Annotated in this window: 39 protein-coding genes and 1 pseudogene; 26 read left to right on the forward strand and 14 right to left on the reverse strand. The window is 61.8% G+C overall.

The features are described 5' to 3' along the window. Window positions 1–218 (reverse strand): annotated as a pseudogene (locus Q1V57_RS04365) (4-hydroxyphenylpyruvate dioxygenase); the annotation flags it as partial. Window positions 219–351: 133 nt separating this feature from the next. Between Q1V57_RS04365 and Q1V57_RS04370 the strand changes: the two are divergent. The 3 genes from Q1V57_RS04370 to Q1V57_RS04380 all read left to right on the forward strand — a co-directional run bounded on the left by Q1V57_RS04370 (window position 352) and on the right by Q1V57_RS04380 (window position 4020). Further along, the gene (locus Q1V57_RS04370; RefSeq protein WP_300527929.1) at window positions 352–816 is read left to right on the forward strand and encodes a MarR family winged helix-turn-helix transcriptional regulator; all 465 of its coding nucleotides are present in this window, start codon (window positions 352–354) and stop codon (window positions 814–816) included. A gap of 102 nt (window positions 817–918) precedes the next feature. Then, on the forward strand, window positions 919–2745 hold the full coding sequence (gene typA / locus Q1V57_RS04375) for a translational GTPase TypA (protein WP_300527931.1): 1827 nt from the start codon (window positions 919–921) through the stop codon (window positions 2743–2745). A gap of 84 nt (window positions 2746–2829) precedes the next feature. Beyond that, complete coding sequence (locus tag Q1V57_RS04380; protein ID WP_300527933.1) at window positions 2830–4020, forward strand: DUF418 domain-containing protein; 1191 nt, start codon at window positions 2830–2832, stop codon at window positions 4018–4020. On the opposite strand, the gene Q1V57_RS04385 is transcribed toward Q1V57_RS04380, so the two are convergent. Together Q1V57_RS04385 and Q1V57_RS04390 are read right to left on the reverse strand one after the other, a co-directional pair. After that, window positions 4017–4658, reverse strand: a complete 642-nt coding sequence (locus tag Q1V57_RS04385) for a zinc-ribbon domain-containing protein (protein WP_300527935.1) — start codon at window positions 4656–4658, stop codon at window positions 4017–4019. The two genes, Q1V57_RS04380 and Q1V57_RS04385, sit on opposite strands and share 4 nt — an antisense overlap. 184 nt (window positions 4659–4842) lie before the next feature. Continuing rightward, window positions 4843–7572 (reverse strand): pitrilysin family protein, encoded by a 2730-nt coding sequence (locus tag Q1V57_RS04390; protein ID WP_300527937.1) that lies wholly within the window; start codon window positions 7570–7572, stop codon window positions 4843–4845. Window positions 7573–7866: 294 nt separating this feature from the next. Between Q1V57_RS04390 and Q1V57_RS04395 the strand changes: the two genes are divergently transcribed. Beyond that, window positions 7867–8646 (forward strand): SDR family oxidoreductase, encoded by a 780-nt coding sequence (locus Q1V57_RS04395; RefSeq protein ID WP_300527939.1) that lies wholly within the window; start codon window positions 7867–7869, stop codon window positions 8644–8646. A gap of 104 nt (window positions 8647–8750) precedes the next feature. On the opposite strand, the gene Q1V57_RS04400 is transcribed toward Q1V57_RS04395, so the two are convergent. From Q1V57_RS04400 to Q1V57_RS04410, 3 genes are all read right to left on the reverse strand, one after another. Then, window positions 8751–9767, reverse strand: a complete 1017-nt coding sequence (locus tag Q1V57_RS04400; RefSeq protein WP_300527941.1) for a helix-turn-helix transcriptional regulator — start codon at window positions 9765–9767, stop codon at window positions 8751–8753. Between the two features lie 12 nt (window positions 9768–9779). Continuing rightward, the gene (locus Q1V57_RS04405) at window positions 9780–10097 is read right to left on the reverse strand and encodes a hypothetical protein (RefSeq protein WP_300527943.1); all 318 of its coding nucleotides are present in this window, start codon (window positions 10095–10097) and stop codon (window positions 9780–9782) included. Between the two features lie 105 nt (window positions 10098–10202). Further along, window positions 10203–10862, reverse strand: coding sequence for a hypothetical protein (locus Q1V57_RS04410; protein WP_300527945.1), 660 nt, complete (start codon window positions 10860–10862; stop codon window positions 10203–10205). A gap of 223 nt (window positions 10863–11085) precedes the next feature. Here Q1V57_RS04410 and Q1V57_RS04415 point away from each other — a divergent pair, with 223 nt between their 5' ends. Genes Q1V57_RS04415 through Q1V57_RS04425 form a run of 3 tightly spaced genes read left to right on the forward strand, consistent with a single transcriptional unit; the run spans window position 11086 to window position 14485 of the window. After that, window positions 11086–12576 carry an efflux RND transporter periplasmic adaptor subunit gene (locus tag Q1V57_RS04415; protein WP_300527947.1) on the forward strand — a complete coding sequence of 497 codons (1491 nt, stop codon included), beginning with the start codon at window positions 11086–11088 and terminating at the stop codon, window positions 12574–12576. Next, a complete protein-coding gene (locus Q1V57_RS04420; protein WP_300527949.1) occupies window positions 12573–13253 on the forward strand; it encodes an ABC transporter ATP-binding protein in 681 nt (226 codons plus the stop codon). Before Q1V57_RS04415 ends, Q1V57_RS04420 begins: the two co-directional genes overlap by 4 nt. Beyond that, window positions 13250–14485, forward strand: coding sequence for an ABC transporter permease (locus Q1V57_RS04425; RefSeq protein ID WP_300527952.1), 1236 nt, complete (start codon window positions 13250–13252; stop codon window positions 14483–14485). Before Q1V57_RS04420 ends, Q1V57_RS04425 begins: the two co-directional genes overlap by 4 nt. A gap of 13 nt (window positions 14486–14498) precedes the next feature. Here the strand turns inward: Q1V57_RS04425 and Q1V57_RS04430 are convergent, their stop codons facing one another. Then, window positions 14499–17927, reverse strand: coding sequence for a PAS domain-containing protein (locus tag Q1V57_RS04430; RefSeq protein ID WP_300527954.1), 3429 nt, complete (start codon window positions 17925–17927; stop codon window positions 14499–14501). Window positions 17928–18116: 189 nt separating this feature from the next. Here Q1V57_RS04430 and Q1V57_RS04435 point away from each other — a divergent pair, with 189 nt between their 5' ends. The 3 genes from Q1V57_RS04435 (at window position 18117) to Q1V57_RS04445 (ending at window position 23559) form a co-directional block, all read left to right on the forward strand. Further along, complete coding sequence (locus Q1V57_RS04435) at window positions 18117–19979, forward strand: ABC transporter ATP-binding protein (protein ID WP_300527956.1); 1863 nt, start codon at window positions 18117–18119, stop codon at window positions 19977–19979. Between the two features lie 93 nt (window positions 19980–20072). Continuing rightward, the gene (locus Q1V57_RS04440; protein ID WP_300527958.1) at window positions 20073–22922 is read left to right on the forward strand and encodes a M16 family metallopeptidase; all 2850 of its coding nucleotides are present in this window, start codon (window positions 20073–20075) and stop codon (window positions 22920–22922) included. Between the two features lie 22 nt (window positions 22923–22944). Continuing rightward, window positions 22945–23559, forward strand: coding sequence for an FKBP-type peptidyl-prolyl cis-trans isomerase (locus Q1V57_RS04445; RefSeq protein WP_300527961.1), 615 nt, complete (start codon window positions 22945–22947; stop codon window positions 23557–23559). A gap of 8 nt (window positions 23560–23567) precedes the next feature. Here the strand turns inward: Q1V57_RS04445 and Q1V57_RS04450 are convergent, their stop codons facing one another. Then, the gene (locus Q1V57_RS04450; RefSeq protein ID WP_300527963.1) at window positions 23568–25127 is read right to left on the reverse strand and encodes a TadE/TadG family type IV pilus assembly protein; all 1560 of its coding nucleotides are present in this window, start codon (window positions 25125–25127) and stop codon (window positions 23568–23570) included. A 198-nt stretch (window positions 25128–25325) separates the two neighbouring features. Here Q1V57_RS04450 and Q1V57_RS04455 point away from each other — a divergent pair, with 198 nt between their 5' ends. From Q1V57_RS04455 to Q1V57_RS04475, 5 genes are all read left to right on the forward strand, one after another. Continuing rightward, window positions 25326–26600 (forward strand): TadE/TadG family type IV pilus assembly protein, encoded by a 1275-nt coding sequence (locus tag Q1V57_RS04455; protein WP_300527966.1) that lies wholly within the window; start codon window positions 25326–25328, stop codon window positions 26598–26600. 5 nt (window positions 26601–26605) lie between these two features. Continuing rightward, entirely contained in the window at window positions 26606–27028 is a 423-nt protein-coding gene (locus tag Q1V57_RS04460) for a TadE/TadG family type IV pilus assembly protein (RefSeq protein WP_300527968.1), read from the forward strand. Then, on the forward strand, window positions 27006–27431 hold the full coding sequence (locus tag Q1V57_RS04465) for a TadE/TadG family type IV pilus assembly protein (protein WP_300527971.1): 426 nt from the start codon (window positions 27006–27008) through the stop codon (window positions 27429–27431). Before Q1V57_RS04460 ends, Q1V57_RS04465 begins: the two co-directional genes overlap by 23 nt. A 42-nt stretch (window positions 27432–27473) precedes the next feature. Further along, complete coding sequence (argE, locus tag Q1V57_RS04470) at window positions 27474–28637, forward strand: acetylornithine deacetylase (protein ID WP_300527973.1); 1164 nt, start codon at window positions 27474–27476, stop codon at window positions 28635–28637. A 195-nt stretch (window positions 28638–28832) separates the two neighbouring features. Beyond that, window positions 28833–29327 (forward strand): GrpB family protein, encoded by a 495-nt coding sequence (locus tag Q1V57_RS04475; protein ID WP_300527976.1) that lies wholly within the window; start codon window positions 28833–28835, stop codon window positions 29325–29327. A 49-nt stretch (window positions 29328–29376) separates the two neighbouring features. Here the strand turns inward: Q1V57_RS04475 and Q1V57_RS04480 are convergent, their stop codons facing one another. Further along, complete coding sequence (locus Q1V57_RS04480; protein ID WP_300527979.1) at window positions 29377–30588, reverse strand: NAD-dependent epimerase/dehydratase family protein; 1212 nt, start codon at window positions 30586–30588, stop codon at window positions 29377–29379. Between the two features lie 392 nt (window positions 30589–30980). On the opposite strand from Q1V57_RS04480, the gene gap reads away from it, so the two are divergent. The 4 genes from gap to Q1V57_RS04500 all read left to right on the forward strand — a co-directional run bounded on the left by gap (window position 30981) and on the right by Q1V57_RS04500 (window position 34771). Then, complete coding sequence (gap, locus tag Q1V57_RS04485; protein WP_300527981.1) at window positions 30981–31997, forward strand: type I glyceraldehyde-3-phosphate dehydrogenase; 1017 nt, start codon at window positions 30981–30983, stop codon at window positions 31995–31997. Window positions 31998–32019: 22 nt separating this feature from the next. Then, window positions 32020–33210 (forward strand): phosphoglycerate kinase, encoded by a 1191-nt coding sequence (locus Q1V57_RS04490; protein WP_300527983.1) that lies wholly within the window; start codon window positions 32020–32022, stop codon window positions 33208–33210. 83 nt (window positions 33211–33293) lie between these two features. Then, window positions 33294–34331, forward strand: a complete 1038-nt coding sequence (locus tag Q1V57_RS04495; protein WP_300527985.1) for a class I fructose-bisphosphate aldolase — start codon at window positions 33294–33296, stop codon at window positions 34329–34331. A gap of 86 nt (window positions 34332–34417) precedes the next feature. Continuing rightward, window positions 34418–34771 (forward strand): hypothetical protein, encoded by a 354-nt coding sequence (locus tag Q1V57_RS04500; RefSeq protein WP_300527987.1) that lies wholly within the window; start codon window positions 34418–34420, stop codon window positions 34769–34771. Between the two features lie 59 nt (window positions 34772–34830). On the opposite strand, the gene Q1V57_RS04505 is transcribed toward Q1V57_RS04500, so the two are convergent. After that, window positions 34831–35295, reverse strand: coding sequence for a peptidase S1 (locus tag Q1V57_RS04505; RefSeq protein ID WP_300527990.1), 465 nt, complete (start codon window positions 35293–35295; stop codon window positions 34831–34833). A gap of 131 nt (window positions 35296–35426) precedes the next feature. On the opposite strand from Q1V57_RS04505, the gene thiE reads away from it, so the two are divergent. From thiE to Q1V57_RS04525, 4 genes are all read left to right on the forward strand, one after another. Continuing rightward, the gene (gene thiE, locus Q1V57_RS04510) at window positions 35427–36041 is read left to right on the forward strand and encodes a thiamine phosphate synthase (RefSeq protein WP_300527992.1); all 615 of its coding nucleotides are present in this window, start codon (window positions 35427–35429) and stop codon (window positions 36039–36041) included. 45 nt (window positions 36042–36086) lie between these two features. Next, complete coding sequence (locus Q1V57_RS04515; RefSeq protein WP_300527994.1) at window positions 36087–37241, forward strand: tetratricopeptide repeat protein; 1155 nt, start codon at window positions 36087–36089, stop codon at window positions 37239–37241. Window positions 37242–37340: 99 nt separating this feature from the next. Next, a complete protein-coding gene (gene efp, locus Q1V57_RS04520; RefSeq protein WP_366145076.1) occupies window positions 37341–37910 on the forward strand; it encodes an elongation factor P in 570 nt (189 codons plus the stop codon). A gap of 1 nt (window position 37911) precedes the next feature. Further along, window positions 37912–38700 carry an inositol monophosphatase family protein gene (locus Q1V57_RS04525; protein ID WP_300527998.1) on the forward strand — a complete coding sequence of 263 codons (789 nt, stop codon included), beginning with the start codon at window positions 37912–37914 and terminating at the stop codon, window positions 38698–38700. A gap of 7 nt (window positions 38701–38707) precedes the next feature. Here the strand turns inward: Q1V57_RS04525 and Q1V57_RS04530 are convergent, their stop codons facing one another. Further along, window positions 38708–39313, reverse strand: a complete 606-nt coding sequence (locus Q1V57_RS04530) for an NAD(P)H-dependent oxidoreductase (RefSeq protein WP_300528000.1) — start codon at window positions 39311–39313, stop codon at window positions 38708–38710. A 236-nt stretch (window positions 39314–39549) separates the two neighbouring features. Between Q1V57_RS04530 and Q1V57_RS04535 the strand changes: the two genes are divergently transcribed. Continuing rightward, window positions 39550–40539 (forward strand): hypothetical protein, encoded by a 990-nt coding sequence (locus Q1V57_RS04535; protein WP_300528002.1) that lies wholly within the window; start codon window positions 39550–39552, stop codon window positions 40537–40539. Window positions 40540–40542: 3 nt separating this feature from the next. Further along, a complete protein-coding gene (locus Q1V57_RS04540) occupies window positions 40543–41553 on the forward strand; it encodes a peptidoglycan -binding protein (protein ID WP_300528004.1) in 1011 nt (336 codons plus the stop codon). A gap of 317 nt (window positions 41554–41870) precedes the next feature. On the opposite strand, the gene Q1V57_RS04545 is transcribed toward Q1V57_RS04540, so the two are convergent. Both Q1V57_RS04545 and Q1V57_RS04550 read right to left on the reverse strand, forming a co-directional pair. After that, entirely contained in the window at window positions 41871–42179 is a 309-nt protein-coding gene (locus Q1V57_RS04545; RefSeq protein WP_300528006.1) for a CcdB family protein, read from the reverse strand. Then, window positions 42179–42433 (reverse strand): type II toxin-antitoxin system CcdA family antitoxin, encoded by a 255-nt coding sequence (locus Q1V57_RS04550; protein ID WP_300528008.1) that lies wholly within the window; start codon window positions 42431–42433, stop codon window positions 42179–42181. Before Q1V57_RS04550 ends, Q1V57_RS04545 begins: the two co-directional genes overlap by 1 nt. A gap of 196 nt (window positions 42434–42629) precedes the next feature. Between Q1V57_RS04550 and rpmE the strand changes: the two genes are divergently transcribed. Beyond that, a complete protein-coding gene (gene rpmE / locus Q1V57_RS04555) occupies window positions 42630–42848 on the forward strand; it encodes a 50S ribosomal protein L31 (RefSeq protein WP_300528010.1) in 219 nt (72 codons plus the stop codon). Between the two features lie 77 nt (window positions 42849–42925). Here rpmE and Q1V57_RS04560 read toward each other — a convergent pair whose 3' ends face one another. After that, a complete protein-coding gene (locus Q1V57_RS04560; protein ID WP_300528012.1) occupies window positions 42926–43444 on the reverse strand; it encodes a DUF1465 family protein in 519 nt (172 codons plus the stop codon). Window positions 43445–43556: the final 112 nt, after the last annotated feature.

Here is a 43556-nt window from a genome sequence, read left to right on the forward strand (position 1 = left end):
TCTTTGGCGAAGAAGTAAGCCTGGGTTTCCGGCTCGTAATTGATCAGGAAGTTGATGCCGCCCTGGCGCCACAGCTCGACATCCTTGGAGCGGTGGTTGGCGATGTGGGTGAAGCCCATGGCTTCGAAAATCGGCTCGATAGTGCCGCGCTCCAGCGCTGCAAATTCGACGAATTCGAAACCGCAAAGTCCAATCGGGTTCTCGAACAGATCGGCCATGCCAAACCTCTTTCAGCTCAATGTGAATACGTGCCGCACGCACGTGGAAACCGGGCGCACGGGCCCTCATTGCCGGCGAAAATAGTCAATCGTTGTTATTGCGTCAAGTTGCAAAAACAACTAAATTGCCGGAATGGACACGCTCGACACCGCTACCCCACCCGTTCTCAAGCTGGACGAATACTGGCCCTACCAGATGGTCGTGCTGGCCGATCGCATTTCGCGCTCGACCGCCGCCGTGGTGAAGGAACGGGCCGATCTGAACCTGTCGCAATGGCGGGTCTTGGCGGCGATCGCGGAACAGCCGGGGCGCACGGCAGTCGACGTGGTCAAGGTGACGCCGATGGACAAGGGTATTGTCAGCCGCGGCACCAAGGCCCTGCTCGATGCAGGCCTGGTCCGCCGTGAAGCCTCACAGGCCGACGGCCGGGTCAGCCATCTCTACCTCACCGGCAAGGGCGAGGGGCTTTATGGTGAGGTCCTGCCGCATGTCGAAGCCGTCGCCGGCCAGGCGCAGGCCACGCTGGGGGCAGAAGAACGCACCGCCTTGCTGGCAACGCTGCAGCGGCTGAAAGCGGACTGGCCGGAGCCGCAATAAGCCTCACCCCTTTTCAATAAATGATGCGCTGCGGAATAACCGCTGGCCAGCCGCGCCCGGTCAGCGTATGAGGGCGCGCCTTTTACTTGCAGGATTACCGCCATGAGCGCCTCTCTATCCAAGCTGCGCAATATCGCCATTGTTGCCCACGTCGACCACGGCAAGACCACGCTGGTTGACCAGCTGCTGCAGCAGTCCGGTACATTGGGCGAACGCGCCAATGTGTCCGAGCGCATGATGGACTCCAATGATCTGGAGAAAGAGCGCGGGATTACCATCCTGGCCAAGAATACCGCCGTGACCTGGAATGACTGGGCGATCAATATCGTCGACACGCCCGGCCACGCCGACTTCGGGGGTGAGGTCGAGCGCGTTCTCTCCATGGTTGATGGCGTGCTTCTGCTGGTCGATGCGGTCGATGGCCCGATGCCGCAGACTTCCTTTGTGACCAAGAAGGCGCTGGCGCGCGGTCTCAAGCCGATTGTCGTCGTCAACAAGGCGGATCGCCCCTCCGCACGTCCCGACTGGGTCGTCGATCAGACCTTCGATCTGTTCGACCGTCTCGGTGCCAATGAAGAACAGCTCGATTTCCCGGTCGTCTACGCCTCCGCCCTGCAGGGCTGGGCCGCGAGTGAGGCCGGTGAGATCGGAACCGACATGACGCCGCTGTTCGAGATGATCACGGCGCATACACCCGAGCCCGATGTTGATCGCGACGGGCCGCTGCAGCTGCAGGTCTCGGCGCTGGATTATTCCTCCTTCACCGGTGTCATCGGTATCGGCCGTGTTGCCCGCGGCAAGGTCACCAAGAATATGCCGGTCACCGTCGTCAAGGCGGACGGCCGCGAAGCCAAGGGCCGCGTATTGCAGATTTTCGGCTTCCATGGTCTCGAGCGCGTGGAGCGCGACAGCGCACAGGCCGGCGATATCATCACCTTTACCGGGATTGATGATCTCAAGATCTCCGACACGCTGTGTGATCCCGATCATGTCGAGGCGCTGCCGCCGCTCTCCGTCGACGAGCCGACCCTGTCCATGACCTTCCAGGTCAATGACAGCCCGTTCGCCGGCCGCGAAGGCAAATACGTCACCTCGCGCAATATCAAGGAACGGCTCGAGCGCGAGCTGATCCACAATGTGGCGCTCAAGGTCGAGCAGCAGGACGATCCGGACAAATTCACCGTCTCCGGTCGCGGCGAGCTGCACCTGTCCATCCTGATCGAGACCATGCGCCGCGAGGGCTATGAACTGGCGGTCGGCCGTCCGCGCGTCGTGCTCAAGGAAGTCGATGGTGTTGTCTGTGAGCCCTATGAGAGCCTGACCATCGACCTGGAAGAAGAAGACCAGGGCGGTGTCATGGAAAAGCTGGGCCAGCGCAAGGCCGAGCTGAAAAACATGGTGCCGGACGGTCATGGCCGGGTGCGTATCGACTATGTCATTCCGACGCGCGGCCTGATCGGCTTCCGCTCCGAATTCCTCACCCTGACCTCGGGCACCGGCCTGATGTTCCACACGTTTGACCACTACGCCCCGAAAACCGAGGGCGTGATCGGCCAGCGCCATAACGGCGCCATGGTGTCGATGGTCGACGGCAAGGTGCTCGGCTTTGCCCTGTTCAACCTGCAGGAACGCGGCAAGCTCTTCCTCGGCCATGGTGTCGATATCTATGAGGGCATGCTGATCGGCGTGAATGCGCGTGAAGAGGACATGATCGTCAACCCGACCAAGGGCAAGAAGCTGACGAATATGCGCGCTTCGGGAACCGACGAAAACATCGTCCTGACCCCGCCGATCAAGGTGACGCTGGAATTCGCGCTCGAGTTCATCGATGACGACGAGCTGGTCGAAGTGACACCCGAGAGCATCCGTATCCGCAAGATTTTCCTGAAGGAACACGAGCGGAAAAAGGAAAAGCGCGCAGCGGGTTAAACAAATCCCGTACGTTTTTTAACGTGATTGCCGGCGCAGACCTGCTATCCACAGCGTTATATTGTAACGTTTGTGGGGTGGCCGGTGCAGCCAAGTCGTATCGACAGTCTGGACTATCTGCGCGGCGTGGCGATTTTTGGCATGCTGATCGCCAATGTGCCCTGGCATGCCGGGTCATCCATGTCGCGCATCCACGAGGTGGACGCCGCCAGCGTGAGCGCCTGGTTGCTGCAGTACGCAGTGATCGACCAGCGCTTCATGCCGATCTTCGCCATGCTGTTCGGGGCCGGGCTCTTGCTGCTGGCGGAGGGGCGTAGCGGAGCCCCGGGCTTCAAACGCTATTTCGTGCGGCGCATGGGGATCCTGTTTTTGATCGGGCTGGCGCATGCCTATCTGATCTGGCCCGGCGATATTCTGCTGACCTATGCGATCTGCGGGCCGATCCTTCTGCTCTTCCTGCGAGCCGGCCCCGTGTCCCTGATCCTCGCCGGTATCGCGTTCAAGGTGATCCACATCGTCTTCCTGCAATGGCCGGCCCTCTATCAGGCCCTGATCGGGGACTGGCTGTTCAATAGCTGGCTGGTTATCGGTGAGGCGCCCATGAGCGAGATCGAGGCCTATGCAGGCAGCTATGGCGATCTGTTTGCCTATAACGCCTGGCGCAATGTCTTCATCCAGTGGACGGCGATGCCGTTTTACCGGATCTGGAACGCGCTGAGTTTCATGTTGACCGGGATGGCCTTCTTCCGTCTGGGACTGCTGCAGGCAAATGGCGCGTTGCAAACCTACAGACGCATGCTCTGGGGTGGCTTGGCGCTAGGGCTGCCGGCCCTGGGTTATGGTTTGCTGGCCCGGATCGGTGCCAGCGAGACTGTCGGGCCCTATCTGGGTTGGACAGTCGCATGGCCCTACCAGACCGCCGCCCATCTATCTGGCACGGCGTTGACGGCCCTCTCGGTTCTGGCCGGGCTGATCCTCTGGTTCAAATCCAACCCTAACGCCGTCTGGCTCGCACCGTTCCAGGCCGTTGGTCGCCTTGCACTGACCAATTACGTGATGCACTCGGTCATCTTCCTGGTGATATTCTGGGGCTTCAAATGGGTGGCTTACGATAGTCTCGACCCGGACGAACGACTGCTCTGGGCGGTGGCAATCTTCACCTTCCAAGTCGGTTTCAGCATGCTCTGGCTCAGCTGGGCCGGTCAGGGGCCTCTTGAGCGTTTATGGCGGAAACTGGCGGGAGCCGGGCCAGCGCGTTCGCTACAAGAGGCCTAGGCCGGCGACCGTTCCTTGAGCTCTGCCACGATCCCCTTCACATGCATGGGGCTCAGGCCGATCCATTCGCCGCAGCGGCGGATGGATTCGATCTGGTCTTCATTGGGGGTGTGATCGCCGGCCAGCGCGACCTCGACCAGGTTGAGCAGAACGGTTTCGCGACCGCTATCTGAGAGCTCGTCCTTCAGACCCTTGATCAGGCCGGAGATATCGCTGGGCTGGCGCTCCTCATCCTCGAAGGCGGCGTCGATGGCGGTGCGGTCGAGGGCCTGGTCGCCGGAGCGGGCGGTTTTCATCAGTTCGACAATGAGGGTCCGTGCCGCATCGCTTTCGCTCTGCCCGCCCATCAGGGCCAGCGAGACCATGGATTTCAGACACGCCTCCTCGAAGACGGCCATGAAGCGCTGTTCCACCTCCGGGTCAAAACCCAGGACTTCCGGTTCAAAGCGGGTCTTGCACGTCCGGCATTCGATATAGGGCTGGTATTCCTGCATCGGGATCAGGGGGATGTAATAAAGATGCCCCCATTCCTTGTCGCGGCGCTCGCGATAAGGCTGGTGCGACTGGCATTGCGGGCAATGAAATTCGCCCGCAGACAGGATTTTGCGCGTCACCCGCGTGCCAAAGAATATGAGCATGCCCAAGCGCCCCCCGACGCCATGCCTGGCCCCCAAGGCCTTCGCTCAGGTTAAAGGCTTGCCGGGATAAATCCAGATTTTGAATGCGGGTATTCGCAGGCCGCGCGGCCTGGCGGAGCAATGAAAACAGGCGCCGGAATGGTCTCCGGCGCCTGTCCTCAGGCTCTTGATCGAGCGGGCTGGCTTACTGGCCGAGGCTGCGAACCTCAACCTCGCCCAGGCCCAGCTCGCGAATGCCGTCGGCGATCAGGGCGGCATCGCCAATGATCAGCCAGACCAGCTGATCGGGCTGGACGACGTCCTGCGCGGCGGCATGGATCGTCTCCAGCTCGAGGCTGCGATAGCGCTCGGTCAGCGTGGCCGGATAGGACCAGTCACGGCCGTAATTATAGCTCGTCACCAGGCTGGACAGGACCGAGGAGGCGGTCTCGTACTGGCCCGGCAGGGAGCGGGTATTGTTGTTGATCGAGCGCTCGAGCTCTTCCGGCGTGGCCGGATTGGTCGAGGTGAACTCGTTGAACTCCCGCATCAGCTCGGACAGGCTGTCCGTGGTGCGGTCGGTCTGAACCGGGGCATAGACCAGCCACGGGCGTTGACCCCGGGCACCCCAGAGCAGGGTCTGGGCGCCATAGGACCAGCCCTTGTCCTCACGCAGGTTCATGGTCCCGCGAGCGGAGAAGGAGCCGCCAATGGCGTCATTCATGGCGCCATAGACTTCCGGGTTCTCGACCGAGCCGGACGGACCGATGAGGCCGGCCAGGATCAGCGATTGCGGCGAGTTCGGGCGATCCACGATGATGACGCGGCCTTCACCGTTTTGCGCTTCCGCCAGGTTTTTCTCCGGCAGCGGCGTGTTCGGCGCGTCCCAGCGGCGGAAGGCGCGTTCCACGACGGAGGTGATTTCCTCCAGCGTCGTATCGCCGACCACGAACAGGGTCGCATTGTCCGGACGCAGCCAAGCCGCCTGGTGCGCCAGCAGGTCGTCACGGCTGAAGCCGCTCACCGTTTCCGGATTGCCCGAGCCGGTGAAGGGTACGGAATAGGCATGACCCTCGCCGAACATTTCCGGCGGCAGCATGCGCAGGGCGATGGCGATCGGGTTGGCCATTTCCTGCTGGATGCCGCTCAGCGTCATCGAACGCACGCGCTCGATATCGTCATTGGCAAAGCGCGGATCGGTGATCACCGTGGCCATCAGCTCGACCGACTGGCGCAGATTGGAGCGCAGGGCGGAGAGCGAGACGGTGGAGGTGTCCAGACCGGCACCGGTGGAGAGCTGAGCGCCGAGGCGTTCCGCTTCGGCCGCGATTTCCAGCGCGTCCATGCGGCCGGCGCCTTCATCCATCATATTCATGGTGAAGTCGGCGAGGCCGAGCTGGCCGCCCGCAGCGCTGTCCGCGGCATAGCCCGCATCGAACACCATCTGCATTTCGACCACCGGAACAGCGTCACGGCGGACGAAGACAATGTCGACGCCGTTGGAAAGCTCTGCCGTCTGCACCTCCGGCCAGACCAGTTCCGGCGTCGAGGCGACCACCGGCAGGGCTGAACGGTCGGCATCGGTTTCCACGCTTTCAAAATCGCCGAAAGGCAGAACGTGGATTTCGTGCGAACCGGTATTGAGCCACTCGCTCGCCGTTGCCGTTACGGCCGCCGGCGTGGCCGAGTTGAGGCGCTCGAGATAGGTGCGCCAGAAACCGGGATCACTGGCATAGAGCTCGCCCTGGGCCAAGGTCACGGCCTTGCCGCCGAAACCGCCGATTTGCTCCAGGCCGCGGACCACGCCCGCATTGGTGCGGGTGACAACGGCTTCCAGCTCGTCCTCGGTCACGCCCTCTTCCAGCATCTCGGCGATGATCTCGTCGAGACGGGCCGACGCCGCAGCGACATCCTCGCCCGGATTGAGCGTGATGATGACGTTGAACATGGAGGCCAGCTGGTGTTCCTGCACCCAGGCACTGGCACCGGTTGCGACCTGGCGATCGAAGACGAAGTCTTCATACAGGCGCGAGGTGCGGCCACCGCCGAGCGCGGTGGCGAAGAGTTCCAGCTCGGCGCGTTCCGCAGTGGTGCGGCCCGGGACTACCCAGGTGCGGTAGATGCGCGCCTGCGGTACGTCATCATAGAGCACTTCGGTGGTGTCATAGCGGCGCTCCGGCACCCATTCATTGATGCGATTGAGCGGCGGGCCGACCGGGGCATCGCCGAAATAGCGCTGCACCAGCGGGCGGGCCTCTTCCGCGTCGATATCACCGGCGAGGACGAGTACGGCATTGGTGGCGCCGTAATACTGGCGGAACCAGGAATAGACATCATCCAGCGAGGCCGCTTCCAGATCTTCCATCGAGCCGATGGTGGAGTGGGCGTAGGGGTGACCTTCCGGGAAGAGGGCGCGAAGCTGGGAGTATTCCACCATGCCATAGGGCTGGTTATCGCCTTGGCGCTTCTCGTTTTGGACCACGCCGCGCTGTTCATCCAGGCGGTCCTGGTCGACCGCGCCGAGGAGGTTGGTCATGCGATCCGATTCCATCCACAGCGCCATTTCCAGGGCCGGGGTCGGCACGGTCTGGAAGTAGTTGGTGCGGTCGAACCAGGTCGTGCCGTTCATGCCGGTCGCGCCGACCTGCTCGAAAGGCCCGAAGTAATCATCGTTGTAATTCTCCGACCCATTGAACATCAAATGCTCAAACAGGTGGGCGAATCCGGTTTTGCCCTGCGGTTCGTCGGCTGAGCCGACGCCATACCACATGCTCACCGCCACGATCGGCGCCTTGCGGTCTTCGTGCACGATCACGGTCAGGCCGTTTTCGAGCTCGAAGCGTTCATAGGGGATTTCAACGTCTGGCACCTGGGCGGCTGCAAGGCCGGTCCAGGTGAGGGCGGCGGCAATCGCCGTCGCAAACATGCGGTGCATCACTTGATCCACTCCTCCTCAGGTTCGGGCTGCAAAATGCGACGTGGTGGCTGTGGAGTGAAACTAAATTTGTCGTAATGGCGCTGTGGGATTGCCGGGTGCACACCAGACGGTAGCCGAAATCGCACTGATCGCGCGCCAGAAGCGCACCGTAACGGGACTCCCAGAGGCCCGATTTGACGTCGGTTTCCAACCGTTCGGACACAAGGGTAGCCAGCCAGAAAGCCTCGACACCCCCGCACCCCCGCGCTACCCCTTCCTGCAACAACACCACAAATGGGGAGGTTCGATAAAATGGACGGTTTGTTTTCTCTGCAAGGCCGCACGGCTTTGATCACTGGCGGGTCCCGCGGCATCGGCGAGATGATCGCCGAGGGTTATCTCAGGGCCGGTGCCAAGGTCTATATCACGGCCCGCAAGGCGGCCGACTGCATGGCGACGGCAGAGCGCCTGTCGGAGTTCGGCACTTGCGTTGCCCTGCCCGGCGACGCCTCCGGCGCCGACGGGGCCCAGTCGCTTGCCAAGCAATATCTGGAACATGAGAGCACGCTGGATATCCTGGTCAATAATGCCGGTGCGGCCTGGGGGGCGCCGTTTGAGGAGTTCCCGGAAAGCGGCTGGGACAAGGTCATGGACCTCAATGTCAAAACGCCCTTCTTCCTGACCCAGGCGCTGTATCCGGCGCTCAAGGCCAATGCTTCGGCGGAGAGCCCGTCCAAGGTGATCAATATCGCCTCCATTGACGGCCTGTCGGTCAATATGATGCAGACCTATTCCTACGCCGCCTCGAAGTCCGGAATCATCCATCTGACCAAGCGCCTGGCGCTTGAGCTGGCCAAGGACAATGTCATTGTCTCCGCGATCGCGCCGGGGGCTTTCGCCTCGCAAATGAACAAGGTTGCGCGCGACCATGAGGACATGGTCTCCCAGGCCGTGCCTTCGGGCCGGATCGGCCAGCCGGCGGATATGGCCGGGGCGGCTATTTTCCTGGCCTCGCGGGCCGGGGATTATGTGGTCGGATCCACGCTCACGGTCGATGGCGGCGTCACCCATGCCCGCGGAAGCGGCTTCTAGCGGCCTTTCAACATCCGATCCGTCCTGGAACCGGGACGTGTTTTCTACGGCGAAGGCGACAGCGTCTTCGCCGGAGAAGGCGGGTGTCGCCCGGGGGTGGAGCGCTAGCCGCGCTTGACCTCACTCGGCGTTCTTCCGGTTTCTTCACGGTAAATCCGGTTAAAGGCCGATTTCGAATTGAAGCCGACCTCGTAGGCGAGCTCGATGACGGTGCGGCGCTTGTGCGCTGGGTCGGCCATCAGGGCGTTGATGGCATCGAGGCGCATCAGATTGATATAGCGGGAAAAGCTCGATCCGGACCCGGTGTTGATACTGCGCGAGACCTCGCGGGCGCTGAGCCGGGTTTCGCGGGCCAGGTCAGCCAGGGTGAGGCGCGGCTCGCGCCAGAGTTCGCGTTCGCGGACCAGCGCATCAATGGTGCCGAAGCGGGCGATCGCCTCCGTGTCATCGCGATCGGCTTCGGTCGCGGTGTCCTTGGTCGGCACCGCCCCCTGCAGCTTGTCGTGGCGCCAGGCGAATACGCCCATAGCGGTCAGCAGGGCGGTAACGGCAATCAAGACCGCAGACAGGGCGAGATCGTCGGAAACCCAGCCAACGGGGCCAAGCACCAGCTCGCGGAGTATATCCAAGGCCGCCAGCGCAGCGAAGCCGGCGACAGAATATCCGACCCAGCCAAGATCAATATTCTTGTCGTCCGCCCGGTATTGTGCGGCAGCGATCCGGTGGCGAAACAGTATCCGGACGGCGAGGCTGATATAAATGACCAGGCTGGGCAGCCCGAAAATCTGTGAAATGGGCGGGTCTGGGCGCCACAGGGCGATGATGATGGCCGGCAAAGCGTGTAGCAGATCCATCGGGGCGGGCGGCCGGTCTTCAAATGCAAGGGTGCGGACAAACAGGTAAAATAGCGGACCGTACAACAGCCCGAAGGCACTGGTGACATCGAGCGCTGCGGGCAGGGCGCCGGTCGTGGCGGCCAGATTGGCCAGCATGTGGGTGCCAAACACCGCTGCCAATCCGCCCAGGGGACGCAGGCGCGGCTTCAGGGCCATCATCACCGCCAGGACGGCTGTGTGATATGCGGTCAGAATGAAGACCAATGTCAAAATGGTCAGCGTCATGCGGTGTCTATATCAGCCTGCGGTGGCGGCCTGAGCGGCATAGACGATATTGAGGATGATGGCGATATTGAAGCCGAGTCCAAGCGTCGTGGTGAAAGCACCGATCGCGGCGACGCCAGCCAGCAGCAATGCGCGCAGCGGGATCATCATCAATGCGCGACCGCGTCCGCCCAGCGCCTTATTGGGGCGTGTGACCTGTTCCACCAGATCGCGGAAGCCGCCTCGCCAAAGCAAGGTGGTCAGCAAGATCCACAGGGCTCCACCGAAAATCGGCGCGAACTCCATCAGCGTCCCCATCCCGGGTACGTCGAGCAGGTCTTCGATCTCCACGGAAACAGCCTTTCCTCATCCCCCGGCTCCTCCTTACAGCTTGGCGCAAGAGCTGGCTACGGGATTCCCGCTGCAGAAGAATGGACGCTGGGAGCTGTGGCGCGTTTACCGCGCGTCCGGGAAAAGCTCGTTGCGCTGGCGTGTGATGTCCTCGGCGCGGGCGGTGTCACCGGCCTGTTCATAGATGAGGGCAAGCAGGCGGTAGTCGGTGGCGCTGCGTTCGTCTTCTGCGGTCGCCGCCCAGAATGCATCGGCGGTTTCGCTCGCCTTCTCCCAGTCTTCTGCGCCCGCATAGGTTTGGGTCAGACCAATCAGGAAACGCCCTTCCCCGGTGCGCGGATGGCCGGATTCCAGGATCTGCTCATAGGCCGCGATAGAGGTAGCGTATCGTCCCCCGAGATAGTGTAGCTGGGCGATATTCCGGCGGCGCTCAAAGACTTCATCCTCGGTCAGGGCACCGGTATCGATCGCCGCCTGAAAATCTGCCGCCGCCTCGAACAGGAGGTCGAGCGCATAGTAAGACCGGCCACGCGATTGCAGCAGGGTCGCGCGTTCATAGGAACTCAGTTCCATGTCGCCGGTGTGGAGCATGGTGTTGATGTACTGCGTCGCCGCCACATATTGCCGCTTGTCTTCGTATTCGAACACGGCCTGGACGTGATGCATGAACTGATCGCTCATGGTGCGATGATCATCCGCCTGGGCCGGCAGGGTGACGAAAAGCAGCGCAGCTGCGGCGGCGGCGGACTGTAGGATACGCTTCACTGAATTCCCCAAAAACATTGTTGCGCGCGGAGCAGGCGCGAGGTCGTGACACTATTACAACGAGTTAGCTTGATATGCGCAAGCGGTTCAACCAGTTTGCCCTTTCGTACGTATAAGGTCCGGGTTAAGCAGCCGGGCGTGCTGCAGACGCGGCGACGGATAACCGGGGGCTGTGCCGTTTCAGGCGCGGGCGGCCAGGGGACGCCGCAAAAGCGAGGGTAGGATGAAACGTATTATCAGGCTGGTGCTGGCCGGCGTTATTATTGCGGCGGCTGCCGGGGGCTATTGGTTCTATGGTCGGGGCGGGGCTGTCGCATCGGGTGATTTCACCATTGAAACCGTGGCCGCGGAAACCGGTTCGGTACGCCGGATCGTAGCGGCGTCCGGGGCGGTGCGGGCCCTGGTCACGGTCGAGGTCGGCTCTCAGCTGTCCGGTCAATTGTCCGAGCTCTCCGTCGATTTCAATGACACGGTTGAAGCCGGACAGGTGATCGCCCAGATCGATCCGCAAACCTTCGAAACGCGGGTTCGTGAGGCCGAGGCCTCCCGCGCCACTGCGGCGGCCAATGTGCAGCTCCAGCGCGCCAGCCTGCAGCGGGTCGAGGCGAATTTCCGGACTGCCGAGCTGGACTTCCAGCGCATCGAGACCCTCAACGCTCGCGGTAATGCGTCCGACGCGGCGCTCGATACCGCCCGGGCCTCGTTCGAGGCATCCCAGGCTGAACTCAATGTTGCGCGGGCCCAGATTGCAAACGCCCAGGCTGTTCTGCAGCAACGCGAGGCGACGCTTGCGGGGGCCCGGATCGACCTGGAGCGCACGACGATCCGCTCGCCGATCAATGGTATCGTTGTCGACCGGGCCGTTGATCAGGGGCAAACGGTTGCCGCCAGCTTGTCGGCACCGACCCTGTTCACGATCGCCCAGGATCTTTCACTGGTGCAGATCGACGCCCAGGTCGACGAAGCGGATATCGGCCAGATCCGCGAAGGTCAGGCTGTGAGCTTCACGGTCGATGCCTATCCGGGCACGCAGTTGCAGGGCGAGGTGGAGCAAATCCGCCTGGCCCCGACCACGTTGCAGAATGTTGTCACCTATACGGTGGTGATTTCCGCGGCCAATCCCGGCCAGCGCCTCCTCCCCGGCATGACGGCCAATATGGATATTGTTACCGGTGAAGCCACTGATGTGCTGACGGTTCGCAATGGCGCGCTCCGCTTCCGGCCGGCCCCGGGCCTGGCCGACCGGACCCAGCCGCTTGCCGAGGCGGGCCAGGGTGGCGGACGCCCCGCAGGTGGTCGCCCGGGCGGCGGCGGCGGTGGTGGCCGTGGCGGTCCGATGGGGCAGTTGACCGAACAGCTTGATCTGACCGCAGATCAGCAGGAGCGCGTCCGGGGGGCCTTCCGCGCTGCCTTTGGCCGCGCCCAGGCGGCGGCACAGGCCGGGGGCGGCTTTGACCGTGAAGCCATCCAGCAGGAGGTTGATCGCGAGATGACCTCCATTCTCACTCCGGAACAGATGATCCGTTATCGCGAGATCCAGCGTGAAGCCCGTGAAACCCGCCCCGGCTCGGTCTGGGTAGAAACGGCGGAGGGTATACTGGAGGAGCGGCGTGTGCGTCTGGGCATTTCCGACAGCCAGAATACCGTTGTCGTTGGCGGCAATCTTGAGGTCGGTGATGCGGTGGTCGTCCGGGCTCGTGAGGTTCGCGAATGAGCGCCCTGATCGAATGTCGCAATCTGTTCAAGACCTATCAGATGGGCGACACGAAAATCCGAGCTCTCGACGGCGTATCACTGGAAATCGATGCCGGTGAATATGTTGCTGTCATGGGGGCATCCGGTTCCGGCAAGTCGACCTTCATGAACCTTTTGGGTGCGCTTGATCGCCCAACTGCGGGGTATCTGCGCGTCGACGGCTCGGCCCTGGACCAGCTCACCCCGGAACAGGAGGCTGATTTCCGCGGTCGCTCAATCGGCTTCGTGTTTCAGCAATTCAATCTCCTTCCGCGGACCTCTGCCGTCGAGAATGTGGCCTTGCCGCTGGTTTATGCCGGTGTGCCGGCCGCTGAGCGCCGTAAGCGTGCCATGACGCGGCTTGAGCAGATGGGGTTGGCCGAGCGCTATGATCACCACCCGTCCCAGCTGTCCGGCGGTCAGCAGCAGCGTGTCGCCATTGCCCGCGCCCTGGTCAATGACCCGCAAATCCTGCTCGCCGACGAACCGACCGGCGCGCTCGACAGTAAGACGTCGGAGGACATCATGGCCTTGTTCGACAGTCTCAATCGTGAGGGCATTACCGTCATCCTGGTGACGCACGAACAGGAAGTTGCCGATCACGCCAAGCGCCAGCTCGTCTTCCGCGATGGCAAGGTCGTGGAGGATCGCTCATGAGCCTGCTTGCCTCTATCCGTATCGCCCTGATTGCCCTGCGTGTTAATGCCTTGCGCAGTGCGCTGGCGATGCTCGGCGTAATTATCGGGGTCGCCTCGGTCATTGTGCTTGTGTCGATCTCAGAGGGTACGAAACGCGCGGTCGAAGACCAGATCGCCAGCTTTGGCGCCAACCTGCTGATCATCCGTCCGGGGTCGAGCATATTCGGTGGCCGCCGCGGTGGTGCGGGCAGCGCCACACCGCTCACCGATGGTGATGTCCTGGCGCTTGCCAATGAAGTGCCCGGCATGGCCGGCGTGTCTGGTGAGGTAAACACCAATGCCACCGCTGTTTTCGGTGGGGTGAACTGGTCGACGCGCATTTCCGGCGTCAACGCCGATTATTTCGACGTCCGGGCCTGGGTCATCGACGAAGGGCGCGCCTTTGCGCCGGCCGAGGAAAGCTCTGGGCGGCGCTTTGTCGTTGTCGGGCAGACCATTGTGCGCGAGCTGTTTGATGGCGCCGACCCGGTCGGTCAGACCGTGCGCATTCAAGGCCAGCCTTTCGAGATCATCGGTACCGTCGAACCCAAGGGCGAAAGCTCCTGGGGGGCAGACCAGGATGATATCATTTTCATGCCGCTGGCCACGGCGCGCCAGCGCCTGGGGGCCGGTCAGCGCCCGCCGACCCGCGACCCGGTTTCTGTGATCTATGCCGATGTCGCGGCCGGTGAGGACGTCGATCGGGTGATCGCCGATATCGAGGATATCCTGCGTGTGCGCCGCGATATTCTCCCCGGCGCTGAGGATGATTTCTCAGTGGGCAACCTGGCCGAGTTCATTCGCGCCCGGAATGAAACGGAAAATCAGCTTGGCCTGCTGCTGGCCGTTGGTGCCGCGATTGTGCTGCTCGTCGGCGGTATCGGGATCATGAATATCATGCTGGTCTCGGTCACCGAGCGTACGCGTGAAATCGGCCTGCGACTGGCCGTCGGGGCACGGCGGCGGGATATCCGCAATCAGTTCCTGATCGAGAGCATTGTGCTGTGCCTGTTCGGTGGTGCGGTCGGGCTGGCAGCCGGTATTGGCGGGACCTTGATCTATGCCGAAATCGGTCAGCTCGAGATTGCAGTCAGCCCGCTGATTGTCGGCGTCGCGATCAGCGCGTCAGTTCTGGTCGGCGTATTCTTTGGTCTTTATCCGGCCCAGCGTGCAGCCCGGCTCAACCCGATCGACGCCTTGCGGCACGAATAGCGCGACGCTCTGGTCAGGCCGCAAACTCGTGATCGCTGGGCTGGGTCTGAGCCGGCAGGGCAATGAAGAAGGTCGAGCCGTGGCCGAGCTCGCTCTCGACCCAGACGCGTCCGCCATGCCGCTCGACGGCCTGGCGGACTATCGCAAGGCCGATGCCGGTCCCTTGGTATTCCTCGCGTGAATGCAAGCGCTGGAAAGGGGCGAAAATCTTGTCGGCGAACTTCGGATCAAGGCCGATACCATTATCCTGGATGGCAATGATGTATTCGCCTTCGCCCGCTGCCGCGCTGACATCGATACGGGGCTGCGTCTCGCCGCGATATTTTACGGCATTGGCGAGGATGTTCTGCAGGCACTGACGTAACAGGACCGGATCTGCGCGCAGCACCGGCAAGTCGCCAATGGTGACGACCGCACCGCTTTCTTCGATGCTGGCGTCGATGCTCTCACGGGCTTCGGCGACGATCGCGTTGAGGTCGGTTTGCTGCAATTGCAGGGGCTGGCTGGCAAGGCGCGAATAGCCCAAAAGGTCGTCGATCAGGGTCTGCATGCGATGAGCCGCATCGACGAGGAAGTCGAGCGCGCGGATGCCCTCCGCATCGATCGTCTCGCCATAGCGGCGCCGGACCAGGCCGGCGAAGGCGCCGATCTTGCGCAGCGGTTCCTGCAGGTCATGCGAGGCCACAGTCGCGAAGCGGTCGAGTTCGCGGTTTGACCGTTCCAGTTGCTCATAGGCGACACGGAGCGGCGTCACATCCGTCATGACGGCGTAGCTGCGCATCGGGTTGCCGGCGTCGTCGCGCTCGAGGAAGGATGACAGCAACACATCAATCGGTCGCCCATCCTGGCGGATAAAGCGATAAGGGATATTGGTGTTACGACCGGTTTCAAACAGTTCGGGCAGTGAAATGTCGCGCGCCCGCTTCTGGGAATCCGTATCGAGAAACTCGACCGATTTCCGTCCGATAACCTGATCGCGCCGATACCCCATGGATGTCAGCCAGTAATCGCTGACTTGAACGATACGTCCATCGGCATCAATGGTGTGCATCATCGCCGGGGTGTCGCGGTAGATGTCTGCAAATCGCTGGCGTTCTTCGGAGACCTGATCAGCGGCGCGCCGGGACGCATCGATATTCCACAATGCGCCGGTAGCCGTCAGCGACCGGCCCTCACTGTCGCGAGCCATGACATTGCCGGTGGAGCGGTACCAGACCCAGTGGCCATTACGATCCCGGATCCTGAATTCCAGGGACTCGCCGGCATTTTCCCCGCGCGACATTGCTTTGTGTGTGGCCTGCAGCCGGTCGGTATCGGCCGGGTGAATGTGCGACATCCAGGTCTCAGCGCTGATCGTCGTTTCGCGGCTGTCAGCAAACGCGTTGCGAACAATTTCTCCGCGCAGCCATACCTCCTGGGCTGCGTAATCGATACGCCAAATGCCCAGGGCGCCGCCATCCATCGCCTCGGACAATTGCTGTTCACGCTGCGCCAGCATGTCGTTGGTTTTCAGCTGTTCGGTGATATCGGTCATGAACCCGGTCGCGATCGCGGGCACGCCGTGTTCATCGCGCTCGCTGATCCGGCCGCGGTTATGGATATAAATCCAGCCATCCTGTGCACTATTGTAGCGCAAGATGAAGTCGACGGTGTCGCTGGAGCCGTCTGCGAGCGCGCCAAGCGCCTTGTCGGTGACGGCCCGGTCCTCCGGGTGCACCCGCTCCGCCCAGTCATCATAGGTGATGCGGGTATCCGCCGGCGGCAGGCCCATCATCACGCTCATGACGGCCGTGACGTCGGCGATACGGGTACGCAGATTCAAACGCCAGGCCCCTTCGCCGGCGCTCTCGAGCGCATCGCGCAGGCGGGCTTCGGATTCTTCGACCCGGCGCTGGAGGATGCGCCGTTCGGTGATGTCCGTGACGATGCCGACTGCGCGAACAGGCTCGCCTTCGCTGTCCCGTTCCACGATCTCGCCGCGCGATGTCAGCCACACCAGTTCGCCATTGCCGCGGCGCATGCCGTAATTGGACTCGTATTGATCACTGGCAGAGCTGCGCAGGGCCACGAGCTCATCGCGCACGCGATCACGATCAGCCGCAGCAACCCGCGAGAGCCAGCTTTCCCAATCCAGCGTCTCGACATCTTCAGGCAGGTCGAGCAATTCCCGGATCTGCCCCATCGTCTTGACTTCGCCGGTGACGAAATTGGCGTCCCAGACACCATGGGATCCCGCTTCGACGGCCTGGCGCAGGCGTTCCTCGCTATCCTCGAGCCGCGATTTGAGGCCCATCTCCTCGGTGATGTCGATCAGCACACCGGAGGCGAGTTTTGTCTGATCCGCGCTCTGTGTGGTTCGGCCGCGCGAACGGATCCAGCGCCAAGTATCGGTCCGCGCGTCCAAGAGCCTGTAGGTGACGTCCAGGGCCTGGCTTTCGCCGGTCTCCAGCTGTCTGAGTGCTTCTTCTACCGCCTTGCGCTCATCCGCGTGCGTTCGGTCGAGCCAGAGTCGCCCGTCGATTTCTGCCGGCTCCGGTGGAACCCCAAGCATTTCCCGGATTTCACCAAGCGGCGTAACTCTGAGGGTCTCTGTATTGACCTCCCAGACGCCGCATGCCCCGGCCGTAATCGCATTGGCGAACTGACGCTCACGCTCCGCCAGCTTGGCCTCCAGTGCCTGGCGTTCGGTAATATCAGCGATGACACCGGTGGCGCGCAAAGGCGCGCCGTCGCGAGTGAACTCCGTGACGCGTCCGCGCCCGTGGAGCCAGCGCCATTCGCCATCATTGCGGCGTCCCCGAAAGCTGACGTCCAACGTGTTGTGAGCGCTGCGGCGCAGCGCGTCGAGCGCCGTTTCGAAGGCCTTGCGATCATCTTCATGGATTGATTGCATCAGGCGGTCGATCGAGATCGTGGCGTCGGCGCTTTCAATGCCCAGGAACTCGTTCATGAAGCCGCGCATGGAGCCCAGGCCGGTCACCAGATTGATCGAAAAGGCGCCTTCATTGGCTGATGCGAGCGCTGCCCGTAGCTGGATGTCGCTGGCTTCGAGCTTGGCCTGGAGGGCCAGCTTCGAGGTTACATCGGTGATAATGCACAGATAGCCGTTGCGGCGACCCTCACTATCAATGATCGGGCAGCCGACCGTCTCCCCGTCAAATACGCGCCCGGACTTGGTTCGGAAGCGTGCCGTGTAGGGGCGCGGACTACCATCCTCGTTGTCGGCGGCATTGAAATGGGTCTGGCCGAGCCGGAGAAAGTCCCGCGGGTCGGCATAGATGATCTTGGTTTGCTCACCCAGAAGCTCATCTTCCCGATAGCCGAACAGGCGTTCGGCAGCCGGATTAAGAGCGGTGATTTCACGATCAAGATTGGCCGCCAGAACGGCTACGCCGGCATGCTCATACAGCGTCGTCAGCATGTCAGCATTGAGCGGGGTCATCGGCGCTGGCCCTACCGTTTCCTGTCATCCGGGCGCGGCATGCGCACCATCCGTAAAAGACTGCCTTAACAGGCTGTGAAATGAAACTCTTACGGTATGACCACTGCAGCGAGTGCGTGGCGGGCTGGAGAATTGGCTGGGTCTGGATACACTGCCCGCAGATTTCGCCTGCTGGCATGGAGTAGTTGAGTGCCGATTTTCGGAAATGCGTCTGCGCCCGATAAGCCCATTCTTGAGGTCGAGGACCTCAATGTGAGTTTCGATACGCCTGATGGAGCCGTGGATGCGGTTCGCGGTGTTTCGCTTCAGATCGGTGCCGGCGAATGCCTGGCGGTGGTCGGCGAGTCCGGGTCGGGCAAGAGCCAGACCTTCCTGGCGGCGATGGGGCTGTTGGCCAGTAATGGCAAGGCGAAAGGCTCTATCCGCTATCGTGGAAACGAAATCCTGGGCCTGTCGACGCGCAAGTTGAATACGGTGCGCGGCCGCAAGATGACGATGATTTTCCAGGATCCGCTCACATCGCTCACCCCGCATCTGCGGGTCGATGAGCAGATGACCGAAGTTCTTGGCATCCACATGAAGCTGAAGGGCAAACAGGCAGAGGCCCGGGCGCTGGAATGGCTCGAACGGGTTCGCATTCCCGAAGCCAAGCGCCGTTTGCGTCAGTATCCGCACGAATTGTCCGGCGGCATGCGCCAGCGGGTGATGATAGCCATGTCGATGCTCTGCGAGCCCGATCTTCTGATCTGCGACGAGCCGACGACCGCTCTGGACGTCACTGTGCAGGCCGAAGTGCTCGACATTATGGATGAGCTGAAACGCGAGACCGGGGCTGCACTTGCCCTGATCACGCACGATATGGGTGTCGTCGCGCGCATGGCGGATCGCGTTCAGGTGATGAAGAATGGGGTTTACGTCGAGACCGGTGAGGCAGAGCGGATTTTTGCTGAGCCGGAACACGCCTATACTCGCATGTTGCTCGATGCCATGCCGCGGATCGACAAGCCCGACCGCGATGGCCATGTGACCCTGGCCCCCGTTCCCGAACCCGATGCCGCCCCCTTGCTCAAGGCCGATGATGTAGCCGTTCATTTCCCGATCAAAGTGTCGGAAGGCCTGGTTCCGAAATTCAAGACCTTGCGTGCGGTCGACGGCATTAGTTTCAACCTCCGCGCCGGTGAAACGCTTGGCGTGGTGGGTGAATCCGGCTGCGGCAAGTCGACCCTGGCGCGCGCCGTGCTGCGCCTCGTCCCGTCGCAGGCCGGTGCTGTGACCTGGCTTGGCCGCGATCTCCTGGGCCTGTCCAAAAAGGATATGCGCAATCAGCGCGAAGGCTTCCAGATCGTGTTCCAGGATCCGCTCGCTTCGCTCGATCCGCGAATGACAATCGGTGCGTCAATTGCTGAGCCGCTGCAGACTTTCCGCAAGTCGATGAAGCGTGCCGAGCGGCAAGACAAGGTGCGCGAGATGATGCAGCGGGTCGGTCTCGACCCGGACATGATCAACCGTTACCCGCACGAGCTTTCTGGCGGTCAGAACCAGCGCGTCGGTATCGCCCGCGCCATGATCCTCAATCCTAAACTGGTGATCTGCGACGAGGCGGTTTCCGCGCTCGACGTGTCGATCCAGGCCCAGATCGTAGAGCTGTTGATGAAGCTGCAGCAGGAGATGGGCCTGGCGATGATGTTCATCTCCCATGACCTGTCAGTGGTGCGGGAAATCTCCCACCGCGTCATGGTGCTCTATCTCGGTCGCGTGGTGGAAATGGCAGACCGCGATCAAATCTACGAAGATGCGCGTCACCCTTATACCAAGGCGCTGATTTCCGCCGTTCCCGTACCGGACCCGCTTGTCGAAAAACACCGGGACCGTATCAAGCTGGACGGTGAATTGCCTTCGCCCATGGATACGAGAGCGCAATTGCGCTTCATGCGGTCCAAGCTGATCGATGATCCTGATGCCGAGCAATATCGCCCGCAGCTCATCGAGGTCACTCCGGGACATTGGGTCGCGGAGCATGATGGTATGGACGCGGATACCGACGCAGCCTGATCTCGTCTCTCCTCAGCTGACAGCGATTTCATTCGACTTGATGTATTGCCGGCTTAGGTTGTTGGCGCAGAACACGAACTGAAAGGTCCAGGCATGCGCCTCAAGCTTCTTCGCCAGTGCGTTGCTGGTCTGTCACTGGCATTGGCGCTCACTGCTTGCCAGCAAACCGAAACGCCGCCTGTTGAGACGCCGCCCGCCGTCTTCGTGCACGAGGTTTCCGACCTTCCAGTGGATGCGGCGGTGCTTTACGGCCAGCTGCCCAACGGTATGCGCTACGCGGTGATGCAGAATGATACTCCCGCCGAGACCGTCGCCGTTCGTCTGATCTTCAATGTGGGATCATTGGCTGAAACCGAGGAGCAACGCGGGCTCGCCCACTTTATCGAGCACATGGCCTTCAACGGGTCGACCAATGTCCCCGAAGGCGAAATGGTCCCGCTGCTCGAACGTTACGGCTTGCAGTTCGGCCCGGATACCAATGCTTTTACGGGTTTTGAAACCGTCGGATACCAGCTTGATCTGCCTGAGAATAACGAGGAGATCATTGCCACGGCGATGATGCTGATGCGTGAAACGGCGAGCGAACTGACGCTCGATATTGAAGCCATCGATGCCGAGCGTGGTGTGATCGCTTCAGAGGCCCGTTTCCGCAATGTCCCTGTGCGCCGCTGGCAGACGGCACTGCAACGCTTTCTCCTGCCGGACACGCTGGTACCGGAGCGCGACCCGATCGGCCTTCCGGAAGTGATTGAGACGGCTCAGCGTGACGCCTTTGTGGATTACTACGAAAACTTCTACATTCCGCAGCGGGCGATGATGGTCGTGGTCGGGGATGTCGATCCGGCGGTGATCGAGAGTGATATTCGCGAGACCTTCGGCGATTGGCAGGGCCCCGAGGAGCCGCGCCCCGACCCTGAGCTTGGCGAAATCAATACGGACCGGCCCCGTTCGGTTGGCTATTTCTACGATCCCGAAGTCCTGACCATCTTCACCGTCGATGCTATGCGTCCCTACGAGCCGGCTCCGGATTCGGTCGAAACGCGCTTCGAGAACAATCTGGCGCGGATCGGCGACGCCATCCTGTCGCGTCGCTTCGAGACGCTGGTCAGTACCGGCACGTCGCCAATCCTGCAGGCCCAGGCGACCCACTCCACGGAGTATGACCTCGCTGAGCTGGCCCGGGTGCTGGCGATTATCGCTCCGGAGCGCTGGGAAGAGGGCGTCGCGATCGTCGAGCAGGAATTGCGCCGGGCGCTGGAGCACGGTTTCACCCAGGCTGAGCTCGACGAACAGATTGCCAATCAGCGCACCTCGCTCAGGACCGCTGTCGAGCAGGCCGGAACGCGTGACAATACGGCCCTGGCTAACGGGATCTGGTCGGCCTGGCGCCAGGATATCGTGTTCACGACACCGGCCTCGACGCTTGAACGTTTCGAGGCGGGCGCCGCCCGGATCACTGTTGAGGCCGTCAATGCGGCGTTCCGCGAACAGTGGAGCAGCAGCGAGCCGCTCCTCTTCCTGGCCAGCTCGACCGAGCTGACCGATGCGGAAAGTGCGATCCTCAATGCCTGGAAAGCCAGCGAGACTGTGGCGGTTGAGGCTCCGGTGCAGGCGGATTCGTCAGAATTTGCCTATGGCGATTTCGGCCCGGCCGGAGAGGTGGCGTCGCAGGAATATATCGAGGACCTGAAACTGCACCGCGTGCAGTTCGAGAATGGCGTACGCCTGTCATTCCGTCCGAACTCGCTGGAAGCCGGTGAAGTCGCGATCCGGGTTGATTTCGGTGCCGGTTCGCTTGAGCCGCGGGCGCTTCCCGCTGTCGATGTTGTTGTCTCATCCGCCTTCACGGCTGGGGGGCTGGGCGCCCACACCAGCGATGAGCTCAGCCGCGTCCTGGCCGGACGCGCGGTCGGACTGAATTTCAGCGTCGGCGAAAGTGGCTTCACCCTGTTTGGCGGCACCCGACCGAGTGATTTTGACGTCCAGATGGATTTGCTCGCGGCCTTCATCGCCGATCCGGGCTGGCGCCAGGATGGTCTTGCCCAGTACAAATCCATCGCTCCGGAGTTGCGACGCAATTTTGCCTCGACCCCCACCGGTGTGCTGCAGGTCGAGGGTGCGCGGCTGCTGCGTCGCGGTGATACCCGCTACGGCTTCCCGAGCGAGGAAGAGCTGGACGCGATTGGCGTCGCGGAGTTGAGGGACTTCCTTACCCCGGCGTTGGAGCAGGCACCGATCGAGATCACCATTGTCGGTGATGTCGAGGTCGCGCGTGTCATCGAGGTGGTGGCTGCGTCTTTCGGGGCTCTACCCGCGCGGGCCGAGAGCTGGCCCTCCTATGAGGAGGCCCGCAATGTCCGCTTCCCGGACCCGGTCGAAGAGCCCGTTGTGCTCTACCATAATGGCGGCGAAGACCAGGCCATGGCGAATGTCTACTGGCCGATGTTTGACGATAGCGAGTCGCGACGCCGCCGTGTGCTGACCCTGATGCGGTCGGTGCTCGACCTCAAACTGACCGAGCGCCTGCGCGAACGCGATGGTTTCACCTATTCCGCCTTCAACAATGAGCTGACCTCTTCGGCTCATCCCGATTACGGCTATCTCTGGGTTGGCGTAGATGTTACGCCGGAAAACCTCGAGGCCACCTATGCCGCGATTGACGAACTGGCGATGGCAATGGCGAGCGGTGAGATTACCGAGGATGAGCTGCAGCGTGCGCGTCAGCCCCTGCTGGAGCAGATCGAGGAAGCCCGCCAGCGCAATGCGACATGGCTCAGCTGGATTGCCCGGTCCTGGCAAATGCCCGAGCGGCTTGACCGCGTCCGCTCCATCGAGGCCGATTACAATGATATCAGCCGTGATGAACTGATCGCCATGGCCGAGACTTATCTGGTGCGCGAAAACAGTTGGCGTGTCAGCATTCTCCCCAATGAAGACCGCTAGTGAGACGCAAAGGGTCCTGTCCATGAAACGTACATCCGTCCTTCTGTCTGCCACCGCTGCCTGTTTCGTCCTGGCCGCCTGCTCCGGCTCTGAAACCCCGGCGGGTCCGGTCTTCGAGGGTGATCTCGCCGAGGCGCGCAATTGCGCCACGCCGGAGGCTGACAGTGCGATCTTTTCCGATGCCTTCGACACCAGCATCCGCAACGCCGCCGCCAATGCCGAGCAGTCCGCCGCCTTCATCGAACTGGCGCGCGCGGGCAGCTGCGTCTTTGAGCTGGAAAGCGGCTTGCTCTATCGCATTCGTACGGCACAGGCCGACACGGCTTCCCCGACGCTTGGCGATCGCGTTACCGTGCATTATCGCGGGCTGCATCCCGATGGCGTTGCCTTCAATGACAGCTATGCCATGGGCGATCCGGTGACCTTCCCGTCCGACCGTCTGATCCCGGCCTGGCGCCAGGCCCTGCCGCTGATGCGCGAAGGTGAGTTGTGGGAACTCTATGTGTCCCCCGACCTCGGTTATGGCCAGATGGGAACGCCGGGCGGTCCGATTGCTCCCAATGAAGCGCTGGTCTTCACCCTGGAATTGCTCGATCTGCCCGACGCACAGGATGCTGACGACGCCGAGGCGGAATAGTCCGCGCCCTAGCGCGACAGACGCAGATTGGTCAGATCGCCGGCAATCAGCTCGAACGCGTCTCGCAGTGCCGAGCCGGAGGGCGAGTTGAAATACAGGCTCGGATTGGACGCGCACTGTTCCATCAACTGGCGTGTCGAGCTCGAATTGACCTGGAAGGTGATCGTGTAGACGCGAATGCCAAGCGATTTGGCTTCGTCACAAGCGGCCTGCAGGCGTGAGTTGAGACGGCCGCGCAGGGTGGACGAACTGCTCGATGTCGTGCCCAGCCGCCCATAACGCGAGAAACCGTAAGCGCCATAATCGGAGCGCAGATAGGTGGATCGACCGGACATGACGTTCTCGCCATCGGTCAGGATCACCATCGCCTTGACGACCTCGCGGTCATCCCAGGCGACGCCCTGGGTGAAAGGCTCACCCGGCGAGATGACGCGGATACCCCAACCGACACCTTGCGGGATATTGGTCGTGCCACTCGCGCCCATTGAGCGAATGTCTGAGTAGAGTGTTGCTGTGCTCGTGGTCAGCGGAGTGATCGGACGGGTCGTACAGCGCATGTTCGGGCCGTAATCGTCCTGTACCGTGCCGCCATCGTATTTGATCAGATTGCGCAGGCGGTCTTCGCTGTTACTGCCTGAAACGCCATCGGACAGATAATTATTGCGATAATCGCTGTCATGACCCGGCTCGTCCGGCGCGAAATAGGGCACGAAGAGTGTTTCCGGACGGGCATTGCTTGGCGCGGTGTCGTCGATGTCCATCGGAATGGCACGCGCCTCGACACAACCCTCCCAGCTCTCATAGGGCATCATGTCGAACAAGTCCCAGTGATTGGCCTCGATCGTGGTGGTCGTGCAGCGCCGATTGCGGCGTCGCCCGGTGCATTCCTCGTACTCAAACGGTCCCGGTCCGGCCCAGTCCGCGTGCTGGGGGGAAAGAGCATCAGGGTCGAGCCACCATTGCCGCGCATAATTGGTGCCGACATTCACGGTCGCAGCGAAGGGCACCAGGCCGACTTTCACGTCGCCGACCTCTTCCACGCTCTCATAGACAATATCGACAAGGAGTTCGGCCGCATCGCGCAGGTCGCGAATTTTCGATCCGCCCATCGAGCCAGTATTGTCGAGGACCATCACCAGTTCCAGCCGCGAGCGCGCCCGCTGGACTTCGCTCTCCCAGTCGACGGTGATGTAATCCATCCCGATCAGCCCGAGAATGATGGTCTCGACCTTGGCCTCGCCCTTGACCGTTACCGTATCGGTCGCATCGTCGATGGTCACAGAGACATTCTGAACCGTACCCAGTTCGCGGCCAGGATAGTTGGCGCGTATGAAGTCATTGGCGATGCTCAGCGCATCTTCATTGCTGATAGACGGATTGGTCCCCACGGCGAGGGCTGCCGCATCAAGCGCCTGAGACAGGCGGGTCCGGGCATTCATCGCTTGCGACACGTCAACCGCGCCGCCGGACATCACTGTCACCGGTAGCAGCGACAGGGCGAAGATCATCGCCACATTGCCGCGGCGATCTTCCCAGAACCTGTGTATCCACTGAAACAGACGCGTCACGAGCACCGACTTCCGATTGTTACGGAGGAGGATACTAATCCTGCGACCTTAAGGCAGGGTTACGCGGTTAGGCGATATTTCATGAAATAGCAGGCGATTCCGACTGCCCCCAGAGACCCGTGGCCTGCCTAAAACTTTAGCCAAAATGCGCCTCGCGACTACACGCGTTTCCAATTTTTCCCGGTGCAGATGGTCGTTATGGCTAGAGTGCGAAACATATTCCGTTTTCTGAAAACTTTCAGGACTGACCAGCGAGGAAACACGACGGTTCTGTTCGCCTTGTGCCTGCCGGTATTGATCGGCAGCGCTGGGCTTGGGCTTGAGGCCGGCTTCTGGCAACTGCAGCAGCGGCAGTTGCAGACCAGCGCTGATATGGCCGCTTATGCGGGTGCTGTTTCCCTGCGCAATAACGAGCCACGGCAACAGGCCTATAACGAGGCTGAGGCCGAGGCCCTGCTGCACGAATACGACCCCTCGGTCGCAACCCTCACCACGACATCACCGCCGAGCACTGGGCGCTATCGCAATACCCGGTCCATGGAGGTGGAAATCACCCACACCGTGCCGCGGCTGTTTTCGCAGATTTTCGACGAAACTCCGGTGAGCTTCACCGTGCGCGCTGTCGCGACCTATGACGAGGCGTCTGATGCCTGTGTTCTGGCGCTGAGCCCGGAAGGAAGCCGGGCGATTGATCTCTCGGGTAATTCCAATATCGCCCTGATCGAGTGCGAGATCATGTCGAATTCGATTGCGCCTGACTCTGTTTCGCTGGGCGGCTCGACGGACGTGGTGGCGCCGTGCATCAACTCAGTTGGCGGTTTCAGCGTAAATGGCGGCAGTGCCGACTATACCCTGACCGGATGTGCGGCACCGCGTACAGATCTGCCGCGGGCCCAGGACCCCTATGCCGATGTGCCGCCGCCGCCGATCCCAAACAGCTGCAGCAATATTCCTGGCGGTGGGCCGAATGCCTCCACGACCGTGACGGCCGGTGCGGGCGGCGTTAAGCGTTTCTGCAACGGCATCAATATCAATGGAGATGTCACCTTCGAGCCCGGCATCTACATCATCGACCGCGGTGATTTCCGTGTCGGGGCTAATGCCAATCTCAACGCTCAGGGCGTGACCTTCTATCTGACCGGTGGCGCCCGTACGCGCTTCAATGGCTCGGCGGATATCAATATCCGGGCGCCCGCGGCGGGAACCTATGAGGGCATTGCCATATTTGCAGACCGGGAGGATGACGGCGTGTCGCATACCTTCAACGGGACGGCCAATTCCCAGATTACCGGCGCGATCTACACGCCCGCGGGCGATATCAGTTTCCAAGGCGATTTCTCCGGCCAGAACGGCTGTATGCAGCTGGTCGGCAATACGGTGACGGTGACCGGCAATGCCAACATCACCACTGATTGCTCCGGCATCGGCGTTGAGTGGGCCGAAGTGCCAAGTGATGTGCGGCTGGTGGAGTAGGGTTTATGCGCGGGCTTGTCCGAAAATTTCTGACTGATGATCGCGGCGCGGCAGCGGTTGAATTCGCCTTTATCGCGCCCGTCCTGGCGGCCTTGATGCTGGGCGTTTTCGATCTCGGGCGCATGACTTACGACCGCACCGACCTGCACTCAGCCGTACGCAGTGGTGCGCAATATTTCATGGCTGGCGGGGACGATGTCGAGGCGGCCATCCTGGTGATCGAGCAAAGCTGGTCATCGCGTCCGGAAATGAGCCAGGTGACCGTTGAGAAATGCTGCAAGTGCGCGGGCGTTGATGCCCCGTGCGGTCAGCTTTGCGATGATGGCTCTGTGCCCGATATCGTGCATGAGCTGCAGGCGACGGCCTATTTCGCGGGCCTGTTCGGACAATATGAGGTGAGCGTCAATGAATTCGTCCGGACCCGCTGATCAGTCAGGCTTCTGGCGGCGGTTTCGTCGCTCAGAAGATGGAGCCGGCGCGCTGGAGTTCGCGCTCGTCTCGCCCGCTCTGATCTTTCTCATTATTGGCGTGATCCAGGTTTCTCTGGCGCTCTACAAAGGGTCGACGGTGCAATGGGCGTCAGAGCGGGCCCTCCGCTCGGCGATGATCGGCGAAGCGACCACCCCGGCAGCCATGCAGACGCAATTGCAGGCCGAACTTAACGCGGTTGACCCGGATCTTGAGGTCGAGGTGGGATATTGGGTGGATGAGAGCGGAGAGCTCCCGGTCGCCCGTATGACGGTCTATTACAGCTATCCCATCGTGCTGCCGATGGTGGAAACCTTCCAGGCGCGTTTCAAAATTGAATCGGTTGCCCCCCTGGTGGAGTAGCCCGCGGATTGACCTCGGCGGGCGGCTTGCTAAGAGCAGGTCATGACCCATTCTGCCTTGTCCTCCGCCATTGCCGAGTTGCACACCCTCGTCGCCTTCGACACCACCTCGCGCAATTCCAATCTCGAGCTGATCGATTATGTCGAGGCCAGGCTCGCCGGTCTGGGCGCGCGCTGCGACCGCATTCCCAGTGAGGACGGGCGCAAGGCCAATCTGCATGCGGTGTTCGGTCCGCAGGTCGATGGCGGGGTGATCCTGTCCGGGCATACCGATGTGGTGCCCGTTGATGGCCAGCCCTGGACCACGGACCCCTGGGCGCTGACTGAGAAAGACGGCCTGCTTTACGGGCGCGGCACTTGTGACATGAAAGGCTTTTCGGCCTGCATCCTTGCGCTGGCGCCGAAGATCGCCGCCGCGGATCTGAAACGGCCGGTGCATATCGCCCTGTCCTATGATGAGGAAGTGGGCTGTCTCGGTGCGCCGGCGATGATCGATGAAATCATGGCCGGACCGGTCAAGCCGTCCGTCGTCGTGGTTGGCGAACCCACCGATATGAAGGTCGTGACCGCCCACAAGGGCCTGTTTTCCATGGTGGTCAAACTGCGCGGCAAGGAAGCGCATTCTTCCTTGGTCAATGACGGAGCCTGCGCCGTTACCCATGCGGTGCCGCTGATGCAATACCTGGTCGAACAGGCTGAAGCGATGAAACTGGCCGCGCCCGACAATAGCCCGTTTGATCCGCCGCATGGCACCCTCACCATCGGCGAGGTGAAAGGCGGTACCGCGCTCAATATCCTAGCGCTCGATGCCGAGTTCGGCTCTCTGATGCGCCCCTGTCCGTGGGATGATCCGCAGGCGATCGAGGCTGGGCTGCGGGCCAAGGCGGCCGAGGTCGAGGCCAAGATGCGAGTGACCGCACCGGAGGCCTCCGTAAGCGTCGAAATCCGCTCCTCCGTACCGGCCTTTGCCCCGGAACAGGAGGGCGCCGCCGAGCGCCTGGCGCGCCAGCTCACCGGCGACAACTCTACCCGCGTCGTCAGCTACGGCACCGAGGCCGGCCAGTTCCAGGCCAAGGGCTTGTCGGTTGTGGTTTGCGGTCCAGGTTCGATCGAGCAGGCGCATCAGCCGGACGAGTTCGTGGCCATTGACCAGCTCGACCAGTGCTGCGTGTTTCTCGACAAGATGGTTGGGGTGATGGAGCGTTGAGGCATTCACTCTGAATGATCTCCATAAACCGTCACCCTGACAAAGGTCAGGTCCTAGATCATAGGGCTGGGCGGGTTTGAGTCAGGCTCTGATCCGGTGGTGCCCTACAAACTGGCTCTCAACCTTCGTTGGGATGACGGTATTTGGTTGAGCGGACAAAGCGTGTGATGAGGGTCATGCGAAAGGAAATGCAGCGTGATCACCCCCTACAATTCCGATTGGCCGGAAATATTTGAGATCGAGCGCCGGCGTCTCGATGCCTTGATCGATGCTGTGTCCATCGACCATATCGGCAGTACATCCGTGCCCGGTCTCGCCGCCAAGCCGGTCATCGACATGCTGGTTTCGATCGCGTCGCTGGTATTTCTGGACAAGCAGGCGGAGGCCTTACAGGCGGCGGGTTATCAGATTCTGGGTGAACACGGGCTGGCCGGTCGCCGCTATTTGCGCCGGCATGCGCCGGACGGAACACGCACGCACCACATCCATGTCTACAAGCAGGGCGATGACAACCTTCGCCGCCACCTGGTGTTCCGTGATTATCTGCGGGCGCACGCCCATGAGCGTGATGCCTACTCCGCTCTCAAACACGAACTGGTCCGGGCAGGCGTCGACCGCAAGGCCTATCAATCGGGCAAGGACGCCTTTGTGACTGCGTTGGAGCAGCGGGCTCTGGCCTGGGCGGAATAATAAAAAGGGCGCCACACCGGGCGCCCTTTAAAATCATATGTGACAGATCCTATTCGGCCGCCGTTGTTTCGGCCGGTGCTTGCGTTGCCGCCTCTTCGCGGCCCTTGCCCCAATAGGAGATGCACGGGATTTTTTTCTTGTCGCAGCGCTCGGCATATTTGCGTGCGATCTCGGTGACTTCCTCCATCAGGCCAGCGGCCAGGGTGATAGGCTTGAGGCCCATCTGCAGGAAGGTGTCGTTCTCGACATGGAGGTCGTTCTCGTCCGCCTCATTGCGCGGGTTCGGGACCAGCTGAACTTCGGCATTGGTCATGTCGGCGATCATCTTGGCCAGATCGCGGACGCGGTGCGTCTCGGTCATCTGGTTCATGATCTGGACTTTTTCGCCCGCGGCCGGCGGGTTTTCGACGGCCAGCTGAATGCAGCGCACCGTATCCTGGATGTGGATGAAGGCGCGGGTCTGACCGCCCGTGCCGTGCACGGTGAGCGGATAGCCGACCGCCGCCTGCATCAGGAAGCGGTTGAGCACGGTGCCGTAATCGCCGTCATAATCGAAACGGTTGATCAGGCGCTCATCACGCTTGGTTTCTTCCGTTTGCGTACCCCAGACGATGCCCTGGTGCAGATCGGTGATCTTCACCTTGTCGTTCTTGTTGTAGAAATGGAAGAAGAGCTGATCCTGGGTCTTGGTCATGTGGTAGATCGAGCCCGGATTGGCCGGATAGAGGATCTCCTGATCCTTCAAACCGTCTGCCGTCTCCACTTTCACCTTCAGATAGCCCTCGGGAATCTTCATGCCCGCAGTGCCGTAGCCATAGACGCCCATCGTGCCGAGGTGGACGAGATGGATGTCCTTGCCGCTATCGACGATCGCCGCCAGCACGTCATTGGTGGCGTTGAGGTTATTGTCGACGGTGTAGCGCTTGTGGCGGGCCGATTTCATCGAGTAGGGCGCGGCGCGCTGCTCGGCGAAGTGGATGATCGTGTCGGGGTTTTCCGCATCGATCAGATCAACCAGTTCCTGGTAATCCTTGCCGATATTCATGTCGACGAAGGCGATCTCGCGGCCGGAGACCTCTTTCCACGCCGCGAGGCGTTCGCTCATCGGGCGGATCGGGGTCAGCGAATCGACCTCCAGCTCGATGTCGATCTTGCGGCGCGAGAGATTGTCGACGATGACAACGTCATGGCCGAGATTGGAGAGGTGCAGTGCCGTCGGCCAACCGCAAAAACCGTCGCCGCCGAGTACGAGTACTTTCATAATGCCTTGCCGCCTGTCCCGGGCGTTCCCTTGTAAAGTTCAAGTGTGTTCTTGCAGGCAGGGAAGGCCATTTCAAGACCCCGGCCTGCGCTCCGTCGCAGCATTGCGATGCGCCGGAGGTCCCGGGGCAATCCCGCAGTGGCGCGAACGCACCGTTTGATGGTAGCGCAAACAAAGATAGAATATCAGATATTTCCGTTAAACGGCGCGATATATTTCTCAATTCTCGCGAGTTTTGGGGAAGGATGCGCCTCATGTTGCCCGTCTGCAAAAAAATCCACCGCAGACCAATCAACGCGCCCGGAGCTGTGGACCTCGACGCGAAAGGGGGCTAAATCCGCGCCAAATTCGCCGGGTTTTTGTCGGCGTGCTGCATATAAGGAGACTTGCGTATGGCTCTTCGGGTCGCGATCACCGGTTTTGGCCGGATTGGACGCCTGGCACTGCGTGCCGTTCTGGAAGAAAAGCGTTGGGGCGAAGTCGAGATCGTCGCCATCAATGACAGCTCCACCCCGGAGACCAATGCGCACCTGCTGACCTATGACAGCGTGCACGGCCGTTATCCTGGCGAGATCAAGGTCGGTGATGACTGGATCGATGCCGGTTTCGGCAAGATCCAGAAAGTCTCCAACCGCGACCCGTCCAAACTGCCCTGGGATGATCTCGGCATCGACATCGTTCTGGAATGCACCGGCAAGTTCAATTCCAAGGAAGCCTCGATGGCGCACATCGAAGCCTCTGGTGCTAAGCGCGTGCTCTGCTCCGCGCCGGCCAAGAATGCCGACAAGACCATTGTTTATGGTGTGAACCATGACGAGCTGACGGCTGACGATGTCGTGGTTTCCAATGCCTCTTGCACCACCAACGGCCTGGCGCCGGTCGCCAAGGTGCTCAACGACGCGGTCGGTATCGAGCGCGGTCACATGACTACGATCCACGCCTACACCGGCGACCAGCCGACGCTGGACCGGAACCACAAGGACCTGCACCGCGCCCGTGCGGCGGCCATGTCCATGGTGCCGACCTCGACCGGTGCGGCCAAGGCCGTGGGTCTGGTTCTGCCGGAACTGGCCGGCAAGCTCGACGGCGCCGCAGTGCGCGTGCCGACCCCGAACGTCTCCCTGATCGACCTGGTCTTCACCCCGGGCAAGGCGACCTCGGCGGAAGAGCTGACCGCGGCCATCAAGGCGGCGGCCGACGGTCCGATGAAGGGTGTTCTTGGCTATGACGACATCCCGCTGGTCTCGATCGACTATAACCATGACAGCCGTTCCTCGGTTGTTGCTGTCGACAAGATCAAGGTGATCGATGAGCGTCTCGCCCGCGTCATGACCTGGTACGATAATGAGTGGGGCTTTGCCTGCCGCATGATCGACACCACGGTCGCCATGGGCAAGTTTCTGAAATAAAGCGCACAACGGAGGGCGCGCCATGACCGATATCCGCCGGATCCAGGATGCGGAGGTCGCCGGCAAGCGCGTCCTCGTTCGTGTCGATTTCAATGTGCCGATGAAAGACGGGGCCGTCACCGACGATACCCGTCTCAAGGCCGCCCTGCCGACCATCGAGCATCTCAAGCAAGCTGGTGCGCGCACCGTGCTGCTGGCGCATTTTGGTCGCCCCAAGGGCCAGCGTGTTGACGAGATGAGCCTTGAGCCGGTGGCGCAGCCGCTGGCTGACCTGCTCGGCGACCCGGTCGACTTCGTTGACGACATCACCGGCGCCGATGCGCTCGAAGCCGTCTCGGACATGTCCGATGGCGATGTGCTCCTGATCCAGAATACGCGCTTTGAAGCCGGCGAAGAGAAGAACGATCCGGCCTTCGCCGAAGCGCTGGCGAAGCTCGGCGATGTCTACGTCAATGACGCTTTCTCGGCGGCGCACCGCGCCCACGGGTCGACGGAAGGTGTGGCCAAACACCTGCCGGCCTATGCGGGGCTGTCGATGCAGCGCGAGATTGATCATCTGGTCCAAGCGCTGGAAGCTCCCGAGCGCCCGGTTGTCGCGCTTGTTGGCGGGGCCAAGGTCTCGACCAAGATCGAGCTGCTGGAAAACCTGGTGAAGAAGGTGGATGTGCTCTTTGTCGGCGGCGGTATGGCCAATACCCTGCTGCATGCCAAGGGCGTCAATGTCGGGGCCAGCCTGTGTGAGAAGGATCTCGCCGACACGGCCCGGGCTATCCTCGCTGCTGCTGAAACGGCTGGCTGTCAGCTCATCCTGCCCAACGATGCACTGGTCGCGACCGAGTTCAAGCCGCATCCGGAAACCCGTCTGACGTCCGTCAATGACGTCGCCGAAAACGAGATGATCCTCGATTGCGGACCGGCCACGATAACGGCGCTGGCCGTTGCCATGGATGGCGCCAAGACCGTGATCTGGAATGGTCCGCTCGGTGCCTTTGAAACTCCGCCTTTCGATACCGCGACCGTGACCGCGGCCAAGCACGTCGCCGACCTCGCGCGTGAGGGCGAGATCGTGGCCGTGGCCGGAGGCGGTGATACGGTTGCTGCGCTCAACCAGGCCGGCGTCGCCGACGACTTCACCTTTATCTCGACCGCGGGCGGTGCCTTCCTGGAATGGATGGAAGGCAAGGCCCTGCCGGGCGTGGAAGCCTTGCGCTAAGCGAACGAGCCTGTTAGCGACACACTCAACGTCCCGACTGCAGGGCGGGACAAGCCAAATCGGAACCAGCTGGGGATAACGGAATGGACCTCGATCTTCTGAACGAAACCGCATGTGCCATGGTGGCGCCGGGCAAAGGTATTCTGGCGGCGGATGAGTCGACCGGCACGATCGGCAAGCGTTTCGCCTCGATCAATCTGGATAACACCCCGGATAATCGCCGTGACTGGCGCGAGATGCTGTTCCGCACCACCGAGGCCATGTCCGAGCGCATTTCCGGTGTCATCCTCTATGATGAAACCATCCGCCAGAAAGCGGCCGACGGTACGCCGCTGGTCAAACTGATCCAGGACGCCGGTTCCATTCCCGGTATCAAGGTCGATACCGGTGCCAAGCCGCTGGCCGGCGCAGACGGTGAAATGATTACCGAAGGCCTGGACGGCCTGCGCGACCGTCTTGCCGACTATTTCGAACTCGGTGCCCGTTTCGCCAAATGGCGTGCGGTGATCAATATCGGTCAGGGCGGCGATGATGGTGTGCCGAGCCAGTATTGCATCAACACCAATATGCATGCGCTCGCCCGCTATGCGACGCTGTGCCAGGAAGCCTCGATCGTTCCGATCGTCGAGCCGGAAGTCATCATGGATGGCGACCACTCCATCGAGCGTTGCTATGAGGTCACCGAGTTTGCGCTCAAGACACTGTATCGCGAGCTGTTTGACCAGGGTGTCGTTCTCGAGGGCACGATCCTGAAGCCGAACATGGTCATCTCCGGCACCACCAATGGCGAACGCGCCGGCGTTGAAGAAGTGGCCGACATGACGGTTCAGTGCCTGGCCAATTGCGTGCCGGCAGCTGTTCCGGGGATTGCCTTCCTGTCCGGCGGCCAGTCCGACGAGGAAGCGACAGCTCACCTCAACGCCATGAACGCCAATTACGAGCTGCCCTGGCCGCTGACCTTCTCCTATGGTCGCGCCCTGCAGGCGCCGCCGCTCAAGGCCTGGGCCGGCAAGGCCGAGAATGTTGCGGCCGCGCAGGCAGCCTTCGACCACCGCGCCAAGATGAACGGCCTCGCCGCTCTCGGTGAGTGGGAAGCCGAGATGGAAAAAGAGCTGGCCTAAACGCCAGGTCTTTTCAGTGACAAGAAGCCCCGCGGTGCAGGCCGCGGGGTTTTCTTTTGCCGGCGACGCCGTTTACGCTCCGGCCAATGACCTTCGATCTCGACGGACATATTATGCACGCCCCGATCACGGGGACGAACGGGATCGTCAATGCCGAGACGATTTTCCGTTTCTCGCAGGAGGGCGATGTCGTCCGGGCCAGCTATGCGGGTGGCCGGGTGCAGTTCGGCGAGCTGATCGGCCGCGTCAAAGGCGATGCGCTGGAATTCCGGTATTGCCAGATCGACAGCGACGGCAATCTCGATGGCGGTGTGTCGCAATGCTCATTGGAAACCCGGTCCGATGGCGCATTGCGCATCATTGTCCGCTTTCACCGCGAGGCGCGCGGGGAGCGCGGTATCAATATTATTGAGGACGTCCCCGCAGCCTGGCAGGAATGAAAAACGGGGCGCGCGTTTGCGGCCCCGTTTTCCTTTTAACTGGCGTTATCGCCGAGTGATCAGTTGGGATCGATCTCGGTGATGTAGAGCACAGCCTCGGCCGGCATTTCGCCATAGGTGCCGATCCAGATGTCATATTGGCCGGACTGCGGGCCGGCGCCGCCCACGATCGGGTTGAGGCCGTCGACATCATCGGCGCAGAACCAGCTGCCATCCGGTCCGTTGACGATCAGCGTCGTGTCCTCATCGGAGACCACACCGGCCCACAGGCCGAAGCTGCCGGCGGTGTAATTGACGCGGAAGTCCGGTGCGTCGGTAATATTGCCAACGCAGCCTTCGCCAATGCTGATCGATGCGTCGATACCGCCACCCGCGATGACACTGACCTGATACGGATCCGGCGCGAAACCAGCGCTGAGCGACACTTCGCCGAAATTCGGGTTGAGCGAGAAATCCTGCGCTATGGCGGCAGTCGAGAAGGCGGCAGCAGCCACAGCGGCGGCAGCGATAAACTTGATGGTCATGAAAGTCCCCTTTGCACAGGACCCATCCCTCAGGTCCCGGAAGCGCGCATATTGGGCATGGTCATATGACCGCGATATGAACAGCGCTGTGCATCTGGCTTCCGGGGGCATTCCGGTTTAAAGCGCGGGACATGACCCAGCTCTACCTGATTACGCCGCCGCGCATCGATGCGGGCTTTGTCGCGACGCTTGAAGAGGCCTTGTCTGCAGGCGAAGTCGCGGCGCTTCAAATCCGTCTCAAGGACCATGACGTAGACGATATCCGCGCCTTGGCGCCGGCGCTGATTGCCTGTGCGCAGAAGCATGGCGTTGCCGCGATCATGAATGACAGTGCCGCGCTCGCCGATGAACTGGGGTGCGATGGGGTGCATATCGGTCAGAGCGATGGGCGCATCAAGGATGCCCGGGCGGTGATGGGCAAGGACCGGACCGTGGGCGTAACCTGCCATGACAGCCGGCATCTGGCGATGACGGCGGGCGAGGCGGGCGCTGACTATGTTGCCTTTGGCGCATTTTTCCCGACCGAAACCAAGGACGCGCCGACGCAGGCCGATATCCCGCTTTTGAACTGGTGGATCGAACTGTTCGAGCTGCCGTGTGTGGCGATTGGCGGAATCACCGTCGACAATGCGGCGCCCCTGGTTGAGGCGGGTGCGGATTTCCTCGCTGTCTCAGGCGGCGTCTGGGGCCATGCAGATGGCCCGGCGGCTGCGGTGAAGGCCTTCAACGCGATATGCGCCGGATAGGCGAGTAGCCTTGACCTTGCCGCAATCGCGCGGCTGATAGGCGGCATGAGCCTGATCCTTGCTTTCGCCTTGAGTAGCGCAATCGCCCAAACGGTTGCGCCGGTCCCCCTGCCGCTATCCGAGCCGGAGCCGGATATCGTTTTCCCGGATGAGCTGGTTCTGGTGCCGCTCGATGTCGAGCAGGCCGCGGCCGGTGTGGAGGATGCGGCGTCGGCAGAGGTTCCCGAGGGCCTGAGCGCGGTCGAGGAGGCCCTCTATCGGGCTCAGATCGCCTGGGTCTCGGAAGACTGGGCCATCGCCGAGCAATATGCCGAGGTGGCGGCCTTGGGTGGTGACCTGACAGCCGCACTCATGGCCGGGCTCATTGCCCGCGATGGCCGCAGTACCGGTACGCCAGATCTTGCCGAGGCGGCGAGCTGGTTCCAGCGCGCTGCAGCGGAAAACCAGCCTCTGGCGCTTTATGAGCTAGGCCGTATAGCCCTGGAAGATACAAGCGCGGCCGGCATAGGTTCGGCGCGGTCTTGGTTCGGCCGGGCCGCCCGTGCGGGCCATATCGAGGCGATGGTTGAACTCGCCCTTTTGCTCAAGAATTCTCCCATTCCGCAGGAAAATGTCTCGGCACGGACCTGGGCAGAACGCGCCGCGCAGCAAGGCTCGGCGGAAGGCATGTATCAATATGCCCAATTGCTCGATCTGGGCACGGGAGGCGAGCAGGATCTCGAAGGCGCGCGCCAATGGTATGAGCGTGCGGCGGATAACCGTCATGGCGAAGCGGCCCTGCAGGCAGCGATCATGTGGGCCGAGGGGCAGGGCGGTGAAGCCAGTGATGCCGAGGCACTCAACTATATGCGGATCGCGGCGGAAAGCGGCTATGCCCCCGCTCAGGGCCAGCTCGGCCTGATGCTGTATCAGGGGCGTGGTGTTGAGGTCGATCAGACCCTGGCCAGTTACTGGTTCGAACAGGGCGCACGGGGCGGTGATGCTGAGAGTGCCTTCCTCTTTGCATTTGTCTTAGCGCGCGGCGAGGGGCGGCTGCAGAACTTCGAGGAGGCTTTCTATTGGAGTCTGCGTGCCCGCAATAATGTTCTGGGCGAAGCCGTGGCCAATCCGTCTCGAGATCAGCTCGAAGCCGGGCTGCGCGGTGTGCTCACGCCGCAGACCATTGCCGCGATCGAGGCCCGCATTGCCGCAGGCGAGTAACACCCGCCCGCTTGCCGTTATCACCGCGCACTGATAGGAGAGCGCGACTTTGCCCGGGCGCTTGCGCCCGGCGCTGACGGATTTCCGATAGGTGATGTGATGAAAATCAACGGCAATGAGATCAAGCCCGGCAATGTGATCCAGCACCAGGACACGCTCTGGGTTGCGGTGAAGGCCGAGGCCGTCAAGCCGGGCAAGGGCGGTGCATTCGCCCAGGTCGAGCTGAAAAACCTGCTCGATGGCCGCAAGCTCAATGAGCGTTTCCGCGCTGCCGACAAGGTCGAGCGCGTGCGCCTGGAGCAGAAAGATCACACCTTCCTGTTCGACAGTGGCGATACGCTGACTTTCATGGATGCGGAAACCTATGAGCAGATCGAGCTGGCCAAGGATTTCGTCGGTGAAGATCGCGCCCAGTACCTTCAGGACGGTATGACCGTGGTCGTCGATTTCCATGAAGAACGCCCGATCGGCATTACCTTGCCGCAGCATGTGACGCTGGAAATCACCGAGACCGAGCCGGTCGTAAAAGGTCAGACGGCGGCGAACTCCTTCAAGCCCGCAATCCTGGCCAATGGCGTGCGCACGGCTGTGCCGCCCTTCATCGCGACCGGTGAGCACATCATCGTTGCCACCGAAGACGGCTCCTACGTCAAGCGCGCGGACAAGTAAGTTGGGCACGCTCTCTCCGCTCCTCACCGTGATGACCGATGTGGCTGGCCGCGCCGGTCGTGCGCTCAACCGCGACTTCCGTGACGTCGAACACCTCCAGGTCTCCAAGAAGGGCCCGTCGGATTTCGTGTCGATCGCCGATCACAAGGCGGAAGAGATCATCTATGAGCGTCTCAATGAGGCGCGTCCAGGCTATGGCTTCCTGATGGAAGAGCGCGGCATCGCGGAAGGGACCGACAAGTCTCACCGCTGGATTGTCGACCCGCTCGACGGCACCCTCAATTTCCTGCACGGCATGCCGCATTTCGCGGTTTCCATTGCGCTTGAGCGTGATGGTGAGCTGGTCGCCGGCGTGGTCTATAATCCGGCGACGGACGAGATGTTCCACGCCGAGAAGGGCCGGGGCGCCTGGCTGGCCGACCGCCGCCTGCGCGTCTCAGGGCGCAAGCATTTCGATGAGAGCGTAATCGCGACCGGCATGCCTTGGTCGGGCCGCAAGGGGCACGCGCAATTCCTGACCGAGCTGCACAAGGTGATGCCGCATACGGCCGGTATTCGCCGCATGGGTTCCGCTGCGCTCGACCTCGCCTGGGTCGCTGCCGGCCGTTATGACGGCTTCTGGGAGCGCAATCTGAAATCCTGGGATATTGCCGCGGGCATCGTGCTGGTGAAGGAAGCGGGCGGCTGGGTCGCCGAGCTCGACGATCAGCCGGACATCCTCGAAACCGGCAATATCGTTGCCGGCAACGAGGCTATCCAGGCTGAACTGAAAAACCGGCTGACCGCTTAGGCGTCACCTAGGCCGCAATCTTGCCGATATCCGCGGTGGCGGAGGCGAGCTTTTCTTCGCCCTCGAAGTTGAGGCGGCCGGCATCGACGATGGTGACGTCGGTAATGCCGATGAAGCCCATGACGTGGCGCAGATAATTGGTTGCGTAGTCGATTTCGCTTCCGACCGGCGTACCGCCGGACGTGATGACGATAATCGCCTTCTTGCCCTCAAGCAGGCCTTCCGGACCGTTCTCGGTGTAGCGGAACGTCTCGCGCGCACGGGCGATCATGTCGATCCAGGCCTTTACGGCTGCCGGGACCGAGAAGTTATAGATCGGTGTGCCGATGACGAGGGTGTCGGCGGCTTTGACCTGAGCCACCAGCGCGTCGGAAGCAGCCAGTTTGTCTTTCTGTTCCGCGGTGCGATCGGCCGGATCGGTGAAATTCGCATTGATCCAGGCATCATCGACGAAGGCGAGTTTCTCCTCGGCCAGGTCGAGGCGCGTCACCAGCGTCTCTGCACTGCCGGAGGACAGGCGTTCAATGACCTGGTCGGTCAGGGCGCGCGACTGTGAACCCGCTTTGCGCATGGAGCCGTCGACGCGAAGGATGCGGTTGATGGACGTATTCATCGGAAATCTCCGTTTGCCGTTGCGCCGGGCTGTGATGAGCGGCGCTCTTGTCTCGTGACCGCTTACATAGGTCGTCCTGTGCGCGAGAAAATCGGTCCAGTGAGAAAGGTATTGTTTCCCAGCGAGCAACAAATAGGCTGACGGCTTCAGAAATACGCAGCCAAACTTTGACGCCGCCACCAAATTGTCCCAATGCGTGGCGATGGATGTTGGGCCGCAAGCGATGAGGGGAAGCGATGCCGGTTTTGCATGACGATCAGACCGCCACGGACACACCGGAGGTTCGCTTCACCGGGCCTTGGCGCTACATCATCTGGATGGCCTTTTTCACCGCTGTGGTGATAGCCATCGGCATTTTCCTGATCGACCCGCTGACCGAGGCATTCCGGGCCAATCCGGCTATTAACGGCCTGATTCTGGCGGTCCTCTTTATCGGTGTGCTCTATACCTTCGCACAGGCCTTGGCGATTGGTCCGGCGGCGCGCTGGTTGCTGCGTTTTCGCTCCTCCGAAGACCCGGCCGGCCTGGGAACTCCACCGGCGATGATTGCGCCGATGGCGTCGATGATCGGTTCCGCTGACGGGCGCATGCGCATTTCTGCGGGCTCGGTCCGCACTGTGCTCGACTCGGTCGGCGCCCGCATGTCGGAGGCCGGGGCATTTACCCGCTATTTCGGCCGCCTGCTGATCTTCCTTGGCCTGCTCGGGACCTTCTGGGGGTTGCTGGAAGTGGTGCAGGATGTCGGCGATGCGGTGGCGACCGTCTCCGCCAATGCGACCGGCAATGTCGATGCGGCGCAGCTGATTGCCGCCATCCAGGGCCCGATCCAGGGCATGGGCACGGCTTTCGCCTCCTCGCTCTTTGGTCTGGCTGGATCACTGGTCATCGGCTTCCTCGACCTGCAGGCCAGCCGGGCGCAGAACCGTTTCTACAATGAGATCGAGGAATGGCTCTCCTCCATGTCGCGTGTCGCCGCGGCCGGCCCGGCGACGACCGGTGATGGTGAAGCCTCCTCGGCCTATGTCGGGGCGCTGCTGGAGCAGACGGCAGAAACCCTAGACCGTCTCTCCCATACGCTGGAGCGTCATACGCGCCAGATGGATACCAATCTGCAGCGCTTCGCCGAGGATGCCCGCAACAGCCAGGAAGAGTCGGCGCGCATGCTGCGTGACGAAATCCGGGTGCTGATCCGCGCCATGAATGCGCGTGACAAAGGGGGCGAATAGGGCATGAGCGCTCCGCGTTTCGCGCGCTTCCAGGAGGCCGATAACGGCGATCACTGGCCCGGTTTCGTCGATGCGCTGGCGACCTTGTTGCTGGTCATCGTCTTTCTCCTGGCCGTGTTCGTCGTCAGCCAGGTCTCCTTGAGCCAGGCCCTGACCGGCCGGGATGAGCAGCTTGCGGCGCTCAACGCCCAGCTGGCGACCCTGGCTGACGAACTCAATATCGCCCGCGACGAGAATGCCGAGCTTAATCTGCGTATCGAGGGCCTGGAGACTGATATCGCTGGTCTGGAAGACGAGCGTGACCAGCTGACCGGCGCCCTGGCGATGGCTCAGGTCCGCACGCAGGAGCTCAATGCCGAGCTGGAAGCCCAGCAGGAACTCTCCGAGGAAAGCCGCCGTGCCCTGTTGCTGTTGAACCAGCAGATGGCCGTGCTGCGCGACCAGATCGCCACCCTGAACGCCGCCCTCGACGCGGCCGAGCTGCGCGCCGAGGAAGCGGAGGCCCAGGTGATCAATCTGGGTGAACGCCTCAATGCCGCCCTTGCCGAGCGTGCGGCCGAGCTTGCCGTCTACCGCTCCGACTTCTTTGGCCGCCTACGCGCCATTCTCGGCAATCGCACCGGCGTGCGTATTGTCGGCGACCGTTTCGTCTTCGAGACCGATGTCCTGTTCGCATCGGGCTCGGCGGCCCTGTCCAGCGAGGGCCGGGAGAGCCTGCGGCCGATCGCCGATGCGATCATGCAGCTGACAACGGAAATCCCCGATGATCTGGAATGGGTCATCCGCATTGACGGCCATACCGACCCTGTCCCGATCCGCACCACCTATCCCTCCAACTGGCACCTCTCGGCCGCCCGGGCGATCTCGGTGGTGAACTGGATGGAAGATCTCGGCGTGCCGTCCGAACGGCTGGTCGCAGCGGGCTTCGGTGAACACCACCCGCTGGTGGAGGGCCGTACGGCGTCGGCGAATGCGCAGAACCGCCGGATCGAGCTGAAGCTGACCTCGAGGTAGGGCCTTGGGCGAGCATTGGGACATGGGCGCCGAGTTGGCCTCTGCCGCAACGGGGCGCGGAACAAGCTACCTCCCAAGCGAAACCGCGATAGCGTTCATCGACTACGCCATTGAGCGTGGCGCCTGGATCCAATCAATGGAGGCTTTCGAGTGCGATGATCAGCATGAATATCTCGATCTACGATACTCGATTAAGGGGCTTACAGCCGAAGAACAGACTACCGATCGTTCCCGCATAAGCGAGATCTCGCGGGACCGTGTTTCTAGTGCGTTGGCAGCGCCGAATCCCTATCGATTCAAGCTTTGGGCTGCTCCCCTCAATATCCCCGAAACAGGAAATCCATCGCCGCGGTGATGGTGTCGCGGTGCTCGGCTTCGATATTGCCGATCCGTGTCTGGAGTGATTTCAGGGGTACTGTCGTGATCTCGGAGGTCACGAGGCAGTAGCGCGCATCTTCGATAACGATCATCGGATGCAGGCGTGGCACGGTCGGCGTGTCAGCGCGCGTGGCAGGGATCAGGGGAATGACAACCCGGCTACTTAGCTCGTCGAACAGGCCGGACTGAACCTCGACGAGAAAGGGAATGCGCGCGGACCGGGTCTGGTAGAGATCAAAGCGCGCCATCAGATTTCATCGAGCCAGGCCGGAGGTAGCAATACGCCCTCCCGTTCTATGCGCCTTTTATGCGCCTCGATCGCTTCCCGGTTCTCCGCCAGCCAGCGCCGGCCTTTCTCCTCACGAACGGCCGCTTTAATGCCGGCCTCTGCCGCCTTGGACGCATTCAGCCCCAGCTCCTTGGCCTCCTTCATCACATCCTCGCGGACGGTCAGGTTCACGCGCTTGCGGCGCGGTGGCTGGCTGTAATCGGGATCGCTCATGGCGGGCTCCGTGTATGCGTATAAATATACACACAGGGGTCGCGCTCAGCAATTGATCCGGATCGCGATACACCGGACTCACGTCATCGCTTGCCCTTGGCCCGATCTTCCTGTAATTGCCCCGCTCCTGAGTTTATTGAGCTGCGTGCCCGGCTAAGGTTCGGTGTGGCGCGGCGGAGACAAGAAAGCCGGATCGATGAAAAGCGATATCCATCCCGAGTACCACATCATCAACGTGGTGATGACCGACGGTTCGACCTTCCAGACCAAGTCCACCTGGGGCAAGGAAGGCGACACGCTGAACCTCGATATTGATCCGACCTCGCACCCGGCCTGGACCGGCGGTAACCAGCAGCTGCTGGACCGTGGCGGCCGCGTTTCCCGCTTCAAGGACAAGTTCAAGGGCTTCGTTTAAGCCTTATCGAACGTCCAGCGGACACGAAAAAGCGCGACCCCGAAGGGGCCGCGCTTTTTTCATGCCTGAACCCGGGATCAGCCTTGCGAGAAGGCACCGCGCAGCATTGCCATCTGATCGGCAACCGGATTGGCGTCGACCTCGCCACCGGCATCCGAATACAGATTGTCATCGATCCGCTTGAGGCGGGCATACAAGGAGCGTGAACGCTCAACCAGCGTACCGAGATAGGCTGGCGGGGTTTCGTCTTCTGGCCAGAGATTATCGGTCGGACGATCTACACCGAGACGGTATTTGCCGTCCGTCGCGTCTTCCGCGCTCATCTCACCTTCAGCCACGGCGCGTTGGGCCAGGAGCCAGGACGCGGCCTGCATCAGCCGGGTGGTGAGTTTCATACTCTCGGTGGCGTAGGAGAGGGCACCGGCGCGATCGAGTTGCTTGCTGTCGTCGCGGCCTGGGCCATCGAGATAGCTGGCGGTTTCCTCAACCAGCTCCATGCCTTCGCTGAAGAGCTTTTCGAACATTTCCGATCCCGCGAATTCGCGGGCACGAACTGCCGGGCCGGTACCGGCGGAGAAAAGGGTCGACTGGGTCATAACGCGTCCATCTGTCCTGCGTAGTTTGCTCGAATCACTGCAAGCCCGAGGCCAGAATCCCCCAATACCTTGATTAAATCTTGAACACGGCGTCCGCAGCGCTGCGACCCGC

Source organism: Maricaulis sp., from assembly GCF_030149425.1.
GTDB lineage: Bacteria > Pseudomonadota > Alphaproteobacteria > Caulobacterales > Maricaulaceae > Maricaulis.

Bases quoted from the DNA above. Each gene is read 5' to 3' on its own strand.
- Q1V57_RS04370 (WP_300527929.1), top strand. From the start codon at position 352: ATGGACACGCTCGACACCGCTACCCCACCCGTTCTCAAGCTGGACGAA.
- typA (WP_300527931.1), top strand. From the start codon at position 919: ATGAGCGCCTCTCTATCCAAGCTGCGCAATATCGCCATTGTTGCCCAC.
- Q1V57_RS04385 (WP_300527935.1), bottom strand. From the start codon at position 4,658: ATGCTCATATTCTTTGGCACGCGGGTGACGCGCAAAATCCTGTCTGCG.
- Q1V57_RS04390 (WP_300527937.1), bottom strand. From the start codon at position 7,572: ATGCACCGCATGTTTGCGACGGCGATTGCCGCCGCCCTCACCTGGACC.
- Q1V57_RS04395 (WP_300527939.1), top strand. From the start codon at position 7,867: ATGGACGGTTTGTTTTCTCTGCAAGGCCGCACGGCTTTGATCACTGGC.
- Q1V57_RS04400 (WP_300527941.1), bottom strand. From the start codon at position 9,767: ATGACGCTGACCATTTTGACATTGGTCTTCATTCTGACCGCATATCAC.
- Q1V57_RS04415 (WP_300527947.1), top strand. From the start codon at position 11,086: ATGAAACGTATTATCAGGCTGGTGCTGGCCGGCGTTATTATTGCGGCG.
- Q1V57_RS04420 (WP_300527949.1), top strand. From the start codon at position 12,573: ATGAGCGCCCTGATCGAATGTCGCAATCTGTTCAAGACCTATCAGATG.
- Q1V57_RS04425 (WP_300527952.1), top strand. From the start codon at position 13,250: ATGAGCCTGCTTGCCTCTATCCGTATCGCCCTGATTGCCCTGCGTGTT.
- Q1V57_RS04430 (WP_300527954.1), bottom strand. From the start codon at position 17,927: ATGACCCCGCTCAATGCTGACATGCTGACGACGCTGTATGAGCATGCC.
- Q1V57_RS04440 (WP_300527958.1), top strand. From the start codon at position 20,073: ATGCGCCTCAAGCTTCTTCGCCAGTGCGTTGCTGGTCTGTCACTGGCA.
- Q1V57_RS04445 (WP_300527961.1), top strand. From the start codon at position 22,945: ATGAAACGTACATCCGTCCTTCTGTCTGCCACCGCTGCCTGTTTCGTC.
- Q1V57_RS04455 (WP_300527966.1), top strand. From the start codon at position 25,326: ATGGCTAGAGTGCGAAACATATTCCGTTTTCTGAAAACTTTCAGGACT.
- Q1V57_RS04460 (WP_300527968.1), top strand. From the start codon at position 26,606: ATGCGCGGGCTTGTCCGAAAATTTCTGACTGATGATCGCGGCGCGGCA.
- Q1V57_RS04465 (WP_300527971.1), top strand. From the start codon at position 27,006: ATGAATTCGTCCGGACCCGCTGATCAGTCAGGCTTCTGGCGGCGGTTT.
- argE (WP_300527973.1), top strand. From the start codon at position 27,474: ATGACCCATTCTGCCTTGTCCTCCGCCATTGCCGAGTTGCACACCCTC.
- Q1V57_RS04480 (WP_300527979.1), bottom strand. From the start codon at position 30,588: ATGAAAGTACTCGTACTCGGCGGCGACGGTTTTTGCGGTTGGCCGACG.
- gap (WP_300527981.1), top strand. From the start codon at position 30,981: ATGGCTCTTCGGGTCGCGATCACCGGTTTTGGCCGGATTGGACGCCTG.
- Q1V57_RS04490 (WP_300527983.1), top strand. From the start codon at position 32,020: ATGACCGATATCCGCCGGATCCAGGATGCGGAGGTCGCCGGCAAGCGC.
- Q1V57_RS04495 (WP_300527985.1), top strand. From the start codon at position 33,294: ATGGACCTCGATCTTCTGAACGAAACCGCATGTGCCATGGTGGCGCCG.
- Q1V57_RS04500 (WP_300527987.1), top strand. From the start codon at position 34,418: ATGACCTTCGATCTCGACGGACATATTATGCACGCCCCGATCACGGGG.
- Q1V57_RS04505 (WP_300527990.1), bottom strand. From the start codon at position 35,295: ATGACCATCAAGTTTATCGCTGCCGCCGCTGTGGCTGCTGCCGCCTTC.
- thiE (WP_300527992.1), top strand. From the start codon at position 35,427: ATGACCCAGCTCTACCTGATTACGCCGCCGCGCATCGATGCGGGCTTT.
- Q1V57_RS04515 (WP_300527994.1), top strand. From the start codon at position 36,087: ATGAGCCTGATCCTTGCTTTCGCCTTGAGTAGCGCAATCGCCCAAACG.
- efp (WP_366145076.1), top strand. From the start codon at position 37,341: ATGAAAATCAACGGCAATGAGATCAAGCCCGGCAATGTGATCCAGCAC.
- Q1V57_RS04530 (WP_300528000.1), bottom strand. From the start codon at position 39,313: ATGAATACGTCCATCAACCGCATCCTTCGCGTCGACGGCTCCATGCGC.
- Q1V57_RS04535 (WP_300528002.1), top strand. From the start codon at position 39,550: ATGCCGGTTTTGCATGACGATCAGACCGCCACGGACACACCGGAGGTT.
- Q1V57_RS04540 (WP_300528004.1), top strand. From the start codon at position 40,543: ATGAGCGCTCCGCGTTTCGCGCGCTTCCAGGAGGCCGATAACGGCGAT.
- Q1V57_RS04545 (WP_300528006.1), bottom strand. From the start codon at position 42,179: ATGGCGCGCTTTGATCTCTACCAGACCCGGTCCGCGCGCATTCCCTTT.
- Q1V57_RS04550 (WP_300528008.1), bottom strand. From the start codon at position 42,433: ATGAGCGATCCCGATTACAGCCAGCCACCGCGCCGCAAGCGCGTGAAC.
- rpmE (WP_300528010.1), top strand. From the start codon at position 42,630: ATGAAAAGCGATATCCATCCCGAGTACCACATCATCAACGTGGTGATG.
- Q1V57_RS04560 (WP_300528012.1), bottom strand. From the start codon at position 43,444: ATGACCCAGTCGACCCTTTTCTCCGCCGGTACCGGCCCGGCAGTTCGT.